The sequence below is a fragment of the Micromonospora sp. AMSO1212t genome, assembly GCF_008868145.1.
GTDB classification, from domain to species: Bacteria; Actinomycetota; Actinomycetes; order Mycobacteriales; family Micromonosporaceae; genus Micromonospora; species Micromonospora tulbaghiae.
Genome location: NZ_WBKS01000033.1, coordinates 1 through 47,964, shown reverse-complemented (window position 1 = coordinate 47,964; position 47,964 = coordinate 1). Strand labels below are relative to the sequence as shown.

At 71.5% G+C, this 47,964-nt stretch carries 39 protein-coding genes; 18 read left to right on the top strand and 21 right to left on the bottom strand.

The features are described 5' to 3' along the window. Nucleotides 1-193: 193 nt before the first annotated feature. Entirely contained in the window at nucleotides 194-874 is a 681-nt protein-coding gene (locus F8279_RS11775) for a maleylpyruvate isomerase N-terminal domain-containing protein (RefSeq protein WP_151499930.1), read from the top strand. Nucleotides 875-880: 6 nt separating this feature from the next. Here the strand turns inward: F8279_RS11775 and F8279_RS11770 are convergent, their stop codons facing one another. Beyond that, nucleotides 881-3,562, bottom strand: a complete 2,682-nt coding sequence (locus F8279_RS11770; protein ID WP_151499929.1) for a replicative DNA helicase — start codon at nucleotides 3,560-3,562, stop codon at nucleotides 881-883. 1,242 nt (nucleotides 3,563-4,804) lie between these two features. Here F8279_RS11770 and F8279_RS30575 point away from each other — a divergent pair. Then, nucleotides 4,805-5,632: a hypothetical protein gene (locus F8279_RS30575; RefSeq protein ID WP_225853234.1), complete on the top strand. Its 828-nt coding sequence runs from the start codon at nucleotides 4,805-4,807 to the stop codon at nucleotides 5,630-5,632. Between the two features lie 66 nt (nucleotides 5,633-5,698). Here the strand turns inward: F8279_RS30575 and rplI are convergent, their stop codons facing one another. The 4 genes from rplI to rpsF all read right to left on the bottom strand — a co-directional run bounded on the left by rplI (nucleotide 5,699) and on the right by rpsF (nucleotide 7,342). Then, a complete protein-coding gene (gene rplI / locus F8279_RS11760) occupies nucleotides 5,699-6,145 on the bottom strand; it encodes a 50S ribosomal protein L9 (protein ID WP_091413477.1) in 447 nt (148 codons plus the stop codon). Nucleotides 6,146-6,159: 14 nt separating this feature from the next. Continuing rightward, nucleotides 6,160-6,399 (bottom strand): 30S ribosomal protein S18, encoded by a 240-nt coding sequence (gene rpsR / locus F8279_RS11755; RefSeq protein WP_007073789.1) that lies wholly within the window; start codon nucleotides 6,397-6,399, stop codon nucleotides 6,160-6,162. Between the two features lie 41 nt (nucleotides 6,400-6,440). Beyond that, the gene (locus F8279_RS11750; RefSeq protein ID WP_175438580.1) at nucleotides 6,441-6,971 is read right to left on the bottom strand and encodes a single-stranded DNA-binding protein; all 531 of its coding nucleotides are present in this window, start codon (nucleotides 6,969-6,971) and stop codon (nucleotides 6,441-6,443) included. Nucleotides 6,972-7,051: 80 nt separating this feature from the next. Then, complete coding sequence (gene rpsF, locus F8279_RS11745) at nucleotides 7,052-7,342, bottom strand: 30S ribosomal protein S6 (RefSeq protein WP_013289357.1); 291 nt, start codon at nucleotides 7,340-7,342, stop codon at nucleotides 7,052-7,054. A 635-nt stretch (nucleotides 7,343-7,977) separates the two neighbouring features. Between rpsF and F8279_RS11740 the strand changes: the two genes are divergently transcribed. Together F8279_RS11740 and F8279_RS11735 are read left to right on the top strand one after the other, a co-directional pair. Continuing rightward, nucleotides 7,978-8,760, top strand: coding sequence for a deoxyribonuclease IV (locus F8279_RS11740; protein ID WP_091413479.1), 783 nt, complete (start codon nucleotides 7,978-7,980; stop codon nucleotides 8,758-8,760). Next, a complete protein-coding gene (locus F8279_RS11735; RefSeq protein ID WP_151499928.1) occupies nucleotides 8,757-10,766 on the top strand; it encodes a hypothetical protein in 2,010 nt (669 codons plus the stop codon). Before F8279_RS11740 ends, F8279_RS11735 begins: the two co-directional genes overlap by 4 nt. A gap of 21 nt (nucleotides 10,767-10,787) precedes the next feature. Here F8279_RS11735 and F8279_RS11730 read toward each other — a convergent pair whose 3' ends face one another. From F8279_RS11730 to F8279_RS11720, 3 genes are all read right to left on the bottom strand, one after another. Beyond that, on the bottom strand, nucleotides 10,788-12,344 hold the full coding sequence (locus F8279_RS11730) for a glycosyltransferase family 87 protein (RefSeq protein ID WP_091413485.1): 1,557 nt from the start codon (nucleotides 12,342-12,344) through the stop codon (nucleotides 10,788-10,790). A gap of 120 nt (nucleotides 12,345-12,464) precedes the next feature. Beyond that, nucleotides 12,465-15,290, bottom strand: coding sequence for a transglycosylase domain-containing protein (locus tag F8279_RS11725; protein ID WP_151499927.1), 2,826 nt, complete (start codon nucleotides 15,288-15,290; stop codon nucleotides 12,465-12,467). Nucleotides 15,291-15,484: 194 nt separating this feature from the next. Then, nucleotides 15,485-15,931: a DUF5318 domain-containing protein gene (locus F8279_RS11720; RefSeq protein WP_091413490.1), complete on the bottom strand. Its 447-nt coding sequence runs from the start codon at nucleotides 15,929-15,931 to the stop codon at nucleotides 15,485-15,487. Between the two features lie 174 nt (nucleotides 15,932-16,105). Here F8279_RS11720 and F8279_RS11715 point away from each other — a divergent pair, with 174 nt between their 5' ends. Together F8279_RS11715 and F8279_RS11710 are read left to right on the top strand one after the other, a co-directional pair. After that, entirely contained in the window at nucleotides 16,106-16,744 is a 639-nt protein-coding gene (locus tag F8279_RS11715) for a PadR family transcriptional regulator (protein ID WP_013289363.1), read from the top strand. A gap of 23 nt (nucleotides 16,745-16,767) precedes the next feature. Beyond that, nucleotides 16,768-17,847, top strand: a complete 1,080-nt coding sequence (locus F8279_RS11710; protein WP_013289364.1) for an inositol-3-phosphate synthase — start codon at nucleotides 16,768-16,770, stop codon at nucleotides 17,845-17,847. A 63-nt stretch (nucleotides 17,848-17,910) separates the two neighbouring features. Here the strand turns inward: F8279_RS11710 and F8279_RS11705 are convergent, their stop codons facing one another. Next, the gene (locus F8279_RS11705; RefSeq protein WP_047892731.1) at nucleotides 17,911-18,390 is read right to left on the bottom strand and encodes a methylated-DNA--[protein]-cysteine S-methyltransferase; all 480 of its coding nucleotides are present in this window, start codon (nucleotides 18,388-18,390) and stop codon (nucleotides 17,911-17,913) included. Nucleotides 18,391-18,461: 71 nt separating this feature from the next. On the opposite strand from F8279_RS11705, the gene F8279_RS11700 reads away from it, so the two are divergent. Continuing rightward, the gene (locus tag F8279_RS11700; protein ID WP_091413492.1) at nucleotides 18,462-19,004 is read left to right on the top strand and encodes an NfeD family protein; all 543 of its coding nucleotides are present in this window, start codon (nucleotides 18,462-18,464) and stop codon (nucleotides 19,002-19,004) included. A gap of 27 nt (nucleotides 19,005-19,031) precedes the next feature. After that, nucleotides 19,032-20,540: a flotillin family protein gene (locus F8279_RS11695; RefSeq protein ID WP_091413495.1), complete on the top strand. Its 1,509-nt coding sequence runs from the start codon at nucleotides 19,032-19,034 to the stop codon at nucleotides 20,538-20,540. Nucleotides 20,541-20,598: 58 nt separating this feature from the next. Here F8279_RS11695 and F8279_RS11690 read toward each other — a convergent pair whose 3' ends face one another. Together F8279_RS11690 and F8279_RS11685 are read right to left on the bottom strand one after the other, a co-directional pair. After that, nucleotides 20,599-22,635 (bottom strand): S8 family serine peptidase, encoded by a 2,037-nt coding sequence (locus tag F8279_RS11690; protein ID WP_091413498.1) that lies wholly within the window; start codon nucleotides 22,633-22,635, stop codon nucleotides 20,599-20,601. Nucleotides 22,636-22,812: 177 nt separating this feature from the next. Continuing rightward, nucleotides 22,813-24,273, bottom strand: coding sequence for a CCA tRNA nucleotidyltransferase (locus tag F8279_RS11685; protein WP_091413501.1), 1,461 nt, complete (start codon nucleotides 24,271-24,273; stop codon nucleotides 22,813-22,815). A 132-nt stretch (nucleotides 24,274-24,405) separates the two neighbouring features. On the opposite strand from F8279_RS11685, the gene murJ reads away from it, so the two are divergent. The 7 genes from murJ (at nucleotide 24,406) to F8279_RS11650 (ending at nucleotide 32,676) form a co-directional block, all read left to right on the top strand. After that, entirely contained in the window at nucleotides 24,406-26,154 is a 1,749-nt protein-coding gene (gene murJ, locus F8279_RS11680; protein ID WP_151499926.1) for a murein biosynthesis integral membrane protein MurJ, read from the top strand. Between the two features lie 409 nt (nucleotides 26,155-26,563). After that, a complete protein-coding gene (locus F8279_RS11675; protein ID WP_192580677.1) occupies nucleotides 26,564-28,174 on the top strand; it encodes a protein kinase family protein in 1,611 nt (536 codons plus the stop codon). A gap of 43 nt (nucleotides 28,175-28,217) precedes the next feature. Then, nucleotides 28,218-28,922 (top strand): RNA polymerase sigma factor SigM, encoded by a 705-nt coding sequence (sigM, locus tag F8279_RS11670; RefSeq protein WP_151499925.1) that lies wholly within the window; start codon nucleotides 28,218-28,220, stop codon nucleotides 28,920-28,922. Next, entirely contained in the window at nucleotides 28,919-29,860 is a 942-nt protein-coding gene (locus tag F8279_RS11665; RefSeq protein ID WP_151499924.1) for a hypothetical protein, read from the top strand. Before sigM ends, F8279_RS11665 begins: the two co-directional genes overlap by 4 nt. Nucleotides 29,861-30,037: 177 nt before the next feature. Beyond that, nucleotides 30,038-30,991, top strand: a complete 954-nt coding sequence (gene trxB / locus F8279_RS11660) for a thioredoxin-disulfide reductase (protein ID WP_151499923.1) — start codon at nucleotides 30,038-30,040, stop codon at nucleotides 30,989-30,991. Nucleotides 30,992-31,029: 38 nt separating this feature from the next. Further along, the gene (trxA, locus tag F8279_RS11655; protein ID WP_013289375.1) at nucleotides 31,030-31,353 is read left to right on the top strand and encodes a thioredoxin; all 324 of its coding nucleotides are present in this window, start codon (nucleotides 31,030-31,032) and stop codon (nucleotides 31,351-31,353) included. Between the two features lie 162 nt (nucleotides 31,354-31,515). Continuing rightward, complete coding sequence (locus F8279_RS11650) at nucleotides 31,516-32,676, top strand: N-acetylmuramoyl-L-alanine amidase (RefSeq protein WP_151499922.1); 1,161 nt, start codon at nucleotides 31,516-31,518, stop codon at nucleotides 32,674-32,676. Between the two features lie 8 nt (nucleotides 32,677-32,684). On the opposite strand, the gene F8279_RS11645 is transcribed toward F8279_RS11650, so the two are convergent. Beyond that, entirely contained in the window at nucleotides 32,685-33,350 is a 666-nt protein-coding gene (locus tag F8279_RS11645) for a GNAT family N-acetyltransferase (protein WP_091413513.1), read from the bottom strand. 283 nt (nucleotides 33,351-33,633) lie between these two features. On the opposite strand from F8279_RS11645, the gene F8279_RS11640 reads away from it, so the two are divergent. After that, nucleotides 33,634-34,947, top strand: coding sequence for a PLP-dependent aminotransferase family protein (locus F8279_RS11640; protein ID WP_151499921.1), 1,314 nt, complete (start codon nucleotides 33,634-33,636; stop codon nucleotides 34,945-34,947). A gap of 7 nt (nucleotides 34,948-34,954) precedes the next feature. Continuing rightward, nucleotides 34,955-35,950, top strand: a complete 996-nt coding sequence (locus F8279_RS11635; RefSeq protein WP_151499920.1) for a D-alanine--D-alanine ligase — start codon at nucleotides 34,955-34,957, stop codon at nucleotides 35,948-35,950. Nucleotides 35,951-35,952: 2 nt separating this feature from the next. Here F8279_RS11635 and F8279_RS11630 read toward each other — a convergent pair whose 3' ends face one another. The 9 genes from F8279_RS11630 to rpmH form a co-directional block, all read right to left on the bottom strand. Next, nucleotides 35,953-36,858, bottom strand: coding sequence for a hypothetical protein (locus F8279_RS11630; protein WP_225853233.1), 906 nt, complete (start codon nucleotides 36,856-36,858; stop codon nucleotides 35,953-35,955). A gap of 1,596 nt (nucleotides 36,859-38,454) precedes the next feature. Beyond that, nucleotides 38,455-39,495 carry a ParB/RepB/Spo0J family partition protein gene (locus tag F8279_RS11625; RefSeq protein WP_091413515.1) on the bottom strand — a complete coding sequence of 347 codons (1,041 nt, stop codon included), beginning with the start codon at nucleotides 39,493-39,495 and terminating at the stop codon, nucleotides 38,455-38,457. A 27-nt stretch (nucleotides 39,496-39,522) separates the two neighbouring features. Beyond that, a complete protein-coding gene (locus tag F8279_RS30875) occupies nucleotides 39,523-40,860 on the bottom strand; it encodes a ParA family protein (RefSeq protein WP_091413527.1) in 1,338 nt (445 codons plus the stop codon). A 245-nt stretch (nucleotides 40,861-41,105) separates the two neighbouring features. Next, nucleotides 41,106-41,858, bottom strand: a complete 753-nt coding sequence (gene rsmG, locus F8279_RS11615) for a 16S rRNA (guanine(527)-N(7))-methyltransferase RsmG (protein WP_307800321.1) — start codon at nucleotides 41,856-41,858, stop codon at nucleotides 41,106-41,108. 341 nt (nucleotides 41,859-42,199) lie between these two features. Next, on the bottom strand, nucleotides 42,200-42,790 hold the full coding sequence (locus F8279_RS11610; RefSeq protein WP_091413532.1) for a R3H domain-containing nucleic acid-binding protein: 591 nt from the start codon (nucleotides 42,788-42,790) through the stop codon (nucleotides 42,200-42,202). A 210-nt stretch (nucleotides 42,791-43,000) separates the two neighbouring features. Beyond that, nucleotides 43,001-43,987, bottom strand: coding sequence for a membrane protein insertase YidC (gene yidC / locus F8279_RS11605; protein ID WP_091413534.1), 987 nt, complete (start codon nucleotides 43,985-43,987; stop codon nucleotides 43,001-43,003). Continuing rightward, entirely contained in the window at nucleotides 43,988-44,224 is a 237-nt protein-coding gene (yidD, locus tag F8279_RS11600) for a membrane protein insertion efficiency factor YidD (RefSeq protein WP_208577689.1), read from the bottom strand. Nucleotides 44,225-44,268: 44 nt separating this feature from the next. Then, entirely contained in the window at nucleotides 44,269-44,682 is a 414-nt protein-coding gene (rnpA, locus tag F8279_RS11595; RefSeq protein WP_091413538.1) for a ribonuclease P protein component, read from the bottom strand. Nucleotides 44,683-44,716: 34 nt separating this feature from the next. Beyond that, nucleotides 44,717-44,854, bottom strand: coding sequence for a 50S ribosomal protein L34 (gene rpmH / locus F8279_RS11590; protein WP_091100492.1), 138 nt, complete (start codon nucleotides 44,852-44,854; stop codon nucleotides 44,717-44,719). Nucleotides 44,855-45,429: 575 nt separating this feature from the next. Here rpmH and dnaA point away from each other — a divergent pair. Further along, a complete protein-coding gene (gene dnaA / locus F8279_RS11585; RefSeq protein ID WP_151499919.1) occupies nucleotides 45,430-47,274 on the top strand; it encodes a chromosomal replication initiator protein DnaA in 1,845 nt (614 codons plus the stop codon). Nucleotides 47,275-47,964 lie beyond the last annotated feature (690 nt).

The following is a 47,964-nucleotide window of genomic DNA, read 5'->3' as shown; positions in this document are numbered from 1 at the left end:
CAGCCCGCGTACGGCCACAGCCAGCAGCAGCACTACGGCTACCACGGCCACTACCGGCGGAAGAAGAAGCACGGCTTCCTCGGCGAACTGTTCGACTGACCGCCGAGCACGCGCACGCCGGGCCGGTGCACCGCATCGACCCGGCGCGCTCGTCGCCGTGCCGCGCCTGCCACACCGTGGCAGGCTGCACGACATGAGCCCGACCCGGCAGCACGAGGCGCTGGCCCAGGCGTACGACGGCATCACCGCCGTGGTCACCCCGCTCGACGACGCCGGCCTGCAGCGGCCCACCCGTTGCCGCGGCTGGCTCGTCGCCGACCTGCTCTTCCACGTGCTCTGCGACGCCCAGCGCGCGCTCGTCGCCCTGGCCAGCCCGGCACCCGGACCGGCCGACGTGGACGACGTCAGCTACTGGCGTGCCTTCACTCCCGGCGACGACGACGCGGGCGCCGGGCACGCCTGGTGGGCACGCCGCTTCGCCGCCGCCTTCGACCGGCCCACCGGCGTGGTCCGCCTCTGGGCCGACACCGCGCCCGCCGCCGTCCGTGCGGCCGCCGCAGCCGACCCCGACGGGTACGTGACCACCCAGGGCAAGGTGCTGCGCGTACCCCATCTGCTCGCCACCCTGACCACCGAGGCGGTCATCCACCACCTGGACCTGGTGGTGGACCTGCCGGACGCGCCGCGGCCGGCGGCGGACCCGACGCGGGTCGCGGTGACCACGATGGACGGCCTGCTCAGCGACGACGCGGTGCGGCCGGCCGGCTGGGACGACCACGACTATCTGCTGAAGGCCGCCGGGCGGGTGCCGCTCACCGACCGGGACCGGCTGGAGCTGGGCGAGGCAGCCGGCTGGTTCCCGCTGCTCGGCTGACGCCGCTCAGACGATCGCCATGTCCACGAAGCGCGACAGGTGCAGCTGGGCCGCTACGGTGACCGTGTCGGTAGGACCATTTCTGTGCTTGGCGACAATAAAGTCCGCTTCGCCCGCTCGCGGTGACTCCTTGTCGTAGTAGTCGTCCCGGTGCAAAAGGATGACAACGTCCGCATCCTGCTCAATCGAGTTATGGGCGGCGATGCCGTTGGCGATGAAGTTGTGTGTGCCAAGCACGGTGGCGTCGTAGACGTCCTTCTCGCCAACTGACTCGATCGAGACGATCTCGTCCCAGAAGACATCATTCGTCGCGTGCAGATCAAGATCCGCTGAGTCCAGCACCGCGGCCACCTTCGCGAGACGGGACCGGCTGGGTGCATGCTTCCACGTCGCGCTGCCGGAGAACTGGGTGCCGACTGCGGCCGCGAACTTTCGGTGGCTCATCTTGCGCTCCGCCAGAACCTCTCGAACCCGTGACCACACCTCCGTGGGCACAGTGTCCACGTTGGGGTTGCTGACGACGGATTCGAGAACCACCAGCAGCGCTGCGCAACCGTTGGCGCGCTCGCCGTGCACACCGATCTCCCGAAGGAAACGGAGCTGGTCATCGCGACCAGCGATGTCCAGGGTGTACTGCGGACGGTTTCGAGCGACCGGCACCTGTCGCAATCGAGCCGAGATGCCGTAGCGAAGCAACAGGCGTGAGATGTCCTCCAGCATGCGCCGGGAGGTCGAGGAGAAGTAGACCCGTCCGCCTCGACCGGACTTGTTGACGGTTACGGACCCGTCCGTCGCCCAGATGTGCCGCAGGAAGAGCGTGATCTGCTCCTTGGGCAGGCCGAACACGGCTGGCGGTACGAACTTCTCGTGGGACCGCAGCCCGAACAGCCCCAACCCGTCCAGCCACTCGGCGATCGGATTGCGCCGCCCGCGGGCGAGCCGGAAGGGCGCCGGCAGCCGGAGCGTGGTCACTCGGGCAGCCGGGTAGTCGTCTCGCACAGCCGTGATCCCGAAGTGCGTGGCGGCCTCCGTCACGGCCGCCAGGTTGGCCTCGTCGCAACTGGCGTAGCGGATCGGCTGTCGGCGGACGAACGAGCCGTCTCCGAGGAGGTGAGCCAGCATCACCACCTCCGGCTCGGCCCACGGCTGGATGTTCAGCGGCGGCGGAATGTGCCGAGGTGCGGCAAGCCGCGTCCCTACCGTGAGTTCGCCCAGCGGCAGCCAACCGCCGAACGTGAGAAATGGGTGGTTGGCGGTTGCCTCCACCTGCTTCCCGGATGAAAGTGTCATCCGGAACACTTCGCGTGTCCCACTGGGAAAGGCGTGCGTGAGCGTCCGGGGGGTGTAGCGGAGACCTTCGTCGAGGGCCCAGACTGGGATGTCCCTGACATTCCCGGCCAGGAGTGCCCCAAGGGTGATCTCCGAGTTGTCATCGGCTCTGACGAGTCTCGTATCTGCCGTCAAGCAGCCCGATTCACGCAGATCGGAAAGCTGTGGTCGCTTGTCGGTCCGCTGCTCGGGGCCACGGTTCAACTGACTCACCGCGATCACCGGGCATTCGACCTCCTTGGCCAGCAGCTTCAGGCCACGCGACAGGTCCGCGACCTCCTGCTGCCGGCTCTCGGTGCGCTTCGGCGAGGTCATCAGCTGGAGATAGTCGACGACGATCAGCTTCAGGTCGTGCTTCTGCTTGAGCCGCCGCGCCTTCGCCCGGATCTCCATGAGGTTCATGCTCGGCGTGTCGTCGACGAAGAGCGGCGCCTCGCTGATCTCACCCATGCAGCGGGCCAGCTTGGTCCAGTCGTCGTCGGAGAGCTGCCCGCTCCGCAGGACGTGCAGCGGTACGCGTGCCTCGGCCGAGAGCAGTCGCATGACGATCTCGACCTTGCTCATTTCCAGCGAGAAGATCGCCGCCGCCTGATTGGCTCGAATCGCTGCATTTCGAGCAAAGTCCATAGATGCGGTCGATTTGCCCAAGCCAGGCCTGCCGGCCACGATGATGAGCTGGCCGGCGTGCAGGCCGTTGAGCAGGCGGTCGAGGTCGGTGAAGCCGGTCGGCACACCAGTCATCACCCCGCCCTGAGCGCCGACCGCCTCGATCTCGTCGAGCGTCGGCTGGAGCATGTCGGCCAGGACCGCGAAGTCCTCGCTGACGCGCTTCTCGGTGATCTCGTAGACGGCCTGCTGGGCGAGATCGACGATGTCGTCGACGTCGCGGCTGCCGCTCGGGCCGGTGCCGTAGCCGAGCTGCACGATCCGGGTCCCGGCCTCGACCAGCCGGCGGAGCACTGCTCGTTCACCGACGATGCGGGCGTAGTAGGCGGCGTTCGCGGCGGTAGGCACGCTGGCGATGAGCGTGTGCAGGTAGGGCGCGCCGCCGATGCGGGCGAGGTCGCCGGAGTCGGCGAGCGCGGCCGCCACGGTGATCGGGTCGGCGGGTTCGCCGCGTCCGTAGATGTCCAGGATCGCGTCGAAGATGGTGGCGTGGACCGGACGGTAGAAGTCGTTGGTCTTCAGGATCTCCACGACGTCCGCGATGGCGTCCTTGGAGAGCAGCATGCCGCCGAGTACGCACTGCTCGGCGGCGACGTCCTGGGGTGGCGTCTTCTCGAACGCCGCATCGCGCGGTGGCGGCTCGGGCGGTTGCCCCCCGGTCCGTTCCGCACGCGTCCCGTCGGTGACCGACACGGGTTCCCCCCTCGCTGCGTCGGATCGAGTCCAGCTTTATCGCCGGGGTGTGACAACTTCCGCCGACCCTCCGGTCGATCGGGGGTCATCGTCCGGCGGTCGGGGGACCACGATACGGAACCCGAGGTCAGCGACTCAACAAGGCCAGTGGACGAGCCTCGGGACAACCTGTGGACGCCTGGGGGCCTGCATGTGCGCAGGGTGTGCACAGGGTGTGGAAAAGTGATGGGGAATTCCGGGCGTATCGCCTCTGACCTGGGCTTTTCCTATCCCCACCCTGTGGACGGAAGATTTCCGGCCGAGCTTTGTCGTCGTTCGTCCCGTACTATCGCTGCGAACGGCGACACCTGGGACAGCGGGTTTACTTTCGGGTTTGAGAGAGGTCACGCTCCGGCCGTGAGACACCGGGACTGGGGAAGCGGGGAGGACAGCCCGCGCGAGCGACGGCCGAGCGGTTCCTGGGACGAACCCGCCGGGCCGCGCCGGGTCGACTCGTACGCACCGGAGGGCTACCGCACGGCGAGCCGGCGGCGGGCGGTCGAGCGTGGCCAGGACGAGCCGGTGGAGACGTACCTTCCCCGTTGGGCCCTGGAGTCCGGGGTGAGTCGCGCGGACGGCGGCGGGCGGCATGCCGCGCCGGACGACGAGGTGGAGGCCCCGTCCTCCGGCGGTGGTTGGCGGGCGGACGCCGGCCCGCGTCGCGATCTGCGCGCGATCGGTGCGGGTCCGTTGTCGGACCACACCGCCGAGTGGACGATGGACGCCCCGCACGAGCGGGGGTACGTGGGCAACCGGCGGGCGGACGAGGACGACGAGCCGGTGTCGGGGGCGGCGCCCCGAAGTCGTCCGCGCCGGGCGGCGACGCGCCAGCCGCAGGTGACCTGGTCCGGGCTGCCGGAGCCGGCGGGTTCGAGCGAGGTGCCGGCTGGATCGGACGGTGAACGGCCGGCGGGTCGGCGTCGCGGTTCGGCGTCGGGTTCCTCCTGGCCGCCGCCGTCGGGGCCGGACTCCGCCCGGTCGCGAACGGCGGCGCCGGACGGCGCGTGGTCCCGATCGGGGACGGATGCCGGGTGGCCGGCGGCGGATGCGGCCCGGTCACCGTCGAACGCCACGGAACCGGAGCCGACCTGGAGACGGGCGGCGGAGTCGGAGTCGGCCTGGTCGCGGGCGTCGTCGGAGTCGGCGCCGCCGCGGGCTGCGGCGGATCCGTGGCAGCGCCGCCGGAGCGCCGCGCCTGAGCAGGTGGAGCCGCCCGCTGTCGACCCGTGGGACGCGTCAGGGGTGCACGCCTGGGACCGGCCGGTGCCTGCGAACCGCTGGGAGCGGGCGGAGAGCCGGTGGGACCGTACGGAGCACACGGGTGAGTGGGACCGGTTCACCGACACCGGTTTCCTGGAGCCGGTGCGGGACACCGACGACCGGTACGCGGAGGCCGATCCGTGGCACCGTTCGGCGCCCCCGGTGCGGGAGGGTTGGGCGTCACCGGAACGGGCCGAGGCGTTCTGGTCGGGTACCCGGCTCTCCGGTGACGATCCGCGGTGGATGGAGACGCCGTCGACGGCTCCCCGCTCGCCCGCGGTGGCGTACTCGGCGCCGCGTCCGCGTACCGTGCCTCGCCGTCGCCCGCTGGAGCCGGCGCCGTCGACGTTGCGGCGGCGGGTGGAGACGATCGGCGGCGGTTCGTGGGGCCGGCGGCTGGAGGACGACCTGCTGGACCCGGATCCGGGTGGTCCGTTGCGGCCGCTGGTCTACACGGCGGCCTGCTATCTGGTTCCGGCGGTGCTGCTCGTGGTCGGTCTGCTGTTCCTGAGCGGCCAGCCTCCGGCGGGCTGCGTCACGGACATCATCGGCGGTGGTTGTGACTCGCCGCGCACACACGCGCTGGAGTCGCTGGTGTCGGCGGCGCCGCGGTTCGGGCTGGCGATGGTGAGCAGTCTGGTGGTGGCGGTGCTGCTGCGGCAGGTCGGGACGACGTGGCGGTCGGCGACAGTGGCGCTGGCGGCCGCGGTGGTGGGTGGCGGCCTGTCCACGGTGGTGATCAGCGCGGTGACGGGCAAGCCGCTCGGTTGAGCGGCGAGGATGCGGAAAGGCCCGCACCGGCGACCGGTGCGGGCCTTTCGCGTCGTGCTCGGGGTGTCAGCCCTTGACCACGTTCAGGTCGAACTTGGCGGTCACCTCGGGGTGCAGCCGGATGCTGACCGGGTAGGAGCCGAGCGACTTGATGTGGCCGGGCAGCTCCAGCCGGCGGCGGTCCAGGGTCGGGCCGCCGGCGGCCTTGACGGCGTCGACGATCTCGGCCGGGGTGACCGAGCCGAAGAGCCGACCGCCGTCGCCGGCGCGGGCCTTCAGGTTGACCTTCAGACCCTCGACCTGGGTCTTGACCTCGGTGGCGTGGCCCAGGTCGCGGATCTCGCGGGCCGAGCGGGCCCGCTTGATGACCGTGACCTGCTTCTCCGCGCCCTTGGTCCAGGCGATCGCGAAGCCCTGCGGCAGCAGGTAGTTACGGCCGAAGCCGTCCTTCACCTCGACGATGTCGCCCGGAGAGCCGAGGCCGGACACCTCCTGAGTCAGGATGATCTTCATGTCCGTGCCTCCTCTCAGCGGGCCGTGGCCGTGTACGGCAGGAGCGCCATCTCACGGGCGTTCTTGACCGCACGGGCGATCTGCCGCTGCTGCTGCGAGGTCACGCCGGTCACCCGCCGAGCGCGGATCTTGCCGCGGTCGGAGATGAACTTGCGCAGCAGCGCGGTGTCCTTGTAATCGATATAGGTGATCCCGTCCTTGTCGAGCGGGTTCACCTTCTTCTTCGGCTTGCGCAGTGCCGCAGCCTTCGCCATTGCTCTTGCTCCTGGTTTGCGATCGCGGGCGCTCGGCGCCATCAGAACGGGGGCTCCTCGTCGAAGTTTCCGCCGCCCGAACCAGCGCGGGAGGGGGCCGGGGCAGCAGAGGCCCAGGGGTCGTCGAAGTTGCCTCCGCCGCCGCCCTGGCCGCCACCACCACCGAAGCCGCCGCCACCGCCACCGGAGCGGGACATCTTCTGCACCTTCGCCGTGGCGTAGCGCAGAGACGGGCCGATCTCGTCGACCTCCAGCTCGATGACGGTGCGCTTCTCACCCTCGCGGGTCTCGTACGACCGCTGGCGCAGCCGGCCGGACACGATCACGCGAGCGCCGCGCTGCAGCGACTCGGCGACGTTCTCGGCGGCCTGGCGCCAGACCGTGCACGAGAGGAACAGCGGCTCGCCGTCCTTCCACTCGCCGGAGGCCTTGTCCATGAAGCGGGGCGTCGAAGCGACCCGGAACTTGGCGACCGCAGCGCCGGAGGGGGTGAATCGCAACTCGGGGTCATCGGTCAGGTTGCCGATGACCGTGATGGTGGTGTCTCCTGCCATGACCATCTCCTCGCGCACTCATCGTTGTGCCGTACAGGCTCTCAGAGCCGTACGACAGCGTGGATGAGGCTTGATCCGGACGTGCCGGGTCTAGATGCTCAGCGCATCTCCGGACGGATGACCTTGGTGCGCAGCACCGACTCGTTGAGTCGGAGCTGACGGTCCAGCTCGCCAACGGCCTCCGGCGTCGCCTGGAGGTCGATGACGGCGTAGATGCCCTCGGCCTTCTTGTTGATCTCGTACGCGAGGCGCCGGCGGCCCCACACGTCGGTCTTCTCCACCGAGCCACCCGCGGTCCGGATCACGTTCAGGTACGTGTCGAGCGACGGGGCGACGGTGCGCTCCTCGAGGCTGGGGTCGAGGATCACCATTACTTCGTAATGACGCAAGACGTGCTCACCTCCTGTGGGCTAAGCGGCCACGGTCCTTCCGTGGCAGGAGGTCGTGCGTCGCTGCCCGAGGCCGGTGCCGGGGGAACCCGGTCGGACACACGGACAACCGGACCAGGATAGCCGGTCCGGACGATCATGGCCGGGCCGGTGGTCCCGGCGAGCCGGGTGCGGCGACAGGGGCCCACCTCCGGCGAGCCGGCAGGTGGACCCCTGTCCACGGGACCGCGGGGCGTCCCGTCCGCATTCCTTGGGTGGGACCTGGGGAGGAACGACCACACCGATGAGGTTGGATCGAAGACGCCCCGCGGAGCTTTATCGTGTTGTCACGTGGTTTGACCATACAATGGCTCTCGTCACCACTTGGGGCAAATGGAAGAATTGATCCGGCTGCCGGCCTCGCGTACCGGGACGACGAGCGGATCCCGCCCCGTCGTGCCGGGCCGCACGGCGGGGCGTCCCGTTTCCGGGGGTCCACCCTCGCCCGTCCGTGCTGTGGACCACGTGCGGGCGGAGCGTCGACCATCGATCCCACCTCGGACAACGACCGCCGGGCCGGGTGGTGACGCGTTCGACCCGCCGGGGGCCTCCCGCGAGCGCGCCGACCGTCGCAGGCGCGACGTAGGCTGCCCTGCATGCGAATCGGAGCCCACGTCGATCCGACCGACCCGCTGGCCGAGGCGGCCGCCCGGCAGGCCGAGGCGGTCCAGTTCTTCCTGGCCGACCCGCAGGGCTGGAAGGCCCCGAAGCCGCGCGAGGACGCCGAGCGCCTGCGCTCCGCCGACGTCGACCTCTACGTGCACGCGCCGTACGTGATCAACGTGGCCACGCTCAACAACCGGATCCGCATCCCCAGCCGCAAGCTGCTGCTCGCCCACGCCACCGCCGCGGCGGACGTCGGGGCCAGAGGGCTGATCGTGCACGGGGGCCACGTCAACGCCGGCCACGACGTCGCCGTCGGCTTCGACAACTGGCGCAAGACCTTCGCGTACGCGGCGGACTCGGGCGGTTTCCCGCTGCCGGTGCTGATCGAGAACACCGCCGGCGGCGACAACGCCTGCGCCCGGCACCTCGACTCGCTGGCCCGGCTCTGGGATGCGCTCGGCGACCACGAGGTCGGCTTCTGCCTGGACACCTGCCACGCGTACGCCGGCGGCGAGGAACTGCTGGGCCTGGTCGACCGGGTGAAGGCGATCACCGGCCGGATCGACCTGATCCACGCCAACAACTCCAAGGGTGCGTTCAACTCCGGCCAGGACCGGCACGACAACCTGACCGGCGGCACCATCGACCCGGAGCTGCTGGTGGCGGTGATCCGCGCGGCGGGCGCGCCGGTGATCGTGGAGACTCCGGGCGGCGTCGAGGGCCAGACCGCCGACATCGCGTTCCTGCGCGGGCAGTTGGGCGCGGCGGCGTGACGACCGAGCAGTCCGGCACCACCGGCCGCCGGCCCGGCGCCGAGTCCCGTGAGGACGGCGGCGCGGCTGCGCAGGACCGGCCGGACGCGAAGGAGGCAGCTGAGGCGCCCTCGTCCGGCAAGGCCGAGGCGACCGACACGGCGGACGCCGGGTCCGGGGCCGGAACCACGGACGAGGCCGCCGCGAAGAAGGCCGAGAGCGGGGACAAGAGCGTAACGGGCACGGCCGGCGAGAAGCCCGCCGATCCCTGGTCCGCGTTCGGGCCCGCGCCGGAGCCGGTGCTCGGCCGGGCCCGCCGGGCGGTCCGCGCGGTCGGCCGGTTCCTGGCGCACGAGTGGACGCTCGCCGCCGTCGCCGCGCTGGCGCTGGCCGCGGCGATGACCTGGCCCACGTTGCGCTATCCGCGGCACACACTGCCGCAGGACTACTGGGATCCGAGCCTGCAGGCGTGGCAGATGGCGTGGTCCGGCCACATCCTGCGGACCGACCCGGCGATGCTGTGGCACGCGAACACGTTCTATCCGGAGAACTGGAGCTTCGCGTTCTCCGACACGCTCCTCGGGTACGCCCCGGCCGGCCTGATCGGGGTCGGCCCGGAGCACGCCGTGCTGCGCTACAACATCATGTTCGTGCTGGCGCACGCGCTCGCAGCGTTCGGCGCGTACGTGCTGGCCCGGCAGCTCGGCGCGGGCCGCATCGGCGGCGCGGTGGCCGGGGCGAGCTTCGCCTACGCGCCGTGGCTGCTGGCCCAGGCGGGGCACCTGCACATCCTCTCCAACGGCGGCATCCCGCTGGCGCTGGCCATGCTGGCCCGGGGTCACGGCTGGTCGCTGCGGTACGGCTACCGGCCGCGCCGTCGGCACGCGGGCTGGGCGTTCGCCGGGTGGCTGGTGGCCGCGTGGCAGCTCAGCCTGGGGTTCGGCATCGGGCTGCCGTTCGCGTACATGCTGGCCGGGACCGGTGTGGTCTCGGTGGTGCTGTGGTTCGTGCGGCGACGCCGGGTGAAGCGTCCGTTCGGGCGGCGGCTGTTCCTGGCCGACGTGTTCGGCGGGCTCGCCTTCGCCGCGGTGGGCGCGGCGCTGGCGGTGCCGTACTTCAAGGTCGCCGAGCTGCACCCGAACGCGGAGCGGACGCTCGGTGACATCGGGCTCTACTCGCCGCCGGCGAGCGGCTTCTTCACCGCGCCGGCCGAGTCCCGGGTCTGGGGCGGGCTGCACGAGGGCGCCCGCGCCGTGCTGCCCTGGCACCCGGAGATGACGCTGCTGCCGGGCTTCGCGCTCTACGCGCTCGCCGCCGGTGGCCTGTTCTTCTCGGTCTGGCGGGTCCGGCACCGGATCTTCCTGCTCGCCGGGGTGCTCGTGACGATGGCGCTGGCGATGGGCACCCGGTTCTTCGGCGGCCGGTTCACCTACGTGCCGTTGTTCGACTACCTGCCGGGCTGGAGCGGGCTGCGCACGCCGGGCCGGATGATGCTCTGGACCACGCTGCTGCTGGGTCTGCTCGCGGCCGGCGCGGTCACCGCGTTCTGCATGCGGGTACGCGAGCTGGCCGCCGAACGGGTGCCGCCGTGGCCGGGCCCGTGGCTGCGCCTGGCCACGCTGCTGCCGTTGGCGCTGGTGCTCGTGGAAGGGCTGAACGCCACGCCGCAGCCGGTGGTGCCGCGGCAGCCGGCGGCGATGCGGACCGTCGACGGCCCGATGCTGGTGCTGCCGAGCAGCCAGAACCTGGACCAGCCGGTGATGCTCTGGTCCACCGACCGGTTCCAGCCGATGGTCAACGGCGGCAGCGGTTTCACGCCGCGTTCGCAGGCTCAGATCCGCGAGGCGACCGTCAGCTTCCCGGACTACGCGAGCGTCGACTACCTGCGGCAGATCGGCGTGAAGAACGTGGTCGTGCTGCGCGACGAGCTGGAGGGCACCCCGTGGGAGGGGATGCTCGACCGGCCGGTCGACACGCCGGGCGTGACCCGGGAGCAGGTCGGCGAGGCGGTCGTGTTCCGGCTGTAGACCGGAACACGACCGTCTCGGTCACACCGGCACGGGTTCGGCGGGCCGTTCGGCGGCTCGTGCCCGCCAGCGCTGATGCCAGGGCGCGTCGGGCGCGCCGTCGAGCACCCCGCCGTCCGGGTCGTCGTCGTAGGTGTGCCGGACGACATCCAGTTCGGGCCGCATGATGTCCCGGATCACGAACCCGCAGAGCACCACCACGGTGATCAGGCGCAGGCTCGACGCCAGCACGAAGACGCCCTCGGGGAAGACCGGCCGGGACATGGCCGTGCCGAGCAGTTCGCCGTAGAACGCGGCGAAGTAGCAGACCTCGGCGACCTGCCAGGCCAGGAACGCGCCCCAGCGCGGCCGGGCGAGCACCGCGAGCGGCAGCAGCCAGAGCACGAACTGCTGGGACCACACCTTGCTGAAGATGAGGAACGCGGCGACCACCAGGAAGGCGAGCTGGGCCAGCCGGGGGCGGCGCGGCGCGAGCAGGGCCAGCCCGGCCACGCCGAGGCAGGCCAGCCCGAAGAGCAGGTACGACAGCCAGTTGAGGGTGGGGATGTTCGCGTTGAGCCACTCGAAGGGCCCGAGTTCGCCCGGTGCGGACGGGCTGATCCGGCCGTCCAGGTAGCGGCCGATGTACCAGAGCGTGCCCCAGTCGATCGGGCGCGTGGTGTTCAGGTCGAAGAAGCGTTCCCAGTTCTCCCGGTAGGGGATCGCCACCGGCAGGTTCACCGCCACGAGCGTCACCAGCGCGGTCGCCGTGGCGACGAGCCCGGCCAGCATTCTGCCGGCGCGCAACGCGAGGACCAGGATCGGCCCGAGGAGGAACAGCGGCCACATCTTGGCCGCGCCGCCCAGTCCGATGAGGACGCCGGCCACGCCGGGCAGCAGCAGCGCGTACCGGTCGGGGCGGGCGCGCGCCCAGGCCAGCAGGCCGAACGCGGCCAGGCCGATGGCGAGCAGGTCCCAGTTGACGGTGGCGGTGAGCACCAGAGCCGGGGAGAGCGCGAACAACGCGGCGTCCCAGGGTCGTCGTCGGCGCAGGCTGAGGATCACGGCGACGGTGGCGACCGCGAGCGCGCCGAGCACCAGCGCGTTCAGGTTGTAGAACCACTGGCCCTGGTTGATGGCGGGGTTGTCGGCACCGAGGGCGTGAACCGGCAGACCGAGAGCGCCCATGAAGTAACCGGTCAGCACCGGGTACTCCACCGGATGGTCGGCGTAGGGCACCTTGCCCTCGTTGAGCCCTTCGGCGTAGTAGAGGGCGAGCACGTCCGTGTAGCACATCCGGGTGTACTGGATGTTGTTCTGCCAGGCGCCGTCCTGGCAGGGCGATTTCTGCACCCAGTGCAGGGCCAGCGTGAGGCAGACGAGCGCCAGCACGATCCGGCCGGCGGTCCAGAAGCGGCTCTCCCGGTCGGCGGGCCGGTCCAGGGCGACGGCGTGGTCGCCGAGCGGCCCGCCGATCAGACCGGAGGCGCCCCGGACGAACCAGTCCGAGCGGGACGGGTGGTCCACCGTCTCTGCGGATCGTGGCGCCGCCTCGGACGCGCCGGGCTCATCGATGCCTGCGGGCGACTGGGTGCTCATGGAGAGGCATCCTGCCGTACACCGGGGGTCGCCGTCCCGTCGCGCGCGGAGAAATTCCGGTACGCGAAACGCGGCGGCGGCCGGACCCGAGGTCCGGCCGCCGCCGTCAGGTGGTACGCGTCAGTTCTGTCGTGTCGGTGGTGTGCTCGGTAGCAGCCCGCCGCCACCACCGCCGCCACCGGGACGTCCACCGCCTCCGGGGAGCCCGCCCCCGCCGGGCGTTCCACCCTGGTCACCGCCACCGGGGGTGCCGCCGCCGGGCGTGCCGCCGGGGCAGAACAGGCCCAGCGGGTCGCAGTTCGGGCCGCCCGGCTGGCCGGGCTCGTTCGTCGGCGGCGGTGCCTCGCCGTTGCCGGTGTCGTCCTCGCCGACGTTCGCCGCGGGCGGGAACTCCTCTTTGTCCTTGCCCTTGAGCGCGTCGTTCATGAAGCGCTGGAAGATGTCACCCGGCATCCGGGCGCCGCTGATGTCCCGGCCGTCCTTGTACTTGATCGCCTTGCGGTCCTTGGCGTTGCCGACCCAGACCGCGGTGGCGAGCTGTGGCGTGTAGCCGATCATCCAGGCGTCACCGTTGCGGGTGGTCTTGTCACCGAGTTCCCAGGTGCCGGTCTTCTCGGCGACCTGGCGGCCCTCCTCGAGCTTCTTGTTGATCTGGCCCGGGTACTGCTTCAGCACGGACGTCACGTCGGCGACGATCTCCTTGTCGATCCGCTGCTGCCCCTTGAGCTTCTCCCCGCCGACCGTGTCCCACTTGCCGGTGTCCGGGTTCTGCTTCTGCACCAGCTTCACGAAGTGCGCCTTGTGGTAGACGCCCTGGTTGGCGAACGTGGCGACGCCGTTGGCGTGGTCGAGCACCGTGATCGGGTACTGGCCGTAGCCGAGGACGTGGAAGAACGGCGACGGAGCCAGGTCCTTCGGGTCGGCCTTGGTCAGGTCGTGCGCCTTGGCCGGGTTGGTGTCGGTCTGCCACATGGTGGTGACGCCGGCCTGCTTGGCCATGTCGAGCACCTTGTCCGGGCCGATCTTCTCGGTGATGTAGTAGAACGGCACGTTCAGCGACTTCAGCGTCGACAGTTCGAGCGTGCAGGAGTCACCGCAGGAGACCTTGTCCGCGCCGGCGTTGCTGACCTTGAACTTGGTGCCCTTCGGCGTGAACGCCGTGCCCTTCCACCGGGACTTGAGGGAGATGCCTTCCTTGAGCGCTGCGGCGAGCGTGTAGATCTTGAAGCTCGAACCCGGCGAGTGACCGCCGCTGACCACGCCGTTGTCGACGTTCTTCCCGGCGTAGTCGGTGCCGGTGCCGTTGTCCCCGCCGTAGTAGGCCAGCACCCGGCCGGTCTTCGGGTCGATGGCCACCACGGCGGCCATCAGGTTCGGCGGCTGGCCGGCGAGTTCGGAGCCCTTCTTGGCCCGCTGGGCCGCGGCGAGCGCCGCCTCCTGCATCTTCTGGCTGATGGTGGTTGTGATCTTGTAGCCGCCGCGGCTGAGCGCCTTGGCGCACAGCGGCTTCTTCTCGGTCGCCTCGGCCTCGTTGTCGGTGCAGAGCTTCATCTCGCGCAGTTCCTGCGAGACGTAGTTGACGATGTTGCCGTACGGGGTGTCGATGCCGAAGCCACCGCCGCTGTTCTTCGACGGCTTCGCGATGTTCTTCGGGTACTCGGTGGGGTGCTGCGGCATGTTCGGCGCATCAAGCCACTTCTCCGTGATCATGCCGTTGACCACGTAGTTCCACCGGTCCAGCGCGGCGGTCGGGTTGATCGCCGGATCGTAGCCCTGGTGGGTGGCGCTCGGCTCCGGCTGCTTGATCAGGGCGGCGAGCACCGCGGCCTCGGCCACGGTCAGGCTCTTGACGTCCTTGCCGAAGTAGGTCCGCGCCGCCGCCTGGATGCCGTACGCGCCGCGGCCGAAGTAGATGACGTTCAGGTAGTGCTGCATGATCACGCGCTTGTCGTACTTGTCGTTCAGCTTGGAGGCGAGGATCGCCTCCTTCACCTTGCGGCCGTACGTGTCCTGGTTCAGGTTCTCGAACGCGTTGCGCGCGTACTGCTGGGTGATGGTCGAGGCGCCCTGCTTGTCGCCGCCGGTGAGGTTGTTCCACGCGGCCCGGGCGATGCCCTTGTAGTCCACACCGGAGTGCTTGTAGAAGTTCCGGTCCTCAGCCGCGGCGACCGCGTGCTGGACGTGCTCCGGGATCTGGTCGATGGTGACCAGCTGGCGGTTCTGGTCGCCGATCCGGGCGATGGCGGTCTTGCCGCTCGAGTCGTAGATGGTGGTGGACAGCGGCGGAATGGTGTCCTCCGGGAGCACCACCTTGGTGGAGTACCAGGTGAAGCTCACCACGCCGATGCCGGCGAGCATGATGAACACGGCGAAGCCGGCGATCAGGATGTTGATCCGGCGGCGCTTCTTCGCCCGCGCCGGGTCCTCACCGCGGCCACGCCGGCCGGGGCCGGTCGGACCACCGGGACCACCGGGGCCGCCGCCGGAGGCGCCGGGCACCCGGGCCCGGCCACCGACCGCCGCCGCGCCGACGCTCGCGCGTGCGCCCACGCTCGCGCGCCCGCCGACGCCGGCCGCGCCGACGCTCGCCGCGCCCACCGAGGCACGTCCGGCCGGAGCGGCCGGGGAGACCGGCACCGACGCCCGGCCGGCGCCCGCGCGTCCGGAGGCGCCGGGTGCCGGCGAGACGGGCACCGAGGCCCGGCCGCCCGCGCCGGCCCGGCCGACCGGGGCCGCGCCTGCCGCTCCGCGCGGCGCCGGAGCGGCGCCACCGACCGAGGCCCGGCCGCCCGCGCCGTACGGTGTCGCGGAGGCGCGCGCCGAGGCGCCGCCCTGGGCCGCGCCGGACCAACCGTTCCCGCCCCGGCTCCCTTCGGAACCGGGGTCGCCGTTCGGGCCCGGGATCTGGGCCCGCCCACGCGAAGAACTGGGATCGCCGTAGTTCATTCCTCACACCCTGCCGGTCGCGGTGGGGCGCGGGGGCGCCGCCACCGGGTTGCCGTGAGCTGGAACACGGGACGTTACCCGCCGGCCGCGCCAGCGATCGCCCGTCAAATCCGATCTATTCGGACCAATTACGCGTAAGGGCTGTCGATCCTGCCGCCCGGGGAATGGGCCGGCAGTGATCGGGACAGCCGCGTTCACCGTTGCGCCTCTCGCCTTCGCCGAGGGGTGGAGCCGTTGGCCGCGACCGACTCGTCCGCGTCCTCCGCCTCGCCCGCGAGACCGTCCCGGCCGAGCAGGAACTGCTCGACCAGGTGGTTCCAGTCGCAGCCGGGGCAGACCTCCACCACGAACACCTGGAACTCACGCAGCGTCATGGCCAGGACGGGCAACTCGGCCCGGGTACGCGCCTGGCCGGCCGACTGCTTGAGTTCGTCACCGTAAATGTAGTGGACGTGGATCAGGTTCTCGCTGCGGCAGATCGGGCAGCGGCGGTCGGTCGGCTCGCCGTGGAAGCGAGCAGCGTTCTTCAGGTACGGCGAGGCGTCGCAGACGTCGTACGTGCCGATCCGCCCGGCGAGCAGTTCACGCAGCACAGCCCGCTTCTGAAGCGAGTAGTCGACGACCTGGCGCTGCGTACGCATGCGGCAAAGGGTACGCGCTCCGGCGAACCCAGGCGACCATGGTCACGATGCGTGAGGACCGCGTCGCGTAAGCAGGGGTTTGCCCCACCCTTCCCTCTCCGCTAACGTGCGATGTATCGGTTCGATACATCGCGGTGGTTAGCGCTCCGCGCAGGGGGAAAGAGGGGATGGCCCGTGCTCGAGCTCGCCATCCTCGGCCTCCTGCAGGAGGCGTCGATGCACGGCTACGAGCTGCGCAAGGAGCTGACCGCCAAGCTCGGTGCCATCCGGGCGGCGATCAGCTACGGCTCGCTCTACCCGACCCTGCGTCGGCTGCAGGCGGCGGGATGGATCGCCGAAGCGGCCGAGACACCCGCGACCGCCGAGGAGGTTCCCGCGCTGACCAGCCGACGCGGTCGGGTGGTCTACACCATTACCGCGGAGGGCAAGGAACGCTTCGCCCAGCTGATAGCGCAGGCTGGACCCGAGACGTACGACGACACGGGCTTCGGCGTGCACTTCGCGTTCTTCGCCCGGACCGACCAGGCCACCCGGCTCCGGATCCTGGAAGGTCGTCGCCGCAAGATCGAGGAACGTCGCGAAGGTCTTCGTGACGTGCTCGGCCGGGCAGCCGAGCGCCTCGACGCGTACACCCTGGAACTGCAACGCCACGGGCTCGACGCCTGTGAGCGCGAGGTCCGCTGGCTGGAGGAGCTCATCGCCAACGAGCGCTCCGGCCGGGCCCCCGCCGACCCGCGACCCGGGACGGCCGGTGGCCGAGGAGACAACGACAGCCCGCCCACGCCTGGAACGTCCAGGAAAGAGCGGCCGTGATGAAGAAGAAGGAGGCAGACGCTATGGGCTCCGTCCGCGTCGCCATCGTCGGTGTGGGTAACTGCGCCTCGTCCCTCGTACAGGGCGTGGAGTACTACCGGAACGCCGACCCGAACGACCGCGTCCCGGGTCTCATGCACGTCACCTTCGGCGACTACCACGTCTCGGACGTGAAGTTCGTCGCGGCGTTCGACGTGGACGCCAAGAAGGTGGGCATGGACCTCGCGGAGGCGATCGTCGCCAGCGAGAACAACACGATCAAGCTGTGCGACGTGCCGCCGACCGGCGTCACCGTGCAGCGCGGCCCGACCTTCGACGGTCTCGGCCAGTACTACCGCGAGATCGTCGAGGAGTCGGACGCCAAGCCGGTCGACGTGGCGCAGGCGCTGCGCGACGCGCAGGTCGACGTGGTCGTCTCCTACCTCCCGGTGGGCTCCGAGGAGGCCGACAAGTTCTACGCCCAGGCCGCGATCGACGCCGGCTGCGCGTTCGTGAACGCCCTGCCGGTCTTCATCGCCTCCGACCCGGAGTGGGCGAAGAAGTTCACCGACGCCGGTCTGCCGATCGTCGGCGACGACATCAAGAGCCAGGTCGGCGCCACCATCGTGCACCGCGCCCTGGCGAAGCTCTTCGAGGACCGCGGGGTCGAGCTGCTGCGCACGTACCAGCTCAACTTCGGCGGCAACATGGACTTCATGAACATGCTGGAGCGCAACCGCCTGGTCTCGAAGAAGATCTCGAAGACCCAGTCGGTGACCTCCCAGATCCCGCACGAGATGAGCAAGAGCGACGTGCACATCGGCCCGTCCGACCACGTGCCGTGGCTGGACGACCGCAAGTGGGCGTACATCCGCCTGGAGGGCCGTTCCTTCGGTGACACCCCGCTCAACGCGGAGCTGAAGCTCGAGGTGTGGGACTCGCCGAACTCGGCCGGTGTCATCATCGACGCCGTCCGCGCCGCGAAGATCGCGCTGGACCGGAAGATCGGTGGCCCGATCCTCTCCGCCTCCTCGTACTTCATGAAGTCCCCGCCGGAGCAGTACGCCGACCACGACGCGCACGCCGCCGTCGAGGCGTTCATCGCCGGCGAGATCGAGCGCTGACGCGCTGACACGCAAGAAAGAAGGCCGGGTCCGTGCGGACCCGGCCTTCTTTCCTCGCGTACGTCAGGACCAGGCTCGCCGCAGCGCCACTGATGCCTCCAGCTCCAGCAGCGTCACCTTGCGCGGCAGCCCGCCACCGAAGCCGACCAGCTTGCCGCCCGCGCCGACGATCCGGTGACAGGGCACGATCACCGGCACCGGATTGCGGTTGCAGGCCACCCCGACCGCCCGGGCGCCGCCGGGATCTCCGACCGCCTTCGCCACCTCGCCGTAGGTCTTCGTCTCCCCGTACGGGATGCGGGTCATCTCCCGCCACACCGCGCGCTCGAACTCCGAGCCCCGGGGCGCCGACACCGGCACCGTGAACTCGGTCAGCTCACCGGCGAAGTACGCCCGCAGCTCCGCCACCGCCAGCCGGGCCACCGCGTCACCGGGTTCGTCGGCCGCCCCGTCCACCCGGCCGAAGTGCGCGCCGCGCACCGCGTCGTCGTCGGTGCCGACGGAGAACTCCCCGATCGGCGAGTCGAGCACGGTCCAGCGCATGGCATCCATTGTCGCGCGCCCGCCGGCATCGCCTCGCTGAGGGCGGGCTGGACGACCGCTGAGCGAAGTCGATGTTGCACGGCGTCGATACCGTGCAGGTCATGGCCACCGGGACGCTCATCTTCCTGATCATCGGCGGGGTCGGTGTCGGCGTGCTGACGCTCGCCCTGCTCGGCTCGGGAGTGCTCCACCTCGGCCAGCCGGACGTCGACGGGCCGGTGTCGCTGGAGGCGGCCGCCGGGTTCACCGGGGCGTTCGGTTTCGGCGGCGCGATCGTCAACGAGCTGCTCGGGGGCCGTACCCCCGGAATGATCGCGGCGGCGGTGGCCGCCGGCGCGCTCGCCGCCGTGCCCACCGGCTGGCTGGCGGCGCGGCTGAGCCGCGCGGCCCGCAACATGCGCACGGACGCCACACCCACCCGCGACCACCTGGCCGGCGCGATCGGCCTGGTGGTGACGCCGATCCCCAGCGGCGGCTACGGCGAGGTGCGGGTACGCCTCGCCGGCCAGCCGGTGAAGCTCAACGCCCGCGCCGACGGGCCGATCCCGGTCGGCACCCGGATCTTCGTGGTCGAAGCACTGAGCGAGACCAGCGTGCACGTCGAGACCTACTGACACACCACCACACAGACGGGAACGCCCATGCCCCTGCTCGTCGCCATCGGCGGCGCGGTCCTCCTCGCCGTCGTCCTCGTCCTATTCGTGCTCTCCCGGATCAAGGTGGCCGGGCCGAACCAGGCGTTCATCGTCACCGGCCGCAAGGGCCGCACCACCCAGACCGCCGACGGCGCCCGCTCCACCGACATGTCCGGGCAGAAGGTCGTGCTCGGCGCCTCGGTGTTCGTGCTGCCGGTGGTGCAGAAGCTCCAGTCGCTCGACCTGTCCAGCCGCCGGATCGACGTCAGCATCCGGGGCGCGGTGAGCAAGCAGGGCATCCGCACCGAGCTGCACGGCGTGGCGATCGTGAAGGTCGGCGGCACCGAGGACGCGATCCGCGCCGCCGCCCAGCGCTTCCTGAACCAGCAGGAGGAAATCGACAACTTCACCCGCGAGGTGCTGGCCGGCGCGCTGCGCTCGATCGTCGGGCGGCTCACCGTCGAGGAGATCATCCGGGACCGGGCGGCGTTCGCCAGCGCGGTCGCCGAGGAGGCCGAGCACTCGATGACCAACCAGGGCCTGGTGCTGGACACGTTCCAGCTCCAGGACATCCTGGCCGAGGGCTCCTACCTCCAGGATCTGGGGCGGCCGGAGGCGGCCCGGGTGCTCAAGGACGCGGCCATCGCCGAGGCGCGGGCCCGGCAGCAGGCCGAGCAGGAGCGGCTGCTCGCCGAGGAGGCGATCGCCGAGGCCAACCGGAACCTGGCGCTCAAGCAGGCCGGCATCCAGGCCGAGATCGACGCGGCAAAGGCGAAGTCGGCCGCGGCCGGGCCGCTCGCGCAGGCCGAGCGGGACCAGGCGATCCTCTCCGAGCAGCAGAAGGTGGCCGAGCGCAACGCCGAGCTGAAGCAGCGCCAGCTCGACACCGAGGTGCGCAAGCCGGCCGACGCGGCCCGGTACAAGGTCGAGCAGGAGGCCGAGGCGGCCCGCAACGCGGCGGTGCTCAACGCCGACGCGCAGCGGCAGGCCACCATCGCCGCCGCCCAGGCCTCCGCCGAGCAGGCCCGCCTCACCGGTGAGGGCGAGCGGGCCCGCCGGGCCGCGCTGGCCGAGGCGAACGCGATCGAGGGCGCCAAGGAGGGCGAGGCCGAGCAGCGCCGTCGTTCCGCGATCGCCGAGGCGGTCGAGCGGGAGGGCCAGGCCGAGGCGGCGGCCATCCTCGCCAAGGGTCAGGCCGAGGCCGACGCGATGGCCCGCAAGGCCGAGGCGTTCGCCGCGTACGGCGAGGCGGCCGTTCTGGACCTGCTGGTCAAGGTGCTGCCCGAGGTGGTCGGCGCGGCCAGCGCCCCGATCGGCGCGATCGACAAGATGACAGTGATCTCCACCGACGGCGCCTCGTCGCTGACCAAGTCCGTGGCCGGCAACGTCGCCCAGGGCCTCCAGCTCGGCAGCGACCTGACCGGCATCGACCTGGCCGGGCTCCTCGCGCGGCTGGGCAGCAGCGCGCAGAACAACGGCAAGACCACTGTGGACGGCACCGCCGTCACCCAGTGACGACGGACGCCCGCCGGTTCCCCTCGGGGAGCCGGCGGGCGTCGTGCGGTGGTGCGGATCAGAGCACGGCGATGACGAACTTCTCGCCCTCGCCCAGATCGTAGGGCGGGCCGCCCCAGTCGATGGTCCGGCTGGCGATGAGCTGGCTGGTGCCGGCGCTGCCGGCGGTGACCGCCTTCTCGTTGATGTTCGCGTAGAGGTAGACCGAGCCGTCGGCGTTGTAGTGGAGGAGCGACAGCCCCTCCCACGCGCCGATCGAGGCACCCCGGGCGATCAGCGGCTTCGCCCCGGCGCTCTCCGCCGTCACGAACTTGCCGTTGATCTGGGCCTTCAGGCCGAAGGTGCCGAAGCCGTCACCGACGTTCACCAGCTCGTACTTCTCCCAGGCGCCGACGGTCGCGGAGCGGGCGATCAGCGGCTTCGCCCCGGCGCTCTCCGCCGTCACGAACTTGCCGCTGACCACCGACTTGATGCTCACCAGCGGCGCCGGGGCGTCGAAGTCGAACTTCTCGGCGGTGCCGATCGCGGTCTTGCTCGCGATCAGCGGCGAGGTGGTGCTGGGCGCGGTGACGTACCTGCCGTTGATCGCCGCCTTCAGGCTGATCGTGCCGTCGGTGTTGTCGATGATCTGGAACCTCTCCCAGGCGCCGATGGTGGCCGCGCGGGCGATCAGCGGCTTCACGCCGGCGCTCTCCGCCGTGACGAACTTGTTCGTGACCCGCGCCCGCAGGCCGAACAGCCCTCCGCCGGCGTCGACCACGTCGTACTTCTCCCAGGCCCCGATGGTGGTGCCGCGGGCGATCAGCGGCTTCGCCCCGGCGCTCTCCGCCGTGACGTACCGGCCGTTGCCCCGGGCCTTGAGCCCGTACGAGCCGCGCGCCGTCGCCGCCGCGCCAATGTGCAGCAGCCGGTCGGTGGAGCCCATGATGTCGTGCACCGCCCCGCCGATGCCGGTGGTCACGACCGAGTCCCGCACCTGCTGCGGCGACCAGCCCGGGTGCTCCTCCAGCAGCAGCGCGGCGGCGCCCGCCACGTGCGGGGACGCCATCGAGGTGCCGCTCATCGACTCGGTACCGGCGCTGGTGCCGGCCCTGGCCGAGACGATGCCGGTGCCGGGGGCGAACAGGTCCAGGCAGCGGCCGTAGTTGGAGAACCAGGCACGCATGTCCACCCGGTCGGTGGCGCCGACCGTGATGGCGGCGGGCACGCTCGCCGGCGAGGACTCGCAGGCGTTCGACATGCTGTTGCCGGCGGCGACCGCATACGTGATGCCGGAAGCGATCGAGCGGGCGACCGCGTCGTTCACGGCCTGGTCGACGCGGCCGACGCCGAGGCTCATGTTCGCGACGGACGGCCCGGTGGCGTTGGTGGTGACCCATTCGATGCCGGCGATCACCTGCTCGCTGTCGCCCTCGCCGTCGCAGTTGAGGACCCGGACGGCGACCATCTCGACGGCCTTCGCGACGCCGTACGTCGTACCGCCGATCGTGCCCGCCACGTGGGTGCCGTGCCCGTGGCAGTCCTGGGCGACGTTGTCCTGCTCGACGGCGTCGTAGCCGTTGCGGGCCCGCCCGCCGAAGTCCTGGTGGTCGATGTCGATGCCGGTGTCGATCACATAGGCGGTCACCCCGGCGCCGGTCGCCGGATAGGTGTACTTGCCGTCGGTCCGGGTCTTGAGCTGGTCGATGCGGTCCAAGCCCCACGGCGGGGTGGTCTGGGTGCCGGCGGTGCTCCAGCGCTGGACCTGCTGGACGTACTCGACGTCCGGGTCGGCGGCGAGCCGCGCGGCCTGCCGGGCGTCCATCGTGGCGGAGTAGCCGTTCAGCGCCTTGCCGAAGACCCGGCGGACGGTGCCGCCGTGCTCGCCGGCCAGCGCGGAGGCGGCGGACTTCACCTTGGCCGGGGTGGTCTTGCCCTTCTTGAGGACCACGATGTAGCGGCCGGACACCGCCTCGGCCGTGCCGGCGCCGCGGAGCGACGGTCGCTTCGGGTCGGCCAGGGCGGGGCCGGCGACTGTGGCGCAGAGGATGGAGGTGGCGCTGGTGAGGGCGAGCCCCACGAGCGCGGAGCGGCGCAGGCCGCCGTGACGTGTCATGAATTGACTCCCCGTATCCAGCGACCGTCCGGAGCGGACGGGCGGATGAGATCGGAACAGCCGCATTTGTCGATTCGGCGGCTGCCGATGACTCATCATGCGGGAGACATCGACCGGAACGGGTCAACCGTTCGGTCGACACGCCGCCGTATCGTCGTCAGATCACGGACGCCGGTCTCAGCTGGTGATGCCCTCGTCGCGTGCCCAGCGCAGCAGCTCCGCCTCGGCTTCGTCGCGGTCCAGCGGGCCGCGCTCCAGACGCAGCTCCTTCAGGTACTGCCAGGCGCGGCCGACCACCGGCCCCGGCGGTACGCCGAGCAGCTCCATGATCGCGTTGCCGTCCAGGTCGGGCCGGACCCGGGCCAGGTCCTCCTCGGCGGCGATCCGGGCGATCCGCTCCTCCAGCGCGTCGTAGTCGGCCGCGAGCTGGGCGGCCTTGCGCCGGTTGCGGGTGGTGCAGTCGGAGCGGGTCAGCTTGTGCAGCCGGGACAGCAGGTCACCGGCGTCGGTGACGTACCGGCGCACCGCCGAGTCGGTCCACTCGCCGCGGCCGTACCCGTAGAAGCGCAGGTGCAGCCCGACCAGCTTGACCACCTGGGAGGTGATCTCCTTGGAGTAGCGCAGCGCCTTCATGCGGTTCTTGGTGAGCCGGGCGCCGACCACCTCGTGGTGGTGGAAGCTGACCCGGCCGTCCGCGCCGACCGCCTTGGTGGCGGGCTTGCCGACGTCGTGCATCAGCGCGGCCATGCGCAGCACGAAGTCGCAGCCGTCGGACTCCATCGACATGGCGTTGCTGACCACTGTGAGCGTGTGCTCGTAGACGTCCTTGTGCTGGGCGTGCTCGTCGATGGTGAGCTTCAGCCCGGTCAGCTCGGGCAGGAAGCGCTCGGCCAGCCCGCTGTCGACCAGCAGGCGCAGCCCGGTGATCGGGTCGGCGCCGCAGAGCAGCTTGGTGAACTCGTCCCGGATCCGCTCGGCGGTGATCCGGTCCAGGTCGCCGGCCATCTCGGTCATGGCCGCGCGGACGTCCGGGTGGACGGCGAAGCGGAGCTGGGCGGCGAACCGGGCCGCGCGCAGCATCCGCAGCGGGTCGTCGCGGAACGACTCCTGCGGCGTTCCGGGGGTACGAATGACCTTTTCGGCCAGGTCGGCCAGCCCGCCGTACGGGTCGGTGAACCGGTGGTCGGGGAGGCTGACCGCCATCGCGTTGACTGTGAAGTCGCGGCGCTTGAGGTCTTCGGTCAGGCTGGTGCCGTACTGCACCACCGGGTTGCGGCTGACCTGGTCGTAGACCTCCGCGCGGAACGTGGTGATCTCCAGGTTGAGGCCGTCGCGCTGGCAGGCGATGGTGCCGAACTCGCGTCCGGTCTCCCAGATCGACTCGGCCCAGCCGCGGATGACCTTGATGGTCTCGTCCGGGTGGGCGTCGGTGCAGAAGTCGAGGTCGTTGCCGAGCCGGCCGAGCAGCGCGTCGCGGACGGATCCGCCCACCAGGTGCAGTTCGTGACCGGCCTGGGCGAAGCGCCGGCCCAGCTCGTCGGCGACCGGTGAGACTCGGAGCAGTTCGGCGACGGCGTTGCGCTGCGCGGCGGTCAGTTCGCGGCGGTCGGCGGCGTGGGAGGCGGAGGCTTCGGACATGGGATCGCCAGCCTATCGGGCCGGAGGTGGATCGACCGCGCCGGGCGCGGGTAACGGGCCCGGGTTGACTAAGGTTCCGGTTGGGCGGGGCCGGCCGGGCCCGGTCGCCACGTACCCCTTGGAGGCTGGCAGATGAGCGGCGGGCTCTACCGCAGCGCGAACGCGCACGGCGGCGGCCTGCCGCCGGACGACGGCGCCACCTTCATCTCGGCCGAGCCGCTGAACCAGCCCGCCGTCGAGGCCGTCGCGCCGCCGCAGGAGGTGGTCGCCGAGACCAGCGCCGCGGCGAACAGCGCGGTGATGGCCATCGGCAGCCTGGTGAGCCGCGGTACGGGGTTCGTCCGCAACCTGATGATCGGCGCCGCGCTCGGCACCATGGTCGGCGACGCGTTCACCACCGCCCAGTTCCTGCCCAACCAGGTGTACGAGTTCCTGCTCGGCGGCGTGCTGACGAGCGTCCTGGTTCCGGTGCTGGTCCGCCGCCGCAAGATCGACGCGGACCGGGGCGAGGCGTACGCGCAGCGCCTGCTCACCCTCGCGGTGCTGGCGCTGGCCGCGACCGCGCTGATCGCGGTGCTGCTGGCCCCGGTGCTGACCGCCGTGTACGCGGCCGGTGGCGACGACGCGGCGTACACCACGCTCGTCACCCGGCTGTCGTACCTGATGCTGCCGATGCTGTTCTTCACCGGCATCAGCGCGTTGATCGCCGCGGTGCTGAACACCCGGGGGCACTTCGCCGCCCCGATGTGGGCGCCGATCCTCAACAACCTCGTCTCGATCGGCACGTTCGGCCTGTACATCGTCGTCTTCGGCGCGACCGGCCTCCGGCCCGACGAGGTGGGCTGGGACCGGATCCTGCTGGTCGGCGGCGGCACGCTGCTGGGCGTGGCGGTGCAGGCGATCGGCCTGCTGCCCGCACTGCGCAAGGTCGGCTTCCGGTGGAAGGCGCGGTTCGACTTCCGCGAGCTGGGGCTGCGCGAGCTGGCCCGGCTCGGCGCCTGGATGTTCTGCTACGTCGCGGTCAACCAGCTCGGCCTCTTCGTGGTGGTCAACCTGCTCAACCGGGCCACCGGCGGGGACGGCGAGAACGCCGGCCTGCTGATCTACAACAACGTCTTCCTGCTGCTGATGATGGCGCACGGCATCATCGCCGTCTCGATCATCACCGCGCTGATGCCCCGGATGAGCGCGGCGGCCGCCGAGAACCGGTTCCACGACGTCACCGCCGACCTGTCCCGGGGCACCCGGATGGTCACCGCGGTGCTCGCACCCATCGCGGTCTGCTACGCGGTGCTGGCCGCCCCGATCTCGGTGGTGGTGTTCCGGTACGGCGCGTTCACCGGCGACAACGCGGTGGCCACCTCGACCGTCCTGCTGGTGGCGGCGATCGGCCTGGTGCCGTTCGCGGTGAGCCAGCTCTTCACCTTCGCGTTCTACGCGCTGCCGGACACCCGTACCCCGGCTCTGATCAACATTCCGGTGGTGGCGCTGCGCGTCCTGCTCCAGGTGGGCCTGTTCCTGCTCTTCTCGAACACGTTCGCGGCGGCCGGGATGATGCTCGGCAACGCGGTGTCGTACCTGGCGGCGGCGATCATCTCGGCGGTGCTGCTGCGGCCCCGGGTGGGCCGGATCGGGCTGGGCGGGATCATGCGGACGCTCGGCCGGGTGGTCGTGGCGGCGCTCGGCGCCGCGCTCGTCGGCGTGCTCGTGGTCGCGGTGCTCCCCGGCGACCCGGCGAGTCTGAGCTGGCTCGCCGCCGCGGTCCAGTTGGTGATCGGCGGCGCGGCGATCGGCGCGACCTACCTCGGGCTCGCCATGGTGCTGCGGATCGGCGAGATCACCGAGGTGGTCGGGATGGTCCGGCGGCGCCTCGGGCGTTGACCCGCTCGGTGACCGACGGTGAACGAGGATCACCAGGCTGGGGATACGGCTGTGGATAACTTGGAATTCCGCCGTCCAATGGGCCTCTCGGCCTGTGGACAACCAACCGTACGGACGAGGGAGCGCAGGCCGGGGCGGGGAAAACCTTCCCGCCGCCGCACCGGTACGCCCCTGTGCCGCTTCCTTGCCGTCAACCTCTAGATTGGCGGTGCGTGTCCGGCTTGCCCGCCGGGTGGGCGGGCGACCCGGCCGGGGCCCGTGGCGACTGGCCTTCCGGCCGGTCACAGCGGGAAGATGACATGTCGGAGAACCGGGCATCCCGGGTAAGGTCGCTCTCGACGGGTACGACCGGGATCGACGCGGGTGTCGACACCGCGGCCGTTCCACCGAAGGCAGAGCGGGAAGCCACATGCCCAGCAGCACGGGTCCATCGATCGACGCGATCACCGAGGGAGGACGGGTGACCCAGGTCGGCGAGGGTCAGGAAGCGGAGGAGACCTCTCCTGCGGTCGTGACCTTCGGTGCTCCCACGGTCGGTGAGCTGCTCGCGGAGCGGTACGAACTGGTCGAGCACATCAACAACGACAGCGCGGGCCGGCTGGTCTGGCGCGGTGTCGACGTGGTGCTCCGCCGTCCCGTCGCCGTGGTCCTCCGCTACCCGGGTGGCGACTCCGCCACCGAGATGCTTCAGGCCGCGGTCGCCGCGAGCCGCGTCATCCACCCCAATCTGGTCGGCGTCTACGACGCGATCGACGAGGACGACCGGGCCTACGTGGTCCGCGAGTGGGTCGACGGGCAGTCGCTGCGCGAGATTGTCGCCGCCGACGGGCCGCTGGACCCGGCTCGGGCCACCGCTATCGGCAACGCCGTCGCCAGTGCCCTCGCCGCCGTGCACGCCACCGGCATGGTGCACGGCAATCTCCACCCCGGCACCGTCATGATCAGCGACGACGGCCGGGTGGTGCTCGCCGACGCGCGTACCGACGGGGCGGACAGCCAGGAGAACGACCTGCGCGCGGTCGGCGGGGTGCTCTACTTCGCCCTGACCGGGCACTGGCCGCACGGCGAGGCCCCGCTGCACGGCGCCACCGCCGGGCACGGCCGCGCCGCCCTCCCGGACGCCGTCCGGGACGCCGGTGGCGCCATCGCCGCGCCCCGGCAGATGCGCGCCGGTGTGCCCGCCTACCTCGACGACCTCACCATGGACCTGCTCGACTCGGAGATCGCGCCGCCGTCGTCGGACGTGCTGGCCGCCGAGCTGAGCCGGCTCGACATCCCGGCCGACGAGCAGTTCCTGGAGCAGGCCGGCCCGCTGCGTTTCACGGCCGAGCCCGGCGAGGAGCCCTCCCCGCTGGCTGCGGCCGGCGGTCGCAAGGTCGCCATCGGCATCGCCGGTCTGCTGGCTGTGGCCCTGGTCGGGCTGCTCATCGGCATCAACGCGCTCGGTGGTGGCGACGACGGCGGCAAGGAGCCGGTCGCCCAGCCGTCGAACAGCGCGCCGGTCACCGGGGGCGGGGACGAGCCCGCCGCGCAGGTCCGCAAGCTCACCATCGACGACGTACGGATCATCGACCCGGACGGCGACCGCGCCGAGGTGCGCAACGCCGAGAAGGTGATCGACGGGAACGACGACGAGGGCTGGGAGACCAACAGCTACCGCAACAACGGCAAGTTCGGCGGGATCAAGAAGGGCATGGGCGTCTGGATCGACCTGGGCGCCCCGCACACGGTCAAGCAGCTGGAGGCCACGCTGTCGGCCACCGGCGCCACCGTCGAGCTGCGCACCGGCGCCCGCGGCGACTTCCCGTCCACCTCCGCCGGCGACAAGCAGCTGGTCAACGCCTACTCGACGCTGATCGGTCCGCCGAACGAGGACGGCGGCACCAAGATGATCTTCAACGCCTTCGAGCCCGACCAGAAGTACCAGTACCTGCTGTTCTGGATCACCAAGCTGCCGGCGAAGGACAGCGGCAGCGGCTGGAAGCTCGGCGTCCAGGAGATCGTGGTCCAGGGCTCGTGACCCGGCCGCCGTCCCCGCCGCGCCACCTCCGCCGGATGTGGTGATGGCGGAACGCGACGGCGCACAGCCCGGCCGCCCCGACCTGGAGCTGCTGCGGGCGCACGCGGCAGGTGACCGGGACGCCTTCACCGAGCTGTTCCAGCGGCACCGGGACCGCCTCTGGGCGGTCGCGCTGCGGACGATCGGCGACCGCGAGGAGGCCGCCGACGCCCTCCAGGACGCCATGCTGTCGGCGCACCGCGCCGCGGCCCGGTTCCGGGGCGACTCGGCGGTCACCACCTGGCTGCACCGCATCGTGGTGAACGCCTGCCTGGACCGGATCCGGCGGCGGCAGACCCACGCCACCGTCCCGCTGCCCGACGGCGTGCACACCGACGGCGAACCGGGCCGGCACACCGGCGGTCCGGAACCGGCAGCGCCGGCCCACGACCACGACACCGCGCTCGTGGTCCGGCAGGCGCTCGCGGTACTGCCCGCGGAACAGCGGGCCGCGCTGGTCCTGGTCGACGTGCAGGGCTACCCGGTGGCCGAGGTCGCCGCCATGCTCGGCGTCGCCGAGGGCACCGTGAAGAGCCGCTGCGCCCGCGGCCGGGCCCGCCTCGCCGTGCTGCTCGGCCACCTGCGTACCGGCACCGACGCACCGGCCGGCGACGTGCCGCAGCTCACCTCCGGGAACCGCAGGCGCCCCGAGGGCGTCGGATCCTCGTCGGGAGCGTCCCGTCAGGCCGTCAGCCAGGAGGAGCCGTGACTTCCCGGGAGTTCAGCGAGGTCGACCACGACCTGCTCGCCGACTACCTCGGCGGGGCGCTGGACGGCACCCCCGAGCAGGCGACAGTGGGCCGGCTGGTCGAGCAGGATCCGGCGTGGCGGGCCGCGTACGAGAATCTCGCCGACGCGGTCGACCTGGTCGGCGCCGACCTGGCCGGCTGGGCCGCGGCCCCCGCGCCGGAGATGCCGCAGGCGGTGGCCGACCGGATCACCGCGGCGCTCGCCGGGGCCGGCCCCGCGCTTCGCGACGGTACGCCGGTCGTCCCGGCGCAGCCCGGCGGCGCGAGCCGCCCACCGGGCACGGCACCCCGTACCGACCGGCACAGCGGCCCCGGCCGTCGTCCCCGGCGCTGGGCCCGCATCGCCGGGCCGGTGGCGCTGGCCGCCGCCTCGGTCGCCGCGGTGGGGCTCGGTGTGGGCCGGATGGCCGACTCGGGCGACGGCGGTACGGCCGACCAGGCGGCCCGGGAGGCGGCGCCGATGGCCGGCGCGCCGTACCGGACCGCCGGACCGGCAGTGCACAGCGGCACCGACTGGACGCCGGAGCGCCTCGCCGCGGGCGGGGCACTCGCCGGGACGAAGTCGAGCGCGGGGGACATGGCCGGGCCGTCCGGCGCGGCGAAGGACGGCGCGGAGACCCCCCTGTACACCGAGAAGTACCGCGTCGGCGCGCTCGGCGGGCTGGACCGGCTGACCCGGCCGGAGACGCTCGCCGCGTGCCTCACCGCGATCGGGGCCGAGCACGCCGGCGGGCCGCTCACCGTGAACATGGTCGACTACGCCCGGTTCCAGGGCGCACCGGCGCTCGTGGTGACGTTCGCGGACGCGGGCGGCGCCCGCTGGGGCTGGGTGAGCGGGCCGGAGTGCGGGGTACCCGGGTCCGGCGCGGACACGCGGTTCCGGACGCGGGTAGGGTGAAAACGCGGTCACGACGCTTGTCCCGCCACGTGACCTGACCCACCGGATGACCGGCTCGGGAATCCCCGCTTCGTACGATGACGTTCTGCAAGTCAGGCGCCGGCGCCCCTAGAGCCGTCGGCACTCGGGATCGACATCGGTGCGGCCGGTGACGAACACACACATCGGGAGACGGCAGTGGACGAGGTCCGCAACCTGATCATCATCGGCTCCGGTCCGGCCGGCTACACGGCGGCGGTCTACGCCGCCCGCGCCAACCTGAAGCCACTGGTGATCGAGGGCGTGCAGTCGGGTGGCGCGCTGATGACCACCACCGAGGTGGAGAACTTCCCCGGCTTCGCCGACGGCATCCTCGGCCCCGAGCTGATGGACAACATGCGCAAGCAGGCCGAGCGCTTCGGCGCCGAGTTCCTCACCGACGACGTGACGCGGGTCGACCTGAAGGACACCGGCGAGATCGGCTCCGACGCGGTGAGCACCGTGTGGGTGGGCGAGACCGCGTACCGCGCCCACGCCGTCATCCTCTCCACCGGTTCGGCCTGGCGTCCGCTGGGTGTGCCGGGCGAGCAGGAATACCTCGGCCACGGTGTGTCGTCCTGCGCCACCTGTGACGGCTTCTTCTTCCGCAACCAGCACATCGTGGTGGTCGGCGGCGGCGACTCGGCGATGGAGGAGGCCAACTTCCTCACCCGCTTCGCCGAGTCGGTGACCATCCTCCACCGCCGCGACTCGTTCCGCGCCAGCAAGATCATGGCTGACCGCGCGCTGAGCAACGAGAAGATCAAGGTCGAGTGGAACACAGTGGTCGAGGAGATCCTCGGCGACGACGGCAAGGTCAACGGCGTACGGGTGCGCAACGTGCACACCGGCGAGAGCAAGGTGCTCGACGTCACGGGCGTCTTCGTGGCGATCGGTCACGACCCGCGCAGCGAGCTGTTCCGCGGTCAGGTGGAACTGGACGACGAGGGATACGTGAAGGTGCAGGCCCCCAGCACCCGTACCAGCGTGCCCGGTGTGTTCGCGGCGGGCGACGTCGTCGACCACACCTACCGGCAGGCCATCACGGCGGCCGGCACCGGCTGCGCCGCCGCGCTGGACGCCGAGCGGTTCATCGCCACCATCCAGGGCTGAGAGTTCCACGAGCAAGGTTCGGAGGAGGAGAGTTCATAGTGGGAGCAACCAAGGCGGTCACCGACGCCAGCTTCGTCAGCGACGTGCTGCAGTCCGACAAGCCGGTTCTGGTCGACTTCTGGGCGGAGTGGTGCGGCCCCTGCCGCAAGGTCTCGCCGCTGCTGGAGGAGATCGCCGGCGAGATGAAGGACCAGGTCACCATCGTCAAGCTCAACATCGACGAGAACCCGGAGACGGCGCGCGCCTACCGGGTGATGTCGGTGCCGACGCTGACCATCTTCAAGAACGGCCAGCCGGTGCAGTCGATCGCCGGCGCCAAGCCGAAGGGCGAGCTGGTCAAGCTCATCGAGTCGGCGCTCTGAGCCGTACCGACACCGCCGCAACCCCCGTCACCACCCCCGGTGGCGGGGGTTGCGGCGCTCCCGACCTGCATGAACACGAACCCGGTGGGTATCGGCCACGGTACGCTCCGTAAGCATCCGTCGGAGTTCCGGTCCGCCAACGTCCGTGCAGAGGGGGTCGTCGTGCGTCCGATCCGACCCGGTGACCAGGGACCGGCGGTGGCCGAGATCCGTACCGTCCTCGCCGGCCTGGACCTTCTTCCCGCCGAGGCCGGAGGCGACGACTACGACGCCCAGACCGAACGTGCGGTACGGGCCTTCCAGCAGTCCCGCGGCCTCAGCGTCGACGGGCGGGTCGGCGCCGAGACCTGGCGGGCGCTCGACGCGGCCCGCTGGCGGTTCGGCGCCCGCGCCCTCTACCACGCCGTACCCGAGCCGCTGACCGGCGAGGACGTCCGCTCGCTCCAGGAACGCCTGCTGGAGATGGGGTACGACGTGGGTCGCGCCGACGCCATCTACGGCATCCGCACCTCCCGCGCGGTGGCGCAGTTCCAGCGGGAGATGGGCCTCAAACCGGACGGCTCGTGCGGGCCGCACACCGTCAACGCGCTGCGCCGTCTCGGCCGCAAGGTGGTCGGCGGGCGCCCGCAGTGGCTGCGCGAGTCCGACGCCATCCGGCAGGCCGGGCCGACGCTCGTCGGGCGGACCGTGGTGATCGACCCGGGCCACGGGGGCACCGACCCGGGCGTGGTGGTGCCCGACGGCACGCTGCGCTGGAGCGAGGCGGACCTCGTGCACGACCTCGCCAGCCGGCTGGAGGGGCGGCTCGCCGCCGCCGGCGTGCGGGTGCAGCTCACCCGGGGCCCGTCGCCCGGCGACTGCCTGCCGGACACGGACCGGGCCCAGCTCGCCAACTCTCTCGGCGCCGACGTGTTCATCTCCCTGCACACCGACGGGCACGCCAACCCGGAGGCCGACGGCGTGGCCACCTACCACTACGGCACCGACAACGGCGTCACGTCGGCGACCGGCGAACGCCTGGCCGGGCTCGTGCAGCGGGAGATCGTGGCCCGCACCGGGCTGCGCGACTGCCGCACCCACGCCAAGGCGTGGGAGCTGCTCCGGCTCACCCGGATGCCCGCGGTACGCGTCGAGGTCGGCTACCTCACCTCGCCGGACGACCGGGCGCGTCTCGTCGACCCGCGCTTCCGGGACCGGGTGGTCGAGGCCATCGTGGCCGGGGTGCAGCGGATGTACCTGCCGATCGAGCGGGACGTGCCGACCGGGTCGATCGACGTGAGCGAACTGCGGGCGATCGTCGCCGCCGGCACCGTGGTCGACTGAGCCGCGGCTCAGCTCGTCGAGCGGGTGGCGGGCGCCGGGCGGACCGGCCGCAGCAGCGTCTCCGGGCTCATCGAGCCGAGCAGCTTCTCCAGCGCGTACTCGACGTCCGACTTCCAGCTCAGCGCCGTCCGCAGCTCCAGCCGCAGCCGGGGGTAGCGCGGGTGCGGCCGGACCGTCTTGAAGCCCACCGAGAGGAAGAAGTCGGCAGGCGCCACGCACGCGCGGGCCGGGTCGTTCGCGTCGTCGCCGAACTTCGCGTCGCCGAACGCCTCGATCGCCTTGATGCCGCGCTTGGTCAGGTCGCGGGCCACGCCCTGCACGAGCATCCGGCCCAGGCCGCCGTCGGCGAAGGCGGGCACCACGTGCGCCGTCATCAGCAGCGCCGCATCCGCCGAGACCGGCGAGGTGGGAAACGCCATCGAGCGCGGGACGTACGCCGGCGGGGCGTACATGACGAAACCGGCCGGCATGCCGTCGACGTAGACGAGCTTGCCGCAGGAACCCCACTCCAGCAGCGTCTGGGAGACCCACGCCTCCTTCTCCAGGCCCGGGTCACCTGCTGCGCAGGCCCGCTCGGCGGAGACCGGATCCAGCTCCCAGTAGACGCACTGCCGGCAGGATCGAGGCAGGTCCTCCAGCGTGTCCAAGGTCAGGCTGACCAGACGTCGCGACATGAGCGCACCCCACCAATAGGCTCGGAGCGCCGGTGAGTCCCGCGCCCTCCTGCTCCCGACGAGCGATCGTACGCCCCTGTCCGGCGGTACGGGAGGGAACGCGCGAACCCCCGCCCGGACGGCCGACCGGCGGGTCCGGGATGTGGACGTGTCCACACGGCCGGTGCCGCGACCGTCACCGGGGACTACGATCGACCAACCGGCCCCCGCCGCCAATGGATGTCGGCATCGCGGGTACCACACCGGGCGGCAGCCCCGCCGACACCCGATCGAGGTGATGTCCATGACCGGCACGACGCTCGACGACTACACCGACCGGTACGCCCGGCGCGTCCGCGGGATGACCGCCTCGGAGATCCGGGCACTCTTCGCGGTGGCCAGCCGGCCGGAGGTCGTCTCGCTCGCCGGTGGGGCACCCTACATCGCGGCGCTGCCGCTGGACGCGGTCGGCGAGATGCTCGGCCGGCTCGGCTCCGAGCACGGCGCCACCACCCTCCAGTACGGCATCGGCCAGGGCACCCTCGAGCTGCGCGAGCGGATCTGCGAGGTGATGTCCCTGTCCGGGATCGACGCCTCCTGCGGCGCCTCCCCCGAGGACGTGGTGGTCACAGTCGGCGGCCAGCAGGCCCTCGACCTGGTGTCCCGCCTCTTCCTGGACCCGGGTGACGTGGTGCTCGCCGAGGGCCCGACGTACGTCGGCGCGCTCGGGGTGTTCCAGGCCGCCCAGGCCCAGGTCGCCCACGTGCCGATGGACGACGAGGGGCTCATCCCGGAGGCGCTGGAGGTGGCCATCGCCGACCTGGCGCGCGCCGGCCGGCGGGTGAAGTTCCTCTACACCATCCCCACCTACCAGAACCCCGCCGGCGTGACGCTGAGCGAGGAGCGGCGCGAACGGGTGCTCGACATCTGCGAGCGCGCCGGGCTGCTCGTGGTGGAGGACGACCCGTACGGTCAGCTCGGTTTCGAGGGCGAGGCGCCCAGGCCGCTGCGGGCCCGGCGGCGCGACGGGGTGTTCTACCTGAGCACGTTCTCCAAGACGTTCGCGCCGGGCCTGCGGGTGGGCTGGATCCTGGCCCCGCACGCGGTCCGCGACAAGCTGGTCATCGCGAGCGAGGCGCAGATCCTCTGCCCGAGCGCCTACGCGCAGTCGGCCGTCTCGACGTACCTCGGCACCATGCCCTGGCGGCAGCAGCTCAAGGTCTACCGCGAGGTCTACCGCGAGCGCCGGGACGCGCTGCTCGACGCGATGACCGACCTGATGCCCGAGGGCACCACCTGGACCACGCCGCGCGGCGGCCTGTTCGTCTGGGCGACGCTGCCCGACGGGCTCGACTCCAAGGCGATGATGCCGCGCGCCGTGGCCGCCCGCGTCGCGTACGTGCCGGGAACCGGCTTCTACGCCGACGGTACCGGCACCGGGAACATGCGGCTGAACTTCTCCTTCCCGACGCCGGAGCGCATCCGCGAGGGTGTCCGCCGGCTGGCCGGGGTGATGGAGCAGGAGATCGCCATGCGCAAGGTCTTCGGCGCGGTCGGCGGTGCCGGACCCCGCCGTCGGCAGGGCGGCTCGGACGCGCCCGGTCCCGACTTGGCATGATGCCCGCATGTCCGACAGCCCCGCCGCACCGCCTCCCGTGACCGGATCCGCCGCCGACGAGCTGCACGTGCTCGTGCTCGCGGGCGGCCTCTCCTACGAGCGGGACGTCTCACTGCGGTCGGGGCGCCGGGTGCTCGACGCGCTGCGCGCCGTCGGTGTCGACGCGGAACTGCGCGACGCCGACGTGGCGTTGCTGCCCGCGCTGACCGCCGACCCGCCGGACGCCGTGGTGATCGCCCTGCACGGCGCCACCGGCGAGGACGGCTCGCTGCGCGGCGTCCTCGACCTCTGGGACGTGCCCTACGTCGGTTGCGACGCCCGGTCGTCCCGCCTCGCCTGGGACAAGCCTTCTGCGAAGGCGGTGCTGCGCGAGGCGGGCATCCCGACGCCCGACTGGGTGGCGCTGCCGCACGACCGTTTCTCCGAGCTGGGCGCGGTGGCAGTCCTGGACCGGATCGTCGACCGCCTCGGGCTGCCGCTGATGGTCAAGCCGGCGCAGGGCGGTTCCGGACTGGGCGCCGCCGTGGTCCGGGAGGCGGCGTCGCTGCCGGCCGCGATGGTGGGTTGTTTCGCGTACGACCAGACCGCGCTCGTGGAGCGCTACGTCCCCGGGATGGACGTGGCGGTCTCCGTGCTCGACCTCGGCAAGGGGCCGCAGGCCCTGCCCCCGGTCGAGATCGTGCCGCGCAACGGCGTCTACGACTACGCGGCCCGCTACACCGCTGGGCGTACCACCTGGCACACGCCCGCCCGGCTCGACGCCGCGACGACCGCCCGGGTGACCGAGGTGGCGCTCGCCGCGCACACCGCGCTGGGCCTGCGCGACGTGTCCCGGGTCGACCTGATCGTCGACGCCGGAGGCGACCCGCACGTGCTGGAGGTCAACGTCTCGCCGGGCATGACCGAGACGTCGCTGCTGCCGCTGGCGATTCAGGCGGCCGGGCTGGACTTCGGCCGGGTGCTCGGCACGCTCGTCACCCGGGCCGCCGCCCGCCGTCGCTGACCTCAGCTCTGCGCGGTACGCGCCGCGCCCTCACCCGGTCGCGCGTTCTCCGCTGTCGTGCCGTCCTCGTCCGGCGCGCTTCCCGCCCGCTCCTGCTCGTCGGACTCGTCTCCGGTGTCGGCTGCCGGGTCGGAAACCGGGTCGGACACCGCGTCCGGCGCCGGCCTCGGCGCCGGGCTCGATGCCGGAGGGCCCACCGAGGGGTCTGAGACGGCCTCTGCCGCCTCGGACTCGGGGATCTCGTCCGCAGCCTCGATCACGGACGCGGCTTCCTCCTCGGGCTCCTCAGCGGCGTCCGCGGACGCGGTCGGGGAGAAGCTCGACGGAGCCTGCCACTGGATGCGCGGCGGCTCGGCGAGCGGCCGGCCGCCGAACTCGGCGAGCCACGCGGCCACCATCGCCAGGTTCTCCCGCCACTGCGCCTCGGAGATCGGGGGCAGGATCGAGTCCCACAGCGACAGGAACGTGCCCCGCAGTTGCAGCCGCCCGTACGGCCGAGCCAGGAACCACAGGTGCAGGTGTGCCGAGCCGTCACCCCACCGGTTCACGTGGACGCGGGCCACACCGTCGAGCGAGCGGACGGCCCGCTCCAGGCGGACGGTCATCACGCCCAGCTCGGCGGCGAGCAGATTCGGCAGGTCGCCCAGATCCAGGTGCGACCGGGACTCCAGGATCAGGACCATCGGCAGGCCGGTGGGCCGGTCCATGGCGCGGACGCGCCACCGCTCACCGACCCAGATGTACGCCTCGTCGGGCGCGTTGCAGGCGGTGCACTCCCGGTCCGCCTCGCCGCGGCGGGGAGGTTCGAAAGGTACGGGCTCGTCGAGCTGCTTGACGCGGAGATCGCCCTCGAAGGGGAAGGACGGCCACTGGGTGAAGTCGGGAACTGAGGGAGGGGTGTCCGGCACGACGCTGACCCTAACCGAGTTGGCGACGCCTGTCCCTACCTGTTCCACAGGCCGCGCACCGGTTGTCCACCACGTTGTCCACAGGCTGCCGAGATCACCAGTACAGCGCGTCATGCACTGCTCAGCAAGGGTTTCCTCGCTTCGTTTCACGTGAAACGAAGCGGGCCTGTGGACAAACCCTGTGGATAACCCTGAACGCGTCTGAGCCCGTTCTTCCAACGATCCGACGACCGATCCGCACCGGGTGCCGGCGGCTTCTTCTCGTGCGTGTTTCACGTGAAACGGCGGGACGCACTGGCCCTCCGTCCGGCGCGGGTCGCCTCGCTCCCTACGCCGAGCCGGCGCCCGCCCTCGGGGAGGCGGTGGCGTTCCGCGAGGACTACCGCTCAACCCTCATACACCGAGCGCCGCGCCTCATCCGTTTGTGCTCGGCGCAGCTTCGACGCGCGGACGGGAGTGGAGCGCCGCCGTTCCACGTGAAACGGAACGCCAACCTCACGGGGTTCGCGTGCGCTGATGAGGCTGTGGGCCAGGCATGGTCCGCTAGGACGGCACCGTCCGCGGGAGTCGAGAGGCCGGGCTTACCGCGCACGGTTCGACGGTTCGGGGTCGTCGTGCCCGGCCCGATGGTCGGAGGTGGTCGTACGTGCCCGGGGCTCGTCGTACACGGCGCTCGTCATACCGATCCGATGCGTGAGGCTCGCCAGCAGCGCCCGGCCCTCTGGCTCACCTCAGGCGCTCCGCGGCCCCCGCTTCACCCGACGGCCTGAGGTCCACTCCTCATCCGACATCCTGAGGGGCCCCGCCTCATCCGGCAGGACGGAACGAAGCGCGCACGGCCGACCCTGCGGCGCAGCGAGGTCCAGCCGGCTCCGGCCAGTCGGACCGAGTGCCGAGTGCCCGGTGCCGGTGCCCGGTGCCGAGTGCCGAGTGCTACTTGCCGGTGGAACCCGGCTTCACCGCGAGCCGGAGCCGTCAGGCCCCGGCGCTCAGCACTGCGGCCGAGTCCGCGTGACGGGCGCGGCCCTGAAGGAATGAGCCCCTCCGTACCCGGGGGGAGACCAGGGTTCGCCCCCTGGGTGGTTCTTCCGACGCACGCTCGGTTCGCGGCGGATCGGCGGCGCGCTCCGGGCCGACGACCAAGCCGTGGATCGTGCAGACGAGCCAGTCAGTCAAGGGACGGGTTCCTCACCCGTTGAAGCCGGCTCGGCTCCTATCGGCACCGACCGGCTGGTGCCGGCCTTCATCGCTGCCGGCCGGCTGGCACCAACTCTCATCGCGGGGCCGGCACCGGCCCGAGTGACGTCGAGCGCCCTCTGGAATGTCCGGCCGTTCAGCCTGTCGCCTGTCGCCTGTCGCCCGGCACCCGGCCAAGCCCACAAGATCCTCGACGAGTGCAGCACGTCTCATCCGCCTCTCCCCGTTTCACGTGAAACCACGCGCGGCGGTTGGCAGCCGACGAACCCGGCACGATCAGGGAGACGAGCTGCCCGCTCCGGTCGCGCAGATGCGGCACCGACAGCGGCCCTCGAACACAGATCCGGCCGCACCCCCTCATCGGGCGGTGCGGCCGGATCGACAACCGGAGGAACCGGGCTACGCCTGGGGCTGCCCGTCCTCGCCGACACCGATGATCCCGACGATCCGTTCCAGGTCGTCGACGGTGGCGAACTCGATCGTGATCTTGCCTTTGCTGCGGCCGATGTCGACCTTCACCCGAGTGTCGAACCGGTCGGAGAGCCGGTCCGCGAGATCGGTGAGCGCCGGGGCGTGCGGCTTCGGCCGGCGCTTGGCGGCGGCCGACTTCGCCGGCTCCTCGGCGAGCGCCAGGTGTACCAGTTCCTCGGCGCCCCGGACGGTGATGCCCTCACGGACGATCCGCTCCGCGAGCGCCTCCTGCGCCTCGGCGTTGTCGAGGCTGAGCAGAGCCCGGGCGTGGCCGGCGGACAGGACACCGGCAGCGACTCGGCGCTGCACGGCGGGCGGCAGATTCATCAGCCGGATGGTGTTGGAGATCTGAGGGCGGCTGCGGCCGATCCGCCGGGCCAGCTCCTCGTGCGTGGCACCGAACTCCTCCAGCAGTTGCTGGTACGCCGCGGCCTCTTCGAGCGGGTTGAGGTTGGCGCGGTGGATGTTCTCCAGGAGCGCGTCCCGGAGCATCGCGTCGTCCTTGGTGTCCCGGACGATCGCGGGGATAGTCTCCCGGCCGACCGCCTGGGCGGCACGCCAGCGCCGCTCGCCCATCACGAGTTCGAACTTCTCGGGGTCGAGCTGGCGAACCACGATGGGCTGGAGGAAGCCGACCTCCTGGATCGAGGTCTTCAGTTCCTCCAGCGCCTCCTCGTCGAAGACGTGCCGGGGCTGCTTCGGGTTCGGCACGATCGCGTCGACCGGGATCTCCGCGAAGCGGGCACCGGGCACCGGGCTCAGCTGAGGCTCGGGCTCCACGGCCGGAAGTGGGGTACTTCCGACGCCGCCGGTAATGGCAGCGGTCGCGCCTGCGACCGGAGCCGACGGCGACGCGGCAGCGGCCGACGACTCCGGCTCGGCTGCCGCCGGTTCGGCGCCCGGTACCGGTCCGGTGGGGATGAGGGCACCGAGCCCTCGGCCCAGTCCGCCGCGGGGACGGTTCTTCATGCGACGCCTCCCAGCGACATCTCCGCACTACGCATTCCGGCTCACCGGCTCCTTGACGCCTCGCTCCGCGATCTCCTGGGCGGCCTCGAAGTAACTCGTGGCTCCCCGCGAACCGGGATCGTAGGTCATCACCGACTGGCCGTAGCTCGGCGCCTCGGAGACACGCACGTTGCGGGGGATGACGGCCTGGAGGACCTTGTCGCCGAAGTGGTTCCGGACGTCCTGCTCCACCGCGTCGGCCAGCCGGGTACGCCTGTCGTACATGGTGAGCAGGATGGTGGAGACCTCGAGCTTCGGGTTGAGGTGCTGACGAACCAGGTTGATGTTGTTGATCAGCTGGTTGAGGCCCTCCAGCGCGTAGTACTCGCACTGGATCGGGATCAGCACCTCCTGCGCGGCCACGAGCGCGTTGACTGTGAGCAGGCCGAGCGACGGCGGGCAGTCTATGAAGACGTAGTCGAAGTGCCCCGGGTACGCGGCGATGGCCCGCGCCAGGCGGGACTCCCGGGCGACCACCGAGACCAGTTCGATCTCGGCACCGGCCAGGTCGATCGTGGCCGGTACGCACCACAGGTTCGGGATGCCCTCGACGGCCTGAGCCACCTCCTCCAGCGGCACGCTGTCGATCAGGCAGTCGTACACGTCGGGCACGCCCGTGTGGTGTGGCACGTTCAGACCGGTGGAGGCGTTGCCCTGGGGGTCAAGATCGACCACGAGAACCCGGTTGCCGTGCAGGGCGAGCGCCACTGCGAGGTTCACGGTGGTGGTCGTCTTACCCACGCCGCCCTTCTGGTTGGCGACGCACATCACCCGGGTCCGGTCGGGGCGGGGCATGGTGACCTCGCCACTGGGATTCAGGATCTGCACGGCGCGCATCGCCTCCATAGCCAACGGTGGATCATCCTCTTCGCGCGTCGGGGTTTCACGTGAAACGTACGTGCTGGCGTCTACCTCGTCCCCGTACCCGTCTGCCTGTGGCGTGTCGGACGGTGCCACGGTGACCTCGGGGACGGCCTGGTGCGGCACGGCCGAGACGGGCGGCTGGGGTTCGTAGCGGGTGGGCACCGCGGCGTTCGCCCGCACCGCGGGCGGGCGCGGGGTCGGTGCGTTCACCGGACCGTCGGCCGGGTCGAGCGGGTCGCGGGCCGGCGGTACGTTCGCCGGCACGGACGAGACAGGACGCACGGGCCCGGCGGCCGGCGACTCCCGTCGCTTGGACGGCTGAGCCGGGTGCGGGGAAGACGGTTCGCCGGACTCGTTCACCGTCCACTCCTGGTAGTTGGTTTCACGTGAAACGGGGTCGGCGGAGGGCTGGCCCCCTGGTCCGGTCAACCGTGGATCGTCGTACCTGCCGTCGTCATGCACCTGTCATCCCTACCCGCTCCGGATGGTCGGTCCGCACCCGTCGAATCGCGTCCGCGCCTCGCGTGGCGCTGTCGGCTCGGCGGGAACCGTCGGGTTCGGGTGCCGCCCGGCACCGCCGTTCCACACTATCGACGCGCGGTCAGCCTACGGCCGACGGGCGCGGTGGGTCCATGTCGGGTTGCGATCGATCGCGTCACGCCCCACCGGTCCAACGACCGGACGGGGCGTGCGGAATGGCGTACCCCTCAGCGGTCACCGCGACGGCGACCGCCGCGCGACCGCTTCGGCTTCTTCGGACGACGCGGGTTGACCACGCGCTCCCGGACCACCTCGACCACCGTCGCCGGGGGTTCGATCACCCCTTCGCCGCAGCGATGCAGTTCCGGCGTCCCACCGCCGAGGCGGATCACGGCCTCGGCGTGCTCGGTGATCTCGTCGGCCGCCGATGCGCCCTTGAGCGCGACGAGCCGGCCGCCGGGAGCCAGGAGCGGCAGGCACCAGGAGGCGAGCCGGTCCAGCGGCGCCACCGCGCGGGCCGTCACGATGTCGGCGCTCAGCGGTTCCCGGTCACGCGAGCCGGCCGCCGCCTCCTCGGCCCGCCCACGGAACACACGGACGTCCCGGGTCAGGCCGAGACGCTGTACCGCCTCGATCAGGAAGGTGGTCCGTCTAGCCAGCGGCTCCACGAGCGTCACGGTCAGGTCCGGACGCGCGATCGCCAGCACCAGACCGGGCAGCCCGGCACCGGAGCCGACGTCGATCACGCTGGCGCCCTCCGGGATCCGTTCCGCCACCACCGCGCAGTTGAGCAGGTGCCGCTCCCAGAGCCGCGGCGTCTCGCGAGGGCCGATCAGGCCGCGGACCACGCCGTCGGTGGCGAGCAGTTCGGCGTACGCGGCGGCCAGGTCGAGCCGATCGCCGAACAACGCGCGGGCGGCCTCCGCCAGTTCGGGCGGCAGCGTCGCCGACGCCGGATCGGGCGCGGCATCACCGTCCACGAGGGACGGTGCGTCCTCCGACGGCTCCGCGAAGACCGGGTCGGCCACCGCGGCCGGGTCGGTCGGCGTCACATCCGCCGCCTGCTCACCGGAGAAGGCGGGTGTCACGTCCACCGCCGGGTCGGCGGGCTCGATCCCGCTCACCACCGCCGGCTCGGCGGAGAAGGCGGGCTCGCCGGGGTCGGTCCCGGCCTTTCCCGGGTACGCCGGGTCGGCCGGACCGTCCTCGTCGGAGAAGACCGGGTCGATTGTGTTGTCGGGGCGCACAGCCGACGGCCCGGGCGGCGTACCGCCCGGGCCGGTCGCGGCTCCTGCCGTCGTCTCGTCGGAGATCACGGACCTCAGTCCGCCACCGGCCGGACGATGATGCGGCGGTTGGGCTCGACGCCCTCGGACTCGCTCTCCACCCCGCTCATCGCGTTCACCACGTCGTGCACGCACTTGCGCTCGAACGCGGACATCGGCTCCAGGCGCACCGGCTCGCCGTGCTCCTTGACCTTCTCAACCGCGTTCTTCGCCACGGCGGCCAGCTCCTTGCGACGGGCGGCCCGGTAGCCGCCGACGTCGAGCAGCAGCCGGCTCGGGGTGCCGGTCTGACGGAACACGGCCAGCCGCGCCAGCTCCTGGAGCGCCTCCAGAGTCGCGCCGCGCTGGCCGACCAGGTTCTGGAGCCGGCCGCCGACCACCTCGACGACCGGACGGCCACCGGAGACCAGCTCGTCGATGTCGCCGTCGTAGTCGAGGATGTCCAGCAGACCCTCGACGTAGTCGGCGGCGATCTCGCTCTGCCGGAACAGGTCGCTCTCGGCCGGGGCCTTCTTCTCCCGGGCCTCGCCTGCGGCGTCCTCGGTCTCGGTGGCGGCGGTAACGGGGGTCTCCTCGTCCAGGGACTGGTCGGCGCTGGGGATGCTGGTCTCGGTCACGGGTCTCATCTCCGTACTCGCTCGGCCGGACCGTCGGGGGTCCGCTGGTCTCCCGGGGCCGGCGGGAGGTTCGCCGGGTGCCCTCGGGCACGTCTGTACGGGCCAGTTTCGCCCGTGTCCGCGCTCCGCGCGGCGATTCCGGCCCGGCGCCGACTCCTCGGATGGCAGCACACGGCCGGAACGGGCCACCGCCGGCGTCGCGACGGTGGCCCTGTGGGCTCAGCCCTGTCGCTTGGCGGGCTTGCTGCCGCCCTTCTTCGGGTTGACCGGCTTGGCGCCCGGCTTGGGGCCGGCCACCTTCGGCGCGGCGGCCGGAGCCTTCGCCGGCGGCTGGGCCGCCTTGCGGCCGAACAGGCCACCGGCCTTCGTCGGCTGCGCCGGGCTCTTGGCGGCGCTGGTGCTCTTCGCGGTCGGCGGCGGCGGGAACTTCCGCAGCACCCACTGCTGCTGACCGAGCGTGAAGAGGTTGTTGGTGACCCAGTAGATGATCACACCGATCGGGAAGATCGCCCCCGAGATCAGCAGCGACAGCGGGATGCCGTAGAGCATCAGCCGCTGCACCATGCGCTGCTGCGGGTCTTCGGCCCACCCGGTCTTGAGGATCATCTGACGGCTGGTCAGGTAGGTGGTGGCGATCATGATGATCACCAGGATGCCGGCGACGACCTTGACGGTGCCGGTGCTCGCGCCCAGCCGGCTGAGCTCCTCGGCGGTGGAGCCGAACTTGCCGGAGATCGGCGCGGTGAAGAGCGTCGCGTTCGAGGCGCTGTTGAACTGGTCGACGGTCCAGCCGTACAGGGTCTTGCCCTGGTTGTCCGGGCTGAGGCGGCGCAACGTGTGGAACAGGCCCAGGAAGACCGGGATCTGGAGGAACATCGGAAGGCAGCCCATGAGCGGGTTGGCCTTTTCCTTCCGATAGAGCTCCATCATCTCTTTCTGGAGCGTCTCCCGGTCACCCTTGTGCTTCTCCTGGAGCTCCTTCACCTTGGGCTGGAGCGCCTGCATGGCACGCTGCGACTTGATCTGCTTGACGAAGACCGGGAACAGGATCACCCGGACCGTCACCACCAGGAAGATGATGGCGAGGATCCAGGCCCAGTTCGTACCGATCACGGCCCCGACCGGAACTCCGATGGCGTCCCAGGCCGAGTGCCAGGCCAGCAGGATCCACGAGATCGCGTAGTAGATCCAGTCGAGACTAAACACTCAGGCTCCAGTCACGTCGGAACGGCGGTCGCCCGGCTCCGGAACCGGGTCGTGTCCACCAGGGTGGAAGGGATGGCAGCGCGACAGCCGACGGACCGTCAGCCAGGCTCCCCGCAGCGCACCGTGCCGGGACACCGCCTCCACGGCGTAGGCACTGCACGACGGGTAGAACCGGCAGCGGGCCGGCAGTGCCGGACTTATCCACCGACGGTACGCGATGATAGGCGCCAGCAGCATGCGGGCACCGGTTGTGGGCGACGGAGTCGCCGTCGTCGGGCCGGTCACCGCGACCGCCGTCCCCGGGGCGCCCGCGCGGCGGCGAGGGCGGCGTCCAGGTCGGCCCCGAGCCGGGCGTACGTCGCGTCGGCGGCCGCGGGCAGTGCGCGTACCACGAGGGTGGTGCCGGCGGGCAGCTCGGCCAGCCGCTCGCGGACCAGGTGCCGGAGCCGACGGCGGACCTTGTTGCGGACCACCGCGCCGCCGACGGCCTTGGACACGACGAAGCCGGCGCGGCTCGGTGCGGAGGTCTCCGCACCGATGCTTCGCGCCGGCTCCGGCGAGAGTGTCGCGGTGGTGCCGATCGGCTCGGGGAGGGTCAGGTGGACCACGACGGCGCCACGGCCGACGCGTCGGCCACCGCGAACCGCTGCGGCGAAGTCGTTACTGCGCCGCAGTCGTTGTGCGGCGGCCAGCACGACTGCCCACGTCCCCGGACCGGACCTGTCGGCGTCAGGCCGACAGGCGGGCGCGGCCCTTGGAGCGACGGGTCGAGATGATGGCGCGGCCGGCACGGGTGCGCATGCGCAGCCGGAAGCCGTGGGTCTTCGCGCGCCGGCGGGTGTTCGGCTGGTAGGTGCGCTTGCTCACGTCAGGCTCTCCGTTGTCGTACGCCCCGCGCGGCGGATCGCCCGGGGTCGTGTGCTGGTCCAGATCACCTGTCGGTGACCTCCGATCGGCGCTGCCGTGACACTCTCCCCGGCGATGCGGGGTGACAGCCACGGACAGCAAGCATCAATCACCCTAGCAGAGGGCGAGAGAGCAGCCGCTCCAGCCTACGCAGGGGCGCAATGACCGTCAACGTCACACTCGGGCGTCCGACCTGCGGGCAAGCGCGACCGAAGGGGCGGTTTTCACTGATGTTGCCAAGGTCGTCAGGGTGTCGCCGGTTGATGCTGTGGGGTCCGCGCTGTTAGCGTGCGCGATTGCGGTCGGCGTCGGGGGTCCGGGGTTTGTCGCCGATCGGCAAGACCGGACACGCTGTTGAATCGTTCGGCACGGTGAACCCGCTTCAACGCCTCCCTGGATCGAGGGGGGCAGGTCCGACCCGCGTCCGGTGGGCGGCCACAATCGGTCGGTACACAGGCTGTGGATAACTTGTGGATGACGACCGGTCAGCCGTCCGGGCGGGCGTGAGAAGGAGCAGGCGAGGGGGTGGCACGACGGTGACCGGAGCGACCGACCTTGCCGCGGTGTGGGCGGCGACCACCGACGAACTCGCCGACGAGATCATCTCCGCGCAGCAACGGGCGTACCTCCGGCTCACCCGGCTGCGGGCGATCGTCGAGGACACCGCGCTGCTCTCGGTGCCGGACGCCTTCACCCGGGACGTGATCGAGTCCCGGCTCCGCCCGGCCATCACCGAGGCGTTGAGCCGCCGGCTCGGCCGGCCGATCCAGGTGGCGGTCACCGTACGGGTCGCCGACGACCCGCGCGCCCGCCCGGCCGGCACGGTCTACCGCAGCAGCCCCGAGCCGCTGCCCGAGCACGACGGCGCCGCCCCGCTGCCCGGCTTCGACCAGTCCGGCCCGCACGCGTCCGCCCCGGCCTACCCGTCGCCGCGCCCGGAATCCGGGTACGCCGAGTCCCGCCCCGAGCCCGGGTACGCCGAACCGCACCCGGAGCAGCCGCTCGACGAGCCGGCGCCGCGCCAGCGGACCGCCGACGGCGGTCGCCCGCACCTGATCCCGGCCGGCCGCGACGCGCAGGACACGCTCTTCAGCGCCGCGTTCGCCGAGCCGGTGCGTACCGCGCCCGAACGCCGCGCCTTCGACGAGCGCACCCGGGTCGAGCCCTCGGTGCCCGACGCAGGCGGATACGAGCCCCGCTACCGGGAGAGCCCGGCCGCCGACCCCGCGCCGATGCGCGGCCGGCCCCGCGACGACGCCACCGACAACGGCCCCGGACGGGGTGGCACCGACCACCACCGCCCCGGCGGCGGCCAGGCCGACCGAAGGCTCCCCGGCGGTACGGAGAGCGGCGGCAACCGGCTCAACCCGAAGTACATGTTCGAGACGTTCGTCATCGGCTCGTCCAACCGGTTCGCGCACGCCGCGAGCGTGGCAGTGGCCGAGTCGCCGGCCAAGGCGTACAACCCGCTGTTCATCTACGGCAGCTCCGGACTGGGCAAGACCCACCTGCTGCACGCCATCGGGCACTACGCCACGACGCTCGGCAACGCGCGCTCGGTCCGGTACGTCTCGACCGAGGAATTCACGAACGACTTCATCAACTCCCTGCGTGACGACAAGACGAGCGCGTTCCAGCGCCGCTACCGGGACGTGGACATCCTCCTGATCGACGACATCCAGTTCCTGGAGAACCGGGAGCGGACGCAGGAGGAGTTCTTCCACACCTTCAACACGCTGCACAACGCCAACAAGCAGATCGTGATCACCTCCGACCGCTCGCCGAAGCAGCTGGCGACGCTGGAGGACCGGCTGCGTACGCGGTTCGAGTGGGGCCTGCTCGCCGACATCCAGCCGCCGGACCTGGAGACGCGGATCGCGATCCTCCAGAAGAAGGCGGCTCAGGAGCGGCTGTTCGCCCCGCCGGACGTCCTGGAGTTCATCGCGTCCCGGGTGTCGAACTCGATCCGCGAACTGGAAGGTGCGCTGATCCGCGTCACCGCCTTCGCCAGCCTCACCCGCTCCTCGGTCGAGCTGTCGCTGGCCGAGGAGGTGCTGCGGGACTTCATTCCCGACGGCACCGGCCCGGAGATCACCGCGGATCAGATCATGGTCTCCACCGCCGACTACTTCGGCGTGAGTCTGGAGGACCTGCGCGGCCACTCCCGCTCACGGGTGCTGGTGAACGCGCGTCAGGTGGCCATGTACCTGTGCCGCGAGCTGACCGACCTGTCGCTGCCCCGGATCGGGCAGGCGTTCGGCGGCCGGGACCACACGACTGTGATGCACGCGGACCGCAAGATCCGCCAGCAGATGGCGGAGCGGCGTTCGCTGTACAACCAGATCGCCGAGCTGACCAACCGCATCAAGCAGAACACCTGACCGTTCCCTCTGCGCCGCCTCATCGCCTCCCGCCTCCCGCCTCCCTCACCTCCCCGCTCCCGCTGCTCCGGCGGTGATCAAGGAGTTTGTGTCGGGGAGAGACGACATTCCTGCCCCAAACTCCTTGGTCAACAGGGTGGGGGCAGGGCGAACGTCGCCGAGCGGGGAAAGCGTCGGTGTCCCACTGCACCGGCAACTCCATGACCGGCCCCACCCCTCGGCCAGCGTCTACGCGCAGACTCCACTGCAGATCTTGGAAGCTTTGCGCCCCCATAGGGGCCGTTTCCTACCAAGATCTTTCGGGAGTTGAGCGCCGAGCCTCAGCGTTTCCGGATCGCGGCCACGGCAGGCACCCCGGACAGCCGGCAGCCAGAGAGCCGCGAGCCGGAACGACCCGCTAGCCCCGAACGACCTGCTAGGCCGAACCCGCTAGGTCGGCACCCGCTAGCCCGGAGGCAGGAGCCCGAGGGCAGGAGCCGGGAGGAGCCCGGGAGCAGGAGCCGGCAGCCCGGCCTCCTGCGGACCGCCGCGGGCCCGTCGGGACGACCCGGCCGCCTCTGCGACCCACCCACCGCCACGGTCCCGCCCTCACCCCGACCTCCCCGTCGATCATGAAGTTGACGGTGAGAAACCGGACGCCAAGTGCCGCCAACTTCATGATCGACACGAGCGGGGCGGGAGTGAGGGCGG

Coding starts and splice junctions, on each gene's coding strand:
- F8279_RS11705 (WP_047892731.1), bottom strand. CDS start 18,390: ATGCGCTGGACCGTGCTCGACTCGCCGATCGGGGAGTTCTCCGTCGGC.
- F8279_RS11695 (WP_091413495.1), top strand. CDS start 19,032: ATGCCCCTGCTCGTCGCCATCGGCGGCGCGGTCCTCCTCGCCGTCGTC.
- F8279_RS11700 (WP_091413492.1), top strand. CDS start 18,462: ATGTTGCACGGCGTCGATACCGTGCAGGTCATGGCCACCGGGACGCTC.
- F8279_RS11690 (WP_091413498.1), bottom strand. CDS start 22,635: ATGACACGTCACGGCGGCCTGCGCCGCTCCGCGCTCGTGGGGCTCGCC.
- murJ (WP_151499926.1), top strand. CDS start 24,406: ATGAGCGGCGGGCTCTACCGCAGCGCGAACGCGCACGGCGGCGGCCTG.
- F8279_RS11740 (WP_091413479.1), top strand. CDS start 7,978: ATGCGAATCGGAGCCCACGTCGATCCGACCGACCCGCTGGCCGAGGCG.
- F8279_RS11640 (WP_151499921.1), top strand. CDS start 33,634: ATGACCGGCACGACGCTCGACGACTACACCGACCGGTACGCCCGGCGC.
- F8279_RS11730 (WP_091413485.1), bottom strand. CDS start 12,344: ATGAGCACCCAGTCGCCCGCAGGCATCGATGAGCCCGGCGCGTCCGAG.
- F8279_RS11685 (WP_091413501.1), bottom strand. CDS start 24,273: ATGTCCGAAGCCTCCGCCTCCCACGCCGCCGACCGCCGCGAACTGACC.
- F8279_RS11720 (WP_091413490.1), bottom strand. CDS start 15,931: ATGCGTACGCAGCGCCAGGTCGTCGACTACTCGCTTCAGAAGCGGGCT.
- sigM (WP_151499925.1), top strand. CDS start 28,218: ATGGCGGAACGCGACGGCGCACAGCCCGGCCGCCCCGACCTGGAGCTG.
- yidD (WP_208577689.1), bottom strand. CDS start 44,224: ATGCTGCTGGCGCCTATCATCGCGTACCGTCGGTGGATAAGTCCGGCA.
- F8279_RS11725 (WP_151499927.1), bottom strand. CDS start 15,290: ATGAACTACGGCGATCCCAGTTCTTCGCGTGGGCGGGCCCAGATCCCG.
- rplI (WP_091413477.1), bottom strand. CDS start 6,145: ATGAAGATCATCCTGACTCAGGAGGTGTCCGGCCTCGGCTCTCCGGGC.
- F8279_RS11710 (WP_013289364.1), top strand. CDS start 16,768: ATGGGCTCCGTCCGCGTCGCCATCGTCGGTGTGGGTAACTGCGCCTCG.
- F8279_RS11635 (WP_151499920.1), top strand. CDS start 34,955: ATGTCCGACAGCCCCGCCGCACCGCCTCCCGTGACCGGATCCGCCGCC.
- F8279_RS11775 (WP_151499930.1), top strand. CDS start 194: ATGAGCCCGACCCGGCAGCACGAGGCGCTGGCCCAGGCGTACGACGGC.
- F8279_RS11625 (WP_091413515.1), bottom strand. CDS start 39,495: ATGAAGAACCGTCCCCGCGGCGGACTGGGCCGAGGGCTCGGTGCCCTC.
- F8279_RS11610 (WP_091413532.1), bottom strand. CDS start 42,790: ATGAGACCCGTGACCGAGACCAGCATCCCCAGCGCCGACCAGTCCCTG.
- F8279_RS11675 (WP_192580677.1), top strand. CDS start 26,564: ATGCCCAGCAGCACGGGTCCATCGATCGACGCGATCACCGAGGGAGGA.
- F8279_RS11645 (WP_091413513.1), bottom strand. CDS start 33,350: ATGTCGCGACGTCTGGTCAGCCTGACCTTGGACACGCTGGAGGACCTG.
- rpsR (WP_007073789.1), bottom strand. CDS start 6,399: ATGGCGAAGGCTGCGGCACTGCGCAAGCCGAAGAAGAAGGTGAACCCG.